46 protein-coding genes and 2 tRNA genes (1 of these 48 running past the window's edge) are annotated in these 57,671 nt (G+C 70.6%); 37 read left to right on the plus strand and 11 right to left on the minus strand.

Annotated features, from left to right (window positions below; translation table 11 throughout):
- The first annotated feature begins 217 nt into the window (after window positions 1-217).
- The 10 genes from rplU (at window position 218) to ACWGDX_RS27150 (ending at window position 11,920) form a co-directional block, all read left to right on the plus strand.
- Window positions 218-538: a 50S ribosomal protein L21 gene (gene rplU / locus ACWGDX_RS27105; protein ID WP_382864566.1), complete on the plus strand. Its 321-nt coding sequence runs from the start codon at window positions 218-220 to the stop codon at window positions 536-538.
- A 14-nt stretch (window positions 539-552) separates the two neighbouring features.
- On the plus strand, window positions 553-810 hold the full coding sequence (rpmA, locus tag ACWGDX_RS27110; RefSeq protein ID WP_093604510.1) for a 50S ribosomal protein L27: 258 nt from the start codon (window positions 553-555) through the stop codon (window positions 808-810).
- 117 nt (window positions 811-927) lie between these two features.
- Window positions 928-2,376 carry a GTPase ObgE gene (gene obgE / locus ACWGDX_RS27115; protein WP_453629637.1) on the plus strand — a complete coding sequence of 483 codons (1,449 nt, stop codon included), beginning with the start codon at window positions 928-930 and terminating at the stop codon, window positions 2,374-2,376.
- Window positions 2,377-2,748: 372 nt separating this feature from the next.
- Window positions 2,749-4,254: an SDR family NAD(P)-dependent oxidoreductase gene (locus ACWGDX_RS27120; RefSeq protein ID WP_453629639.1), complete on the plus strand. Its 1,506-nt coding sequence runs from the start codon at window positions 2,749-2,751 to the stop codon at window positions 4,252-4,254.
- A 134-nt stretch (window positions 4,255-4,388) separates the two neighbouring features.
- Window positions 4,389-6,491: a hypothetical protein gene (locus tag ACWGDX_RS27125; RefSeq protein WP_453629641.1), complete on the plus strand. Its 2,103-nt coding sequence runs from the start codon at window positions 4,389-4,391 to the stop codon at window positions 6,489-6,491.
- A 191-nt stretch (window positions 6,492-6,682) separates the two neighbouring features.
- Window positions 6,683-7,915, plus strand: coding sequence for a glycosyltransferase family 2 protein (locus ACWGDX_RS27130; RefSeq protein ID WP_453629643.1), 1,233 nt, complete (start codon window positions 6,683-6,685; stop codon window positions 7,913-7,915).
- 178 nt (window positions 7,916-8,093) lie between these two features.
- Complete coding sequence (locus ACWGDX_RS27135) at window positions 8,094-9,161, plus strand: glucose-1-phosphate thymidylyltransferase (RefSeq protein WP_453629645.1); 1,068 nt, start codon at window positions 8,094-8,096, stop codon at window positions 9,159-9,161.
- Window positions 9,158-10,144 (plus strand): dTDP-glucose 4,6-dehydratase, encoded by a 987-nt coding sequence (rfbB, locus tag ACWGDX_RS27140; protein WP_363082195.1) that lies wholly within the window; start codon window positions 9,158-9,160, stop codon window positions 10,142-10,144. The genes ACWGDX_RS27135 and rfbB overlap by 4 nt, the downstream gene beginning before the upstream one ends.
- Window positions 10,141-11,043 (plus strand): dTDP-4-dehydrorhamnose reductase, encoded by a 903-nt coding sequence (gene rfbD / locus ACWGDX_RS27145; protein ID WP_453629647.1) that lies wholly within the window; start codon window positions 10,141-10,143, stop codon window positions 11,041-11,043. Before rfbB ends, rfbD begins: the two co-directional genes overlap by 4 nt.
- Before the next feature lie 82 nt (window positions 11,044-11,125).
- On the plus strand, window positions 11,126-11,920 hold the full coding sequence (locus tag ACWGDX_RS27150; RefSeq protein WP_453629649.1) for a class I SAM-dependent methyltransferase: 795 nt from the start codon (window positions 11,126-11,128) through the stop codon (window positions 11,918-11,920).
- Between the two features lie 136 nt (window positions 11,921-12,056).
- Here the strand turns inward: ACWGDX_RS27150 and rfbC are convergent, their stop codons facing one another.
- On the minus strand, window positions 12,057-12,656 hold the full coding sequence (gene rfbC, locus ACWGDX_RS27155) for a dTDP-4-dehydrorhamnose 3,5-epimerase (protein WP_453629651.1): 600 nt from the start codon (window positions 12,654-12,656) through the stop codon (window positions 12,057-12,059).
- Between the two features lie 92 nt (window positions 12,657-12,748).
- Window positions 12,749-14,767, minus strand: coding sequence for a glycosyltransferase family 2 protein (locus tag ACWGDX_RS27160; protein WP_453629652.1), 2,019 nt, complete (start codon window positions 14,765-14,767; stop codon window positions 12,749-12,751).
- Between the two features lie 613 nt (window positions 14,768-15,380).
- On the opposite strand from ACWGDX_RS27160, the gene proB reads away from it, so the two are divergent.
- The 5 genes from proB to ACWGDX_RS27185 all read left to right on the plus strand — a co-directional run bounded on the left by proB (window position 15,381) and on the right by ACWGDX_RS27185 (window position 20,785).
- On the plus strand, window positions 15,381-16,487 hold the full coding sequence (proB, locus tag ACWGDX_RS27165; protein WP_453629726.1) for a glutamate 5-kinase: 1,107 nt from the start codon (window positions 15,381-15,383) through the stop codon (window positions 16,485-16,487).
- Between the two features lie 145 nt (window positions 16,488-16,632).
- Window positions 16,633-17,148, plus strand: a complete 516-nt coding sequence (locus ACWGDX_RS27170; RefSeq protein ID WP_363082190.1) for a hypothetical protein — start codon at window positions 16,633-16,635, stop codon at window positions 17,146-17,148.
- A 266-nt stretch (window positions 17,149-17,414) separates the two neighbouring features.
- Entirely contained in the window at window positions 17,415-18,698 is a 1,284-nt protein-coding gene (locus tag ACWGDX_RS27175; RefSeq protein ID WP_453629654.1) for a glutamate-5-semialdehyde dehydrogenase, read from the plus strand.
- Window positions 18,699-18,864: 166 nt separating this feature from the next.
- Entirely contained in the window at window positions 18,865-19,455 is a 591-nt protein-coding gene (locus ACWGDX_RS27180) for an SCO2584 family spore wall biosynthesis protein (protein WP_453629656.1), read from the plus strand.
- Between the two features lie 181 nt (window positions 19,456-19,636).
- The gene (locus ACWGDX_RS27185; protein ID WP_453629658.1) at window positions 19,637-20,785 is read left to right on the plus strand and encodes an SCO2583 family membrane protein; all 1,149 of its coding nucleotides are present in this window, start codon (window positions 19,637-19,639) and stop codon (window positions 20,783-20,785) included.
- A 133-nt stretch (window positions 20,786-20,918) separates the two neighbouring features.
- On the opposite strand, the gene ACWGDX_RS27190 is transcribed toward ACWGDX_RS27185, so the two are convergent.
- On the minus strand, window positions 20,919-22,043 hold the full coding sequence (locus tag ACWGDX_RS27190; protein WP_453629660.1) for a M48 family metallopeptidase: 1,125 nt from the start codon (window positions 22,041-22,043) through the stop codon (window positions 20,919-20,921).
- Between the two features lie 151 nt (window positions 22,044-22,194).
- On the opposite strand from ACWGDX_RS27190, the gene ACWGDX_RS27195 reads away from it, so the two are divergent.
- From ACWGDX_RS27195 to ACWGDX_RS27225, 7 genes are all read left to right on the plus strand, one after another.
- Window positions 22,195-22,347 carry a hypothetical protein gene (locus ACWGDX_RS27195; protein WP_453629662.1) on the plus strand — a complete coding sequence of 51 codons (153 nt, stop codon included), beginning with the start codon at window positions 22,195-22,197 and terminating at the stop codon, window positions 22,345-22,347.
- Window positions 22,348-22,431: 84 nt separating this feature from the next.
- Window positions 22,432-22,593 (plus strand): hypothetical protein, encoded by a 162-nt coding sequence (locus tag ACWGDX_RS27200; protein ID WP_169922600.1) that lies wholly within the window; start codon window positions 22,432-22,434, stop codon window positions 22,591-22,593.
- Window positions 22,594-22,631: 38 nt separating this feature from the next.
- The gene (gene nadD, locus ACWGDX_RS27205) at window positions 22,632-23,297 is read left to right on the plus strand and encodes a nicotinate-nucleotide adenylyltransferase (RefSeq protein WP_363085544.1); all 666 of its coding nucleotides are present in this window, start codon (window positions 22,632-22,634) and stop codon (window positions 23,295-23,297) included.
- A gap of 29 nt (window positions 23,298-23,326) precedes the next feature.
- Window positions 23,327-25,174: a LytR C-terminal domain-containing protein gene (locus ACWGDX_RS27210; protein ID WP_453629665.1), complete on the plus strand. Its 1,848-nt coding sequence runs from the start codon at window positions 23,327-23,329 to the stop codon at window positions 25,172-25,174.
- Window positions 25,175-25,343: 169 nt separating this feature from the next.
- On the plus strand, window positions 25,344-25,793 hold the full coding sequence (gene rsfS / locus ACWGDX_RS27215; protein ID WP_453629667.1) for a ribosome silencing factor: 450 nt from the start codon (window positions 25,344-25,346) through the stop codon (window positions 25,791-25,793).
- Entirely contained in the window at window positions 25,790-26,443 is a 654-nt protein-coding gene (locus ACWGDX_RS27220; RefSeq protein WP_453629728.1) for a histidine phosphatase family protein, read from the plus strand. Before rsfS ends, ACWGDX_RS27220 begins: the two co-directional genes overlap by 4 nt.
- An 88-nt stretch (window positions 26,444-26,531) precedes the next feature.
- Window positions 26,532-26,604, plus strand: a tRNA-Ala gene (locus ACWGDX_RS27225).
- A 172-nt stretch (window positions 26,605-26,776) separates the two neighbouring features.
- Here ACWGDX_RS27225 and ACWGDX_RS27230 read toward each other — a convergent pair.
- Window positions 26,777-27,634 (minus strand): helix-turn-helix transcriptional regulator, encoded by an 858-nt coding sequence (locus ACWGDX_RS27230; RefSeq protein WP_453629730.1) that lies wholly within the window; start codon window positions 27,632-27,634, stop codon window positions 26,777-26,779.
- Between the two features lie 282 nt (window positions 27,635-27,916).
- On the opposite strand from ACWGDX_RS27230, the gene ACWGDX_RS27235 reads away from it, so the two are divergent.
- Both ACWGDX_RS27235 and ACWGDX_RS27240 read left to right on the plus strand, forming a co-directional pair.
- Complete coding sequence (locus ACWGDX_RS27235) at window positions 27,917-29,272, plus strand: MFS transporter (RefSeq protein WP_453629732.1); 1,356 nt, start codon at window positions 27,917-27,919, stop codon at window positions 29,270-29,272.
- Between the two features lie 301 nt (window positions 29,273-29,573).
- Complete coding sequence (locus tag ACWGDX_RS27240) at window positions 29,574-29,807, plus strand: hypothetical protein (RefSeq protein ID WP_046498555.1); 234 nt, start codon at window positions 29,574-29,576, stop codon at window positions 29,805-29,807.
- Here the strand turns inward: ACWGDX_RS27240 and ACWGDX_RS27245 are convergent.
- The gene (locus ACWGDX_RS27245) at window positions 29,776-31,092 is read right to left on the minus strand and encodes a glycosyltransferase 87 family protein (protein WP_453629734.1); all 1,317 of its coding nucleotides are present in this window, start codon (window positions 31,090-31,092) and stop codon (window positions 29,776-29,778) included. The two genes, ACWGDX_RS27240 and ACWGDX_RS27245, sit on opposite strands and share 32 nt — an antisense overlap.
- Window positions 31,093-31,217: 125 nt before the next feature.
- Here ACWGDX_RS27245 and ACWGDX_RS27250 point away from each other — a divergent pair.
- Window positions 31,218-31,290: transfer RNA gene (locus ACWGDX_RS27250), tRNA-Ala, on the plus strand.
- 187 nt (window positions 31,291-31,477) lie between these two features.
- Here ACWGDX_RS27250 and ACWGDX_RS27255 read toward each other — a convergent pair.
- Both ACWGDX_RS27255 and ACWGDX_RS27260 read right to left on the minus strand, forming a co-directional pair.
- The gene (locus ACWGDX_RS27255) at window positions 31,478-33,064 is read right to left on the minus strand and encodes a ferredoxin (protein ID WP_453629669.1); all 1,587 of its coding nucleotides are present in this window, start codon (window positions 33,062-33,064) and stop codon (window positions 31,478-31,480) included.
- Window positions 33,061-34,914 (minus strand): hypothetical protein, encoded by a 1,854-nt coding sequence (locus ACWGDX_RS27260; RefSeq protein ID WP_453629670.1) that lies wholly within the window; start codon window positions 34,912-34,914, stop codon window positions 33,061-33,063. The genes ACWGDX_RS27255 and ACWGDX_RS27260 overlap by 4 nt, the downstream gene beginning before the upstream one ends.
- A gap of 485 nt (window positions 34,915-35,399) precedes the next feature.
- On the opposite strand from ACWGDX_RS27260, the gene leuS reads away from it, so the two are divergent.
- From leuS to holA, 8 genes are all read left to right on the plus strand, one after another.
- Window positions 35,400-38,276, plus strand: a complete 2,877-nt coding sequence (gene leuS / locus ACWGDX_RS27265) for a leucine--tRNA ligase (protein ID WP_453629672.1) — start codon at window positions 35,400-35,402, stop codon at window positions 38,274-38,276.
- A gap of 194 nt (window positions 38,277-38,470) precedes the next feature.
- Window positions 38,471-39,313, plus strand: a complete 843-nt coding sequence (locus ACWGDX_RS27270) for a hypothetical protein (RefSeq protein ID WP_453629674.1) — start codon at window positions 38,471-38,473, stop codon at window positions 39,311-39,313.
- Window positions 39,314-39,410: 97 nt separating this feature from the next.
- A complete protein-coding gene (locus tag ACWGDX_RS27275) occupies window positions 39,411-40,256 on the plus strand; it encodes a DegV family protein (RefSeq protein ID WP_453629676.1) in 846 nt (281 codons plus the stop codon).
- A 169-nt stretch (window positions 40,257-40,425) separates the two neighbouring features.
- Window positions 40,426-41,346, plus strand: a complete 921-nt coding sequence (locus tag ACWGDX_RS27280) for a helix-hairpin-helix domain-containing protein (RefSeq protein ID WP_453629678.1) — start codon at window positions 40,426-40,428, stop codon at window positions 41,344-41,346.
- The gene (locus ACWGDX_RS27285) at window positions 41,343-44,141 is read left to right on the plus strand and encodes a ComEC/Rec2 family competence protein (RefSeq protein WP_453629680.1); all 2,799 of its coding nucleotides are present in this window, start codon (window positions 41,343-41,345) and stop codon (window positions 44,139-44,141) included. The genes ACWGDX_RS27280 and ACWGDX_RS27285 overlap by 4 nt, the downstream gene beginning before the upstream one ends.
- Entirely contained in the window at window positions 44,138-45,022 is an 885-nt protein-coding gene (locus ACWGDX_RS27290; protein ID WP_453629682.1) for a YceI family protein, read from the plus strand. The genes ACWGDX_RS27285 and ACWGDX_RS27290 overlap by 4 nt, the downstream gene beginning before the upstream one ends.
- A 171-nt stretch (window positions 45,023-45,193) precedes the next feature.
- Window positions 45,194-45,442, plus strand: coding sequence for a hypothetical protein (locus tag ACWGDX_RS27295; protein WP_363081215.1), 249 nt, complete (start codon window positions 45,194-45,196; stop codon window positions 45,440-45,442).
- A 107-nt stretch (window positions 45,443-45,549) separates the two neighbouring features.
- Window positions 45,550-46,542 carry a DNA polymerase III subunit delta gene (gene holA, locus ACWGDX_RS27300; protein WP_453629684.1) on the plus strand — a complete coding sequence of 331 codons (993 nt, stop codon included), beginning with the start codon at window positions 45,550-45,552 and terminating at the stop codon, window positions 46,540-46,542.
- A 276-nt stretch (window positions 46,543-46,818) separates the two neighbouring features.
- Here the strand turns inward: holA and rpsT are convergent, their stop codons facing one another.
- The gene (rpsT, locus tag ACWGDX_RS27305) at window positions 46,819-47,085 is read right to left on the minus strand and encodes a 30S ribosomal protein S20 (RefSeq protein ID WP_363081217.1); all 267 of its coding nucleotides are present in this window, start codon (window positions 47,083-47,085) and stop codon (window positions 46,819-46,821) included.
- A 209-nt stretch (window positions 47,086-47,294) separates the two neighbouring features.
- Between rpsT and lepA the strand changes: the two genes are divergently transcribed.
- Entirely contained in the window at window positions 47,295-49,166 is a 1,872-nt protein-coding gene (gene lepA, locus ACWGDX_RS27310) for a translation elongation factor 4 (protein ID WP_453629686.1), read from the plus strand.
- 397 nt (window positions 49,167-49,563) lie between these two features.
- Window positions 49,564-51,453: an AMP-dependent synthetase/ligase gene (locus ACWGDX_RS27315; protein ID WP_453629688.1), complete on the plus strand. Its 1,890-nt coding sequence runs from the start codon at window positions 49,564-49,566 to the stop codon at window positions 51,451-51,453.
- 226 nt (window positions 51,454-51,679) lie between these two features.
- Here ACWGDX_RS27315 and ACWGDX_RS27320 read toward each other — a convergent pair whose 3' ends face one another.
- A complete protein-coding gene (locus ACWGDX_RS27320) occupies window positions 51,680-52,264 on the minus strand; it encodes a response regulator (protein WP_453629690.1) in 585 nt (194 codons plus the stop codon).
- 286 nt (window positions 52,265-52,550) lie between these two features.
- Here ACWGDX_RS27320 and ACWGDX_RS27325 point away from each other — a divergent pair, with 286 nt between their 5' ends.
- Both ACWGDX_RS27325 and hemW read left to right on the plus strand, forming a co-directional pair.
- Window positions 52,551-54,815 (plus strand): SpoIIE family protein phosphatase, encoded by a 2,265-nt coding sequence (locus ACWGDX_RS27325; protein ID WP_453629692.1) that lies wholly within the window; start codon window positions 52,551-52,553, stop codon window positions 54,813-54,815.
- 110 nt (window positions 54,816-54,925) lie between these two features.
- A complete protein-coding gene (gene hemW / locus ACWGDX_RS27330) occupies window positions 54,926-56,158 on the plus strand; it encodes a radical SAM family heme chaperone HemW (RefSeq protein WP_453629693.1) in 1,233 nt (410 codons plus the stop codon).
- Window positions 56,159-56,263: 105 nt separating this feature from the next.
- Here hemW and ACWGDX_RS27335 read toward each other — a convergent pair whose 3' ends face one another.
- Together ACWGDX_RS27335 and ACWGDX_RS27340 are read right to left on the minus strand one after the other, a co-directional pair.
- On the minus strand, window positions 56,264-57,109 hold the full coding sequence (locus ACWGDX_RS27335; RefSeq protein WP_453629695.1) for a DUF3097 domain-containing protein: 846 nt from the start codon (window positions 57,107-57,109) through the stop codon (window positions 56,264-56,266).
- A gap of 33 nt (window positions 57,110-57,142) precedes the next feature.
- Window positions 57,143-57,671 carry the 3' portion of an MBL fold metallo-hydrolase gene (locus ACWGDX_RS27340; protein WP_453629697.1) on the minus strand. Its footprint extends 281 nt past the window's final position, so the window shows 529 of its 810 coding nt (coding positions 282-810); the start codon falls outside the window, past its right edge — the gene reads right to left on this strand; it ends in the stop codon at window positions 57,143-57,145.

Raw genomic sequence — 57,671 nt, forward strand, 5'->3', positions numbered from 1 at the left:
GAACAACCGGCCCGTCCGGCGACGGGGACCTGGTTTGACCCCCTGGACAAGGGGCCCGTACTCTAAACCTTCGGCGTGTTCCAATGCGCGCCCACTCCTGAGCACCTACCTCCCGGCTTCCGGGGGAGGCCGCTCGTCCTGTCAGGATCGGCACGGGCCCCGGCCCGTGCGGGCGGCTGGCATCAGGAGTTCCGTTCCGAGCGAGAGTGAGATCCGCGTGTACGCCATCGTGCGCAGCGGTGGCCGTCAGCACAAGGTTGCTGTCGGTGACATCGTTGAGGTTGACAAGATTTCCACCGCCAAGGTCGGCGACACAGTGGAGCTCAGGACCCTGCTCGTGGTCGACGGCGATGCCGTGACCAGCGACCCGTGGGTGCTGGACGGCATCAAGGTCACGGCCGAGGTCGTGGACCACCACAAGGGCGTGAAGATCGACATCCTGCGCTACAAGAACAAGACCGGCTACCGCCGTCGCCAGGGTCACCGTCAGCAGTACACGGCGATCAAGGTCACCGGTATCCCCGCGGCTGCGAACTAAGGGACTGAGGAGAGATGGCACACAAGAAGGGCGCATCGTCCACTCGGAACGGGCGCGACTCGAATGCTCAGCGGCTCGGCGTGAAGCGCTTCGGCGGTCAGGTCGTCAACGCCGGTGAGATCCTCGTCCGCCAGCGCGGCACCCACTTCCACCCGGGCTCCGGCGTCGGCCGTGGCGGTGACGACACGCTGTTCGCGCTGAACGCCGGCGCGGTGCAGTTCGGCACCAGCCGTGGCCGCAACGTCGTGAACATCGTTCCGGTCGCCGAGTGATCCGGCACCCGTAGAGCGGTTTCCTCGCGAGGGCGGACTCACTTCCCGGCCGGGAAGCGGGTCCGCCCTTCGCGTGTTCAAGAGAAGACATTTCCGTACGTACTGGAGGCAACCCCCATGACCACCTTCGTGGACCGCGTCGAGCTGCATGTCGCCGCGGGTAGCGGAGGCCACGGCTGCGCCTCCGTACACCGTGAGAAGTTCAAGCCGCTGGGCGGACCCGACGGCGGCAACGGCGGACGCGGGGGCGATGTCATCCTCGTCGTCGAACAGTCCGTGACGACTCTGCTCGACTATCACCACTCGCCGCACCGCAGGGCCACCAACGGCAAGCCCGGCGAGGGCGGCAACCGTTCGGGCAAGGACGGCCAGGACCTGGTCCTGCCGGTGCCCGACGGCACGGTCGTCCTCGACAAGCACGGCACCGTACTGGCCGACCTGGTCGGACAGGGCACCACCTATGTGGCCGCCGAGGGCGGCCGTGGCGGTCTCGGCAACGCCGCGCTGGCCTCGGCCCGCCGCAAGGCCCCCGGCTTCGCGCTGTTCGGCGAGCCGGGCGACGCCGGTGATGTCGTGCTGGAGCTCAAGACCGTCGCCGATGTGGCGCTCGTGGGCTATCCGAGCGCCGGCAAGTCCTCGCTGATCTCCGTACTCTCGGCCGCCAAGCCGAAGATCGCGGACTACCCGTTCACCACCCTGGTGCCCAACCTGGGCGTGGTCACGGCGGGTTCGACCGTCTACACCATCGCGGACGTGCCCGGACTGATCCCCGGCGCCAGCCAGGGCCGCGGTCTGGGGCTGGAGTTCCTGCGCCATGTCGAGCGCTGCTCGGTGCTCGTACATGTGCTGGACACGGCCACACTGGAGTCCGACCGCGACCCGGTCACCGACCTCGATGTCATCGAGGAGGAGCTGAAGCAGTACGGCGGTCTGGGCGACCGGCCCCGGGTCGTCGTCCTCAACAAGATCGACATCCCGGACGGCCAGGACCTCGCCGAGATGATCCGGCCCGATCTCGAACGGCGCGGCTACCGCGTCTTCGAGGCGTCGGCCGTGGCGCGCACGGGGCTCAAGGAACTGTCGTTCGCGCTCGCCGAGATCGTCGCCAAGGCCCGTGCCGACCGGCCGAAGGAGGAGGCGACCCGGGTCGTCATCCGTCCGAAGGCCGTCGACGACGCCGGGTTCACCGTCACCCTGGAGGACGACGGGATCTACCGGGTGCGCGGCGAGAAGCCCGAACGCTGGGTGCGCCAGACCGACTTCAGCAACGACGAGGCCGTCGGCTATCTCGCGGACCGGCTCAGCCGCCTCGGTGTCGAGGCCGCCTTGATGAAGGCCGGCGCGCGCGCGGGCGACGGGGTGGCCATCGGGGCCGAGGACGACGCGGTCGTCTTCGACTGGGAGCCGACGATGATGGCGGGTGCGGAGATGCTCGGCCGCCGTGGCGAGGACCACCGTCTGGAGGCGCCGCGCCCGGCCGCGCAGCGGCGCAGGGACCGGGACGTGGAGCGGGACGAGGCACAGCGGGAGTACGACACGTTCGAGCCCTTCCAGGGTCGTTCGTAACGAGAGGCCCAGGCCCTGCCGGGGGCGGTCATGGCGTTCCGCCGTGGCCGCCCCTCCGTCGTTCCCGTCGCCCCTCCGTCCTTCCCCGCCGTCCCTCCCTGGGCCGCGGGACCGTCCACCGGCGCGGCGTTGCGGTCGGTGACCGCCGTGTCGCGATCTGTACGCTCATCTGGGACATCCCCCGCTCCGACGTGAAACTTATGTGGTGTCCTTCACGTCCGGCTTCCGGCCCCGACCCACGGGTGTACTAGTGTTCCCAGGTGAATCAGGGGTTGCGTACCGATGTCGCAGGGCTGTGGTCCACCTTGCAAGAGGATTGCCGCGGGTGGGACCATCGCCTCATCCTCTGAGCCCGCAAGGTAGGTCAGTTCTGTGTCTGCAACTCCCGCCCCGCTCGCGAAGCCCCGTACCACCGCCGTCGTCCTGGCGGGCGGCACCGGTCAGCGCGTGGGACTGTCGATCCCGAAGCAGCTGCTGAAGATCGCGGGGAAGGCGGTCATCGAGCACACACTGTCGGTCTTCGAGCGGAGCGACTCGATCGACGATGTGATCGTGCTGATGGCGCCGGGCTATGTGCCCGATGTGGAGAAGATCGTCGCGAAGGCCGGACTGGCCAAGGTCAGCAGGATCATTGAGGGCGGCGCGACCCGGAACGAGACCACCGAGCGTGCCATCGCGGTCCTCGGTGAGGGCCTGGCGGAGGGCGAGGACCGCAATGTCCTCTTCCATGACGCCGTGCGCCCGCTGCTGTCCCAGCATGTGATCAAGGACTGTGTGGACGCGCTGGAGCGCTACCAGGCGGTGGATGTGGCGATCCCGTCGGCGGACACGATCATCGTGACCCGTACGCACGGCGAGGACGGCGAGTTCATCACGGACGTGCCCGACCGGTCCCGGCTGCGGCGCGGCCAGACCCCGCAGGCGTTCAAGCTCTCCACCATCCGCAGGGCGTACGAGATCGCCGCGGGCGACCCCAACTTCCAGGCGACCGACGACTGTTCGGTGGTGCTGAGGTATCTGCCGGACGTGCCGATCCATGTCGTGGCGGGCGACGAGTTCAATATGAAGGTGACCCAGCCGGTCGATGTGTTCATCGCCGACAAGCTCTTCCAGCTCGCCTCCTCCGCCGCCCCCCAGCAGTCCTCCGACGACTCCTACCGCGAGCTGCTGGCCGGCAAGACCCTGGTCGTCTTCGGCGGGTCGTACGGGATCGGCGCGGACATCGCCCAGCTCGCCGGGAGCTTCGGAGCCACGGTGTACGCGCTGGGGCGCTCCACGACCGGTACGCATGTCGAGAACCCGGAGCATGTCGACGACGCGCTCTCGCGCGCCTACGGCGAGACCGGCCGTATCGACTACGTGATCAACACCGCGGGCGTGCTGCGCATCGGCAAGCTGGCCGAGACGGACAACACCACCATCCAGGAAGCGCTGAACGTCAACTATCTCGCGCCGGTGCAGATCGCCCGCGCCTCGTACAAATACCTGGCCGAGACCAAGGGCCAGCTTCTGCTCTACACCTCCAGCAGTTACACGCGGGGCCGTGCCGAGTACAGCCTGTACTCATCCACGAAGGCGGCCATGGTGAATCTCACCCAGGCCCTCTCCGACGAATGGGCGGGCGACGGAATCCGGGTCAATTGCGTGAATCCCGAGCGCACGGCCACCCCGATGCGCACCAAGGCGTTCGGCCAGGAGCCCGAGGGTTCGCTGCTCTCCTCCGAGGCGGTCGCCAGGACCTCGCTCGATGTGCTGCTCTCCGAGCTGACCGGCCATGTCATCGACGTACGCCAGCAGGACCCGACCCGTGGCGCCTCCGAGGCCTCCGACTTCGAGCAGGCGCTCGCCGCCGTACTGGATCGTCAGGAAGATGTGTAATAATTCCTGACAATCTCTGATTTGGGCCTCTGTGGTCGCCGACGCGCGAATCACGGAGGCCCGAGTTCGTCAAGCCCCGTCTTCACAATTCCCTTGCAAGGTCAACAGCAGGCACGGTCTGGAGCAGGTTTTCCGTGATTTCGACAGCCATTCGCGTGGCCCGGGTGGGCAGCGGATCAGAGCTGGCAGCCGCACTACTTCTGGGAATCGCTTTCCCGTGCGTCATGCTCGCCGCGATAATTCCGCATTTCTGGTTCTTCGCGGCGGCGGCCGCTGTGACCTATCTCGCGGACACCTTCCTGCATCAGCGCGGCAGCTATCTGGTGAACCGGCTGGCCAAGGTCCGCGCGGGCCTGTCGATCCGCTTTCTGATCCGGCAGATGCTGCTGGTGCTGCTGGTCGCGCGCTCGGGACTCGGTGAGGACCGGATCTTCTATGTGACCGTGGTCGCGGTGCTGGTGTTCTACGGGCTCCAGGCGCCGCACGGCGCGATCGTCACCCTGCTCAGGCTGCGCCGCAGGCTGCCCGTGGTCACCCGCAACATCGACCTCGGCGCCATCCGGATCCCGGACGCCCCGCCGCCGTGGCTGCTCAACCGCTCCGCCGAGAAGATGCTCCACCTCGATGTCTTCGCCATGGTGGGCGTGCTGCTCACCCTGGAGACCCGGGAGAACGTCTACGGCTACGCCGGTCTCGGCCTCTCGCTGCTCCTGGCCGTCGGCTATGTCGCGGCCCTGCTGCCGTATCTGCGCCCGAGCCGGCTCGTACCGTCCGCCGAGAAGGTGCTGAAGGCGGTGGACGGCTGGCTGGCCGACTACCGGCCGACCGTGATGCTCTACTTCTCCGGCTCCAAGGAGTCCGCGTACCAGGTCAACATGTGGCTGGAGACGATGGACCAGCTCGAAGGACGGCCGCTGATCGTCCTGCGCGAGCGGGTGATGGCGCAGCAGCTCGGCCCGACGGCCGTGCCGGTGCTCTGTGTGCCCGGCGGCGTGCATCTGATGAATCTGGATCTGTCGACCGTACGGGTCGCGCTGTACGCGGCCAACGTCGGCAAGAACATCCATATGCTGCGCGTCCCGACCATGCGGCATGTCTTCATCGGGCACGGCGACAGCGACAAGCTCGCCAGCGTCAATCCGTTCAGCAAGGCGTACGACGAGGTGTGGACCGCGGGCCGGGCCGGGCGCGACCGCTACGCGCTGGCCGATGTCGGGGTGCGCGACGAGGACATCGTCGAGGTGGGCCGTCCGCAGCTCGCCCCGATCGAGCCGGCGAGCGGCTCCACACGCAACCCCGTTCCGACGGTGCTCTACGCCCCCACCTGGGAGGGCTGGGACGACAGCCCCGGCAACACCTCGCTGCTGCTGGCCGGCGAGAACATCGTCAAGCGGCTGCTCGGGGCCGAGCGGCCGGTCAGGGTGCTCTACAAGCCGCACCCCTTCACCGGTACGCGCAGCGCCAAGGCGAAGGCCGTGCACGAGCGGATCGTCGCGCTGGTGGAGAAGGCCGCCGCCGAGCGCGCCACCGATCCCCGCTGGGCCGAGCGGAGCGCGGCGCTCCGTACCGGGCGGGACGCGGCGAGGGCCGAGCTGACCCGTATCGAGGCACGGCTGACCGAGCTGTCCGGAGTGGCGGACTCAAGCCGGGACGAGGCGGAGGAGTCACGCGATGCCAAGGCCGATCCGGCGCGGCAGGCGGAGCTGACCCTGCTGCGGGACGAGTGGAACACCGCGTACTGGCGCTCCTTCGGCTGGTGGGAGCACCGGGTCATCGCCGGCGCAGAGCCGCGGCTGTACGACTGCTTCAACGAGTCGGACGCGATGGTCTCGGACATCTCCAGCGTGGTCTCGGACTTCATCGCCAGCGGCAAGCCGTACGCGGTCACCGACTCGGCGGGCCTGGGCGCGGAGGAGTTCAAGCGGCAGAACACCGCCGTACGGGCCGCCGTGATCCTCTCCAACAGCGCCGGGGAACTGGACCAGTTGCTCGACGCGGTGACCGATCCGGCCGGGGACCGGCTGGCGGCCGACCGCCGTGAGCTCAAGCGGTATCTGCTCGGTCCCGACGAGCCGTCGTCGATCGAGCAGTTCAACGCGGCGGCGCGGACGCTGGCGGCGAAGGCGCAGGCGCGCAACGTGGGGGTGGAGCAGCGTCTGGCCGGGCCGGAGGAGGCCGCGGCGCCGGACGACTCGGCTCCCGAGAGCAACGATCTGGACTCGCCGGTACGGGGCTGAGTCCCCGGATCCTTCGGCGGCGGTACGGGTTACTTGGCCCGGCAAGGTGTCTTCGGACGCGCTGCCGGGCCTTTTCCGTAAGGGAGTTGAGCGCTGCCCCGGCGCGGCGAACGCCAACTGTGATGCGCATCACGGATACTGGAGATCGTGACAAGACAACCAACATCCGATGCCGATTGTCTTGATTTTTGATGAACGAAAAGTCAGTTCCCGATGTAAGTGTGATCGTCGGGGCATATGAGGCGATGCCTTATCTGGTTCGCTGCCTGGAATCGGTGGAGGCCCAGACACTGGGTGCCGAGCGAATCGAGATCGTCGCGGTCGACGACGGTTCGACCGACGGCACGGGGGAGTATCTGGAGGAATTCGCGGCACGGACCGCCATCCCGACCAGGGTGGTCCGACAGGAAAATTCGGGCGGTCCCAGCGGGCCGCGCAATGTCGGCCTGGAGCTGGCCAGGGGACGTTATGTCTTCTTCCTCGACGCCGACGACTACTTCGGCGAGGAAGCGCTGGAGCGCATGGTGACCATGGCGGACCGGGCCGGCACCGATGTGGTGCTCGGCAGGATCGTGGGCGTCAACCGGGGCGCTCCCGGCTCGATGTGGACCCACACGGCCGACCGCGTGGACATCTACAGCTCACAGGTGATCTTCACGCTGAGCGCGCAGAAGCTCTTCCGGCGCGAGCTGCTCGAACGGCTCGGGCTGCGGTTCGACGAGAGGTTACGGACCGGGGAGGACGCCCTCTTCACGATGGAGGCGTACATCCGGGGCAAGGGTGTCTCGGTGATCTCCGACTACACCTGCTACTACCTCGTCGGCCGCGACGACGGCAAGCATGTGACCAAGAGCGGGAGCTACACGCTGCGGTTCGAGGCCACGGGCGCCCTCATGGCGCTCATCGCCGAGCTGGTGCCGGCCGGCCCCAAGCGCGACCGGATGATGGTCAGGCCTTTCACGGTCGGGCTGATCCAGCAGTTCGCGCACGGACTCCTGAAGCAGCCGGAGGAGATCCAGCGGCACAAGCTGGAACTGGCCGCGCCGCTGATGGCCCGCTACTGGACCCCCGGGGTGGCCGGACGTATCAAGGTCGCCGAGCGGCTGCGGCTGGAGTGTGTCGCCCTGGGGCGGCTCGATCTGCTCCGGGAGATGCTCGACTTCATCAGGGCCGAGACCAGGCCCGAGGTGGTCCGCAGGGGCCGCTCCCGTACGCCGTATCTCGCCTTCCCGCACTTCGGTGACCGTTCCACCGGTCTCAAGGACGCCTCGTACGAGGTCACCGTGCCCGACTGGGTGGGCAGACCGGGTCTGGAGCGCATCGAGGCGCCCAGGGTCGCGCGCCGGCGCAAGTCGCTGCTGATCCGGGTGGCGAGACAGGTTCGTACGCGCGTACGGATCCGGTACGCGCTGTCGTCGTCCTGAGGGCGCCCGCGCACACAGACGCGCGCATATGGCGAAGGGGCGCGTATTCACGCGCCCCTGTGGCCCGAAGTATCCGGTCAAGGTGTCCAGCGGCGGGCCGTGCCGGAAATCATAGGTAAAATCATGCTGTCGGGCGACGCCCGGACAGCATCGGAAATCTCAGCATGGGATAGGCATCGTGAAGGCTCTCGTACTGTCCGGCGGGGCGGGCACCCGTCTGCGCCCCATCACCCACACCTCCGCGAAACAGCTCGTGCCCGTGGCCAACAAGCCGGTGCTCTTCTACGGTCTGGAGGCGATCGCGGAGGCGGGCATCACCGAGGTCGGTGTCATCGTCGGCGACACCGCGGAGGAGATCCGCGAGGCGGTCGGCGACGGCTCCAGGTTCGGGATAAAGGTCACCTACCTCCAGCAGGACGCGCCGCTCGGACTGGCGCACGCCGTCCTCATCGCCCGTGACTTCCTCGGTGACGACGACTTCGTGATGTACCTCGGTGACAACTTCATCGTCGGCGGTATCACCGGACTGGTCGACGGCTTCCGCGAGGAGCGGCCCGACGCGCAGATCCTGCTGACCAAGGTCCCCAACCCGACCTCCTTCGGTGTGGCCGAACTCGACTCCGAGGGCCGGGTGGTGGCCCTGGAGGAGAAGCCGGAGAAGCCCAAGAGCGATCTCGCGCTCGTCGGTGTCTATCTGTTCACCCCGGCCGTCCATGAGGCCGTGCGCTCCATCGAGCCCTCCTGGCGCGGCGAGCTGGAGATCACCCACGCCATCCAGTGGCTGATCGACCAGGACCGTGACGTCCGCTCCACGACCATCTCCGGGTACTGGAAGGACACCGGCAATGTCTCCGACATGCTGGAGGTCAACCGCTCGGTGCTGGAGACCGTCGAGCCGTGCCGCGACGGATCGGTCGACGAGGCGACGGAGATCATAGGGCGGGTCAGGATCGAGGAGGGCGCGCGCGTCATCCGCAGCCGGATCGTGGGTCCCGCGATCATCGGCGCGGGCACGGTGATCAGCGACGCCTACATCGGTCCCTTCACCTCGGTCTCCGAGGGCTGCCGGATCGAGGACAGCGAGATCGAGTACTCCATCGTCCTGCGGGGCTCCTCCCTCACCGGTGTGCGCCGGGTGGAGGCGTCGCTGATCGGCCGCGACGTCGAGATCACCCCCGCCCCCCGCAACCCGTCCGCCCACCGACTCGTCCTCGGCGACCACAGCAAGGTGCAGATCTCTTCATGACCGACAGGATTCTCGTGACCGGCGGTGCCGGTTTCATCGGCTCGCACTACGTCCGTACGGTGCTCGGGCCCCAGGGCCCCGGCGATGTCGAGCTGACGGTGCTCGACAAGCTCACCTACGCGGGCAACCCGGCCAACCTCGACGAGGTCCGCGACCATCCCGGATTCGCCTTCGTCCAGGGCGACATCTGCGACGCCGAACTGGTCGCCAAGCTGATGGCCGAGCACGACCAGGTGGTGCACTTCGCCGCCGAGTCGCATGTGGACCGCTCCATCGACGGCGGCGCCGAGTTCGTCCGTACGAATGTGGTCGGCACCCACACCCTGATCGACGCGGCGCACCGCGCGGGTGTGAAGACCTTCGTGCACATCTCCACCGACGAGGTCTACGGCTCGATCGACGAGGGCTCCTGGCCGGAGACCCATCCGCTGGAGCCCAACTCGCCCTACTCCTCGGCCAAGGCGTCCAGTGATCTGATCGCCCTGTCGTACCACCGCACCCATGGCCTCGACGTACGGGTGACCCGCTGCTCCAACAACTACGGGCACCACCACTTCCCCGAGAAGGTCATCCCGCTCTTCATCACCAATCTGCTGGACGGCAAGAAGGTCCCGCTGTACGGCGACGGCGGCAACGTCCGCGACTGGCTGCACATCGACGACCATGTCCAGGGCATCGAGCTGGTCCGTACGAAGGGCCGGGCCGGCGAGGTCTACAACATCGGCGGCGGCACGGAGCTCTCCAACAAGGAGCTGACCGGGCTGCTGCTGGAAGCCTGCGGGGCCGACTGGGACACCAGCGTCGAGTACGTCACCGACCGCAAGGGCCACGACCGCCGTTACAGCGTCGACTGCGCCAAGATCCGTACGGAGCTGGGGTACGCGCCCCGCAAGGACTTCGCCGCGGGCCTCGCGGAGACCGTGGCGTGGTACCGCGACAACCGCGCCTGGTGGGAGCCGCTGAAGGGACGTGCGGCGCTGTGAGCGGCGGCTGGCTCGTCACCGGCGGCGGCGGAATGCTGGGCCAGGATCTGCTGGCCCGGCTCGTCGGGGCGGGGGAGCGCGCGGTGGGGCTGGACCGTACCGCGCTGGACATCACCGACCCCGCCGCGGTGCGCGCGGCGCTGGCGACCTACGCACCGGCCGTGGTGGTCAACTGCGCGGCCTGGACGGCCGTGGACGACGCCGAGGCCAGGGAGGCCGAGGCGCTGGCGGTCAACGGCACCGGGCCCCGGGTCCTCGCCGAGGCCTGCGCCGCGTCGGGCGCCGTGCTGATCCAGGTCTCCACGGACTATGTCTTCGCCGGGGACGGCGGCACTCCGTACGGGGAGAACGACCCCACCGGCCCGCGCAGTGCCTACGGGCGTACCAAGCTGGCCGGTGAGCGCGCGGTGCTCGACACCCTGCCGGAGACCGGCTACGTGGTCCGTACGGCATGGCTGTACGGGGCGGGCGGCGGGAATTTCGTCCGCACGATGATCAAGCTGGAGTCCGTCAAGGACACCCTGGACGTGGTGGACGACCAGCGCGGCCAGCCGACCTGGACCGGCGATCTCGCGGACCTGCTGGTACGGCTCGGCAGGGCGGCGCTCGAAGGGGTGGCAGAACCGGGGGTCTACCACGGCACCAGCGGCGGTGAGACGAGCTGGTTCGGCTTCACCCGGGAGATCTTCCGGCTGCTCGGCGCGGACCCGGAGCGGGTCCGTCCGACGACCAGCGAGGCCTTCGTACGGCCCGCGCCCCGGCCCGCGTACAGCGTGCTGGGACATGAGCGGTGGAAGCGGGCCGGGATCGAGCCCATCAGGGAGTGGCGCGCGGCCCTCGCCGAGGCGTTTCCCGCCTTGGTCACAGCAGAGCGCCAATCGGGTGTTACTGACCGGTAGATGTTTACGTACAACCTCCGTGCCCACTAAGTTCACTGAGAATCAATCCCCAGTTTTTGATTCTCAGTGAAGGGCCCCTTACGTGGATCGCCACGGCTTCCTGCGCCAGCTGCACCGTGTGTACAAACCCCGCACCTATCTGGAAATCGGGGTCAATGACGGGCGCAGCCTGGCACTGTCCCGGGTACCGTCGGTGGCTGTCGACCCGGCGTTCCGGGTTGTCACGGACATCAGCTGCGATGTCCATCTGGTCAAGGCCACCAGTGATGACTTCTTCGCCCGCAAGGATCCTCTGATCCATCTGCGCAACGGCCGCAACCCGTTCCGGGCGCTGGCCCGCCGGGACCCGGTCAACCTCTTCGGCGGCGACCCGAAGCTGGAGCTGTCGTTCATCGACGGCATGCACCTCTTCGAGTACGCGCTGCGCGACTTCATGAATGTGGAGAAGCACTCCCGCTGGTCCAGCGTGATCGTCCTGGACGACATGCTGCCGCGCGATGTCGACGAGGCGGCGCGCGACCGGCACACCAAGTTCTGGGCGGGCGACGTCTACAAGGTCGCCCAGGTGCTGCGGCGGTTCCGCCCCGATCTGCTGGTCGTCGATGTCGACACCGAGCCGACCGGGGTGGTGGCCATCTTCGGCGCCAACCCCGAGAGCACGGTGCTCAAGGACAAGTACGACAAGATCATCGAGGAGTTTGTCGTACCGGACCCGCAGAACGTGCCCGACGAGGTGCTGGTCCGCAAGAACGCGGTACGGCCCGAGTCGCTGCTCGGGGGCGGTTTCTGGCAGGGCCTGTCGCGCGCCCGCAATCTGCGGCGTCCCCGGTCGGCGTTCGCGCCGCTGCGCAAGCAGATCGAGACGATCACCGGCTGACGCGGAGCGTCCGCGGCGGCCCCCGCGGCCTGGGGCTGGGCCCCGAGCGATCCTGGATCGCTCGGGCCCCCTCTGTTGTTTGGGGTATGGAGCCGGCCGGGCGTGGGGTCAATCAGGCATTCAGCCGGGCCTGGGGTCAGCCGCGGGCGGCCATGTCGGCGTAGTACGCCTGGCACTCCTCGTACGACGGCAGCAGACCCTGGGCCTCGGCCTCCGCGAGGGTCGGGGCCGACGCGTCCTTGTCGGAGAGCAGCGGGGTGATGTCCCGGGGCCACTCGATACCGAGTTCCGGATCCAGCGGACTGATGCCGTGCTCGCGCCCGGGGGCGTATCCCTCGGAGCAGAGGTAGACGACGGTCGCGTCGTCCGTCAGCGCCATGAACGCGTGGCCGAGCCCCTCCGAGAGATAGACCGCGTCATGGTCCACATCGTCCAGCCGTACGGCCTCCCACTGCCGGTAGGTGGGAGAGCCCACCCGGATGTCCACGATGACGTCGAGCACCGCGCCGCGCACGCACTTCACATACTTGGCCTGGCCGGGAGGCACATCGGCGAAGTGGACACCGCGCAGCGTGCCGCGGCTGGACACCGAGCAGTTGGCCTGGGCGAGCCGCAGCGAGTGGCCGGTCGAACCGGTGAAGTCGGAGGCCTGGAACCACTCGTGGAAGCTGCCACGGCTGTCCGGGAAGACCTTCGGTTCCTGTACCCAGGCGCCTTTGATGGAGAGCTGCCGCATGTGATCACGTCCTTGTTCTTGTCGCATGGTGCGTGCTGTTCGCACGGCGCGGACTGTTCGGGGGAGACGGCGGAAGGCGCCCAGCCGCCAGGTCAGAAGCGGGCCGCGAGGCGGCGCACCTTCTTGCGCGCCGAGGAGGGCAGCCGCCGTACGATCGGCCCGCCCGCCGAGCGGAGCATCCGCCGCAGGGCCGCCCTGCGGCGCCGTACCGTGACCACCCGTACGAGTGCGGGGTCGACGACGGCCACCTCGCTGCGGTCGAGCCTGATCCGGCCGCCGGCGGCCACGGGCACCTCGCAGAGCGGCAGTTCGGGTCCCTTCGGACCGTCCAGCCGGGCCGAGAGCCGCGCTGTGCCCTCGGGCAGATCCGCCACGCGCGCGGGCACCGCGAGATGCGCCCGGCCGTGGTCGGGGCGCAGGGTGGCGGGGACGGTACGGCTGGTGCCGTCCGCGGCGGTCACGATCAACTCGGCTGCCCGGGAGCCGGACTTGGTGCCGGTGAAGACATCGAGGCGCAGCTCGGGCCGTCCGGCGCCGGGCATCCGCCGTACCGGCCGGTCCGCGAGATACACGGCCAGCTTCTTGGCGCGGCCCGCGACATCGAGGGTGAGATTGCCGTGCGGGTCGGTGAAGTACGGAATGACCGGGCGGGCGGGTGAACCGAGCACCGCGGGCAGGCACTTGGCGTCCACCCGCGGGGCGCGGTCGGCGCCGAGCCGTGCCTTCCGTACGAGCCCGAGGCCGCGCAGCGGCACCCAGACGTCCCAGAAGCCGCGGGAGACCCGGCCGCGTCCCTTGACCGCCTCGCTGGTGACATGGCCCCGGCCGCGCAGCACGACCTCGTAGCTGTCGCCGTCCAGCTTCTCGACCTCGGCCGAGAAGTCGACGGGGCACGGCCACTCCACGGCGGTCTCGCGGTTGCGCAGGGACAGTTCGCCCTTGAAGTCGTTCATGTCGGAGGTGACATCGAGGAGTTCACCGGCGGGCAGCAGTCCCTCGGTGATCTCCGGGTGCAGGAAGTACCGGTTGTCACGGCGGATCAGACGCAGCGGTTCCTTGTCCTCGCCATGGACCAGCCGGCCCGTCAGCGAGAGCGCGATCCTGTCGTCGGACTCCCACTCGAAGTCCTCAAGACGGGCGGCGCCCTTGACCGAGGAGGCGAAACGGGCGATCCTCATCAGCCCCTCGCGGTCGTCGGCGCGCAGCAGGGTGGAGCGCAGCCGGGTCACCGAGCCGAGCCCCTCGTGCACGCCGTCGGTCATGAAGTCCTCGGCGAGCGGGCGGATGACATCGACCATCTCGTCGAGATACTCGGGAGTGAACTTGAGCACACCCGGCTCGCTCAGCCGGCCGAGCATCTCGACCCGGTAGAAGCGGCGCAGCAGCCGGTCCCGGAATTCACCCGGTTCGGTGTTGTCGACGACGACCTGGAGGATCTCGCGGAGGTTGCCGTAGTAGCCGGACGGCACGAGCTTGGCCGATCCGGCGTTCTGGCCGTCGTCCCGCTTCGAGTAGTAGTAGCAGGTGTAATTCCCCAGGATCGACACGACCTTCGCGGGGAAATACGACTGCATCATGTAGAGCTGGTCCTCAAGGCGGCGCTTGCCCTCGGGGTAGGCGATGCCGTTCTCGCGGAGGAACTCCGTACGGAACATCTTGTGCGGGGTGAGGCTGTCGTAGAGCGGGGCGTCGGTCAGATCGCACTTCTCGCGGTTCGTCCTGAACACGCCGTGCGGAACACCGCGGAAGTTGGACGCGACCTTGCCGATCACGATGTCGGAGCCGTTGCGCCGGCCCATCTCGTACATCCGGCGCAGGGCGTCGGAGGCCATGTGGTCGTCCTGGTCGACGAACTGGACGTACTCGCCCTTCGCCTCGGACACGCCGATGTTCCTGGGCTTCCCGGGCCAGCCGGAATTGGGGATGTGGATCACCCGGAAGTGCGGGTGCTCCTCCGCCAGCTTGTCGAGCCGGCCGGGAGTGTCGTCCGTGGAACCGTCGTTGACGAACAGCACCTCGAAATCGGCCGCCGGCAGTGTCTGGGCCAGCAGCGAATCGATGCACGGATCGATGTACTTACCCGGGTTGTAAACCGGAATGACGACGCTCACTTTTACTGCCATTTACTGGTGGCCCATCTCGTGTGTGATTGCCCGGCGTGCTACACGGGGGGAAGGGGCGCCGCCGCCGGTGAAGCGAGGGGGCGCTGCCGACCGCCAGCCTAACCTTGACCGGAGCGCGATGTTTCCCCGTCGTTGTCTCACTTGACAGACTGCTGTCACCCTCGTCCGGTTGTGCGAGAGCCCGGATTATGTGGGTGGGGCGGGTGCGCCGACGCCGTCCCACCCATTGAAAAGGCAAGCCGTCGCCGGGCGCTGCCCGCGTACGCTGACCGGTCGGGAGGCTCCCCGACCGTGAGCCTCCGACGGTGAGCGCGCCGAGCGCGGCGAAGAAGCGCGGTGCGGTGCGGTGAGTAGCGCAGTGAGAGCAGAGGCAGAGCACGTGGCAACGGCACGGCAGGGCGCGGCGGGAGAACGGGACGCGGCGGGGCGGCCGGAGCCGGTGGAGCGCCGGGCGCGGGCGCAGGGGCCGGATCCGGTGGATCGGCCGGAGCCGGCCGACGGTCCTGACCATGGCGACAGCCTTGAGCGGGGCGACGGGCCTGGCGGGGGCGACGGGCCTGGCGGGGGCGACGGGCCCGAGCCGGCCGGGCGGTCCGAGGTGGTGGCGCAGGCCCGCAGGATCGTCGTCAAGGTCGGCTCCTCCTCGCTCACCACCGCCTCGGGAGGGCTCGACGCCGACCGGGTGGACGCCCTCGTCGATGTGCTCGCCCAGGTCAGAAGCGGCGGTGAGAAGGAGATCGTGCTGGTCTCCAGCGGTGCCATCGCCGCCGGGCTCGCGCCGCTCGGACTGATCCGCCGCCCCCGGGACCTGGCCCGCCAGCAGGCCGCGGCCAGCGTCGGACAGGGGCTGCTGGTCGCCCGTTACACCGCGTCCTTCGCCCGCTACGGCGTACGGGTCGGACAGGTGCTCCTCACCACGGACGACACCAGCCGCCGGGCCCACTACCGCAACGCCTACCGCACACTCGACCAGTTGCTCGGCATGGGCGCCGTGCCCGTCGTCAACGAGAACGACACGGTCGCCACGGACGAGATCCGGTTCGGCGACAACGACCGGCTGGCCGCCCTTGTCGCCCATCTCGTCCGCGCCGATCTGCTCGTCCTGCTCTCGGACGTCGACGGGCTGTACGACGGCGACCCCAGCAGAGCGGGCACCTCCAGGATCGCCGATGTGCGCGGTCCCGCGGATCTGGCGGGAGTCTCCCTCGGCAGCGCGGGCAAGGCGGGTCTGGGCACCGGCGGCATGGTCACCAAGGTCGAGGCCGCCGCGATCGCCACCGCGGCCGGTGTCCCGGTGGTGCTGACCTCCGCCAGCCGCGCCGCCGACGGGCTCGCGGGCCGCGACACCGGTACGTACTTCCACCGCACCGGACGCCGCTCCACGGGCCGGCTGCTCTGGCTCGCGCACGCGTCCACCCCGCAGGGCGCGCTCACCCTCGACGACGGCGCCGTACGGGCCGTCGTCCAGCGGCGCACCTCACTGCTGCCCGCCGGGATCGCCGCCGTGGAGGGCGAGTTCAGCGCCGGGGACCCGGTCGAGCTCCGTGACACCGAGGGCCGCGCCGTCGCCCGCGGGCTGGTCAACTTCGATGCCAAGGAGATCCCCCAGCTGCTCGGCCGCTCCACCCGGGAGCTGGCCCGCGAACTGGGGCCCGCCTACGAGCGCGAGGTCGTACACAGAGACGATCTGGTCATTCTGCGTCCCTGACCGCGGCCCTGAAACGGCTGAAACTCCTCCCTTTGAACAGGGACCTTTACCAAAACCACCCCATGCCCCGCCCGGGACTGGTCAACTTTGTCTCAGGGGTATCAGGCGGGGAACAGCACGACGACGCAGCAACAGGAGGCCGCTGGTGAGACGAGCGCGCCCGGGGGCGGCGCCCCGAGGGACCGGGGGCAGCGCCCATGCCCGCAGGACCAAGGCGGAAGAACGGGCCCTGACCAGCGTCGAAGCGGGGGAAGACTTCGACGAGGAGCGACAGCGGGAGGCCGTATCGAGAACGGACGCGCGCCGGGAGGGCCGGGCGGTGTCGAAGCTGTGGCACATCACGCTGAGCGTCTCGGGCGCCGAAACCCCGCTGACGGAGGTCCGGCGTGGCTTGGAACAGCTGGCCCACGACCATCCATTTCTGCTCACGAGCCGGTACGCGAACGACCACGCGGAGATCCGCTACTGGGAAGAGGCCAGAGACCTGCACGACGCCGCCGCGGTGGCCCTGCGGCTCTGGGGCGAGCACCGGTCGAGCGCGAAACTGCCGCCGTGGGAGATCGTGGGCCTTGAGGTCATCGACCGGGAGACGTACCACCAGCGGATCGCGGAGGGGTACGGTCCGCCCCCGGCGGCCCCGGTGGGCGTCCATCCCTTCTGACGCGCTTCTGACGCGCTTCAGGCGTGGTGACGGGACGTGTCGGCGGGATGCGCTGGTGGGACGCGTGGGCGGACGAGCGGACGGACGCGTTGACGGACGCGTTGATGCTCCGATGTGTGTCCGATCACGTTTGATCACATCCGGTCATGTTCCTTCAGGTCCGAATATGTGCCGGGCACGGCCACGCGTTCCGGCATCCGTTCGGAAGCGTCTCGGAGTACGGAATACGTGCGGAATGCCCGCAGGAGGCGCACTACCCTGCGGGCATGACCTCGCTCTCGCCGTACGACAACCTCTCCCCGGTCGCCAGGGCCGCCTACCGGTCCCGTGCCGCGGCCGGCGACCTCGCGCCGCTGCCGCGCGCGGTCAAGGACGACGCACTGCTGGCGATCGCGGACGCGCTGGAGGTCCGTACGCACGAGATCGTCACGGCCAACGCCGAGGACGTGGCCCGCGCCCGGGAGGCGGGGACCAGCGAGGCGGTCATCGACCGGCTCACCCTGACCCCGGAGCGGGTACGGGCCATCGCCGCGGACGTACGGGACGTGGCGGCGCTGCCCGATCCGGTCGGTGAGATCGTCCGCGGTTCGACGCTGCCGAACGGCATCGATCTGCGCCAGGTGCGGGTGCCGCTCGGCGTGGTCGGGATCATCTACGAGGCACGCCCCAATGTCACCGTGGACGCCGCCGCCCTCTGTCTGAAGTCGGGCAACGCCGTGCTGCTGCGGGGCTCGTCCTCGGCGCTCTCCTCCAACACCGCGCTCGTCCGGGTGCTGCGCGACGCCGTCGGCGGGGCGGAACTGCCCGCGGACGCCGTCCAGCTCGTACCGGGCGAGGGCCGGGAGTCCGTACAGGAGCTGATGCGGGCGCGCGGCCTGGTCGACGTGCTGATCCCGCGCGGTGGCGCCTCCCTGATCCGTACGGTCGTCGAGGGGTCCAGCGTGCCCGTCATCGAGACCGGCACCGGCAACTGCCATGTGTATGTGGACGCGCAGACCGATCTCGACATGGCCGTCGACATCCTGATCAACTCCAAGGCGCAGCGGCCCAGTGTCTGCAACGCCGCCGAGACGCTGCTGGTCCACCAGGACATCGCGGCGGTGTTCCTGCCGCGCGCGCTGGACGCGCTCGCCGACGCCGGGGTCACGGTCCACGCCGACGAGCGGGTGCTCGCGTACGCGGAGGGGTCGAAGGCGGAGGTCGTGGCGGCCACAGCGGAGGACTGGGAGACCGAGTACCTCTCGTACGACATCGCCGCCGCCGTGGTGGACTCGCTGGAGGCGGCCGTCGCCCATATCCGGCTCTGGTCCTCCGGCCATACGGAGGCGATCGTCACCACCTCGCAGGCGGCGGCCCGGCGATTCACCCAGTTGGTCGATTCCACGACGGTCGCGGTGAACGCGTCCACGCGGTTCACGGACGGCGGACAGTTCGGCTTCGGCGCCGAGATCGGGATCTCCACGCAGAAGTTGCACGCGCGCGGCCCGATGGGGCTGCCGGAGCTGACGTCGACGAAGTACATCGTCATCGGCGACGGTCATATCCGGTAGCCGGACACCGGGTCCCGGCGGCCGGGCACGGGGCGGCCACCGGCGGGTGCCCCGTCCGCGCCCGGCCCGGTGCCCACTTGCGCTCCGGGGGGCGGCGCCGTGAACGAAGTCGGGAGAGTTCGGACTCCGCCTGCCCAAAACGACCGCTCAGGTCTACTCTGAAGAGGTGCCGGACGACGTGGGGGGCAGGCCGTTCCCGGACGGCTGGGAGCCCGACGACGACCGCGGAGGAGCGGACGAGGAGTTCGCCTCCGTGGTGTTCGACGAGGACTTCGTCCGGTCGGCCACCGTCCATGAACCCTCCGCCGTGGAGCGGCTGCTGGCCGCCGCGCAGGCGCGCGCGGAGGCGGAGGCGGCACGGGCGCGGGCCGGCGGCGGACCGCCCGAGGACGAGCTCTACGAGGAGCTGTACGGCCGGGACGGCGCATACGGCCCCGGGTACCCCTACGACGGCGAGTACGACCCCGACGACCCGGACGCGGTCCTGGGCCCGTACGGACGCCATGGCGGCGCTCTGCGCCCGTACCGCGGCAGCGCCCGCTGGCACCGCCCGGTCGCCTGGCTGCTCGCGCTGCTGATGGGCATCGGGATGGTCGCGCTCGCGTTCACCGCCGTCTACCGCGGCGCCTCCAGCAGCCGTGACAGTCAGGTGCCGCAGCCTGCCACGACCGGGATCGACAAGCCGGGGCAGGTCCGTCCCGCGGCCTCCGCGGTCCCCACGGGGCCGCTGCTCTCCGCGGTTCCGCGCTCCCCCTGAACCACGGGCGGGCCAGGACCACGGGCGGGCCAGGTGTGAATCCCGCGCCGGAGCTCGCGGGAATCGCGTCGAAAGTCCCTTGGGATCCCGGGGTTTCGCCCGGATGGCGGAACGGCGCCGTAACGGTACTCGACGGTTGTCCGAGCGTTTACGATCGCCCCCGCCGACCTACCCTGAAGGTATGGCAGGGCGCGGAGACCCACCCGAAGGGGGACCTGAGGGGCTCCCGGGCGGAGGTGACGACGAGTACGGGTCCGTCGACTTCGACGAATCGTTCATCCGCGCTGCCCGCCTCCGTGAGGCCTCGGCCAAGGAGCGGATGAAGGACCACGCCCACGCCGTACGGCGGGTCCCGCCGCCCCCGCCGAAGAGACGGTCGAGACACCCGTTCAGGAACGGCCCCAGACGTGTGCTGCTGCTCTTCCTGGTGATCGTGCTCGCCTTCGGTACGGCGGTGTATCTGGGTCTGCGCAATCCGTACCATCCCCCGATCGGCGGTACCGCGGCGCAGTTGCGGATGGCGGTCGTTCCGCTGGCCCCGAGGGAGCCGGTGCCGGGCGGCAGCCCGGAGGATCTCTTCGAGCACAGCCCGGCGGCGCAGTTCCAGGAGGGCCCGGCCGGGATCGCGCTGCCCCCGGCCCGGGAGACCGGCGACTTCTCGGAGGGCCAGGTGATGGCCGCGCTGACCACCGTCAAGGACTATCTCGTGGCGTCCTCGATGGATCCGGACGTCCTCACGGGCCATACGGTGCGGCCGGTGCGGGTGCTGCTGGAACCGGACCAGTTCGACCAGTTCGACCGGAGCTTCTCCGCCCCCGCCGACGACGGGCGGCACGCCCCGGCGGGCTGGCTCGTACGGTTCGACCCGGCGAAGGTGGCCTCGGTCGGCGCCGTGCGTGCGCGCGGCACCCTGCGGTACGAGCAGAGCTCGACCGGGATGCTGGAGATCACCTCGGACCATGTCTTCGTGTACGCGCTGCGACCGGCCGCGTCCGCCGAGCAGCCGGGCGACCAGCCCGTACGGGACGCGTCGCTGTTCACCGTCCGGCGCGAGATGCGCTTCCGGTTCGACGTGGAGGATCTGATCAAGCGCCGTACCCAGGTGCTGAGCAGCGAGGTCCTGGCGGGCCCGCAGGCCTGCTCGGCCCAGCCGCCGACGACGCTGCGGCCCCTGCTCGCGGGTGAGCGGGCGAAACCCGACGATCCGGCCGGTACGGACCCGTACTCGACGGGCCCGGCCGATACGGCGCTCTGCGGCACGCTGGCCCGTACGGCCCAGCCGAGCCCGACGGCGCGGCCGAGTCCGCGGCGGCCGGGCCCGCCCGCCTGACGGCTGTGCCCTCATCCGCCGGACGGCCTGACCTCCGCCGGACGGGCCGGCCTTCAGTCCGTCCGGCGGTCGAGAACAGACCGGCGACCGGCCGGTCGCGGCGGACCGACGCGCCCTGCTGCCGGTCGCGGCGCTAGCTTTTGTCCCCCGGGCCGGGCTCGGGGTCGGTGCCGTCCGTGGCGCGGGTGCCGTTTCCACCGGCCGTACCGCCGCCGTTCCCGCCCGTGAAGACGCCCCGCAGCTTGCCGCCGAGGTCGCCCGCGCCGCCCGCGATATCGCCCACCAGCTTCATCAGCGGGTCCTTGCTGCCACGGACCGTGTCCGCGTAATGCGCCGCGGAGTCGCGGAAGGAGTCCGTGACGGACGTGTCCTTGTCCTCCTCGCGGCGCGGATAGTGACCGTCCATGATCCGCTGGAAGTCACGGCTCTCCGCCCACTTCTTCAGCTCGGCGGCGCGCACGGTGGTGAAGGGATGGGTGCGCGGCAGCACGTTCAGGATCTTGAGCACGGAGTCACGCAGATCGCCGCCCGCCTCGTACTCCGCGGCCTGCTCCAGGAACGCGTCCACATTCATCTCGTGCAGATGGTTGCCACCGGCGATCTTCATCAGACCGCGCATCGAGGCCCGTACATCCTGCCCGACCAGCAGACCGGCCCGGTCCGCGGACAGCTCCGACTTGCGGAACCACTCCCGCAGCGCCGTCACGATCGCCATGATCGCGACATTGCCCAGCGGGATCCAGGCGACCTTGAGCGCCAGATTGGTCAGGAACAGCAGGATCGTGCGGTAGACGGAGTGACCGGAGAGGGCGTGGCCCACCTCATGGCCGACGACCGCCCGCATCTCCTCCTCGTCGAGCAGCTCCACCAGACCGGTGGTGACCACGATGATCGGCTCGTCCAGGCCGATGCACATCGCGTTCGGCTTGGGGTCCTGCGCCACATACATCACGGGGACCTTCTCCAGGTCCAGGATGTAACAGGCGTCCCGCAGCATGGCGTGCAGATGCGCGAACTGCGCGTCGCTGACCCGTACGGAGTCCGAGAGGAAGAGGAGCCGCAGGCTCCGCTCCGGCAGCAGCGCGCTCATCGCCTTGAACACCGTGTCGAATCCGCTGAGCTTGCGCAGGGCGACCAGCGCCGAGCGGTCCGCGGGGTGTTCGTACGCCCGCGACGAGATGCCCGGGAAGCGCTTGCGCTGTCTGCTCGGCACGTTCTTGTGGAGTGCGTCTTCGTGGTTGTCTTCGGCTTCGGTCATGGATGTCCCCGTTCTCTCCGAGTCCAAGCTCGTCCCCCTGACAGCCCCAGCGTAGGGGCCCGGGGCTACCGTGTGACGGGGGGCAGCGGCCGTGTGTTTCCCGGGGAAGGGCCCCGGGCGCCGGCCGGAGAGACCGAGGAGCACACCCGACATGCCGGATACCGTCATACTGCTCGCCGCGGCGACCGATCAGCAGGGACCGGGGGATACGCTCCGGATCGTGCTGGGCGCCTCCATGGTCGGAGCCGTCCTGCTCGCCTGGTTCCTGTTGCGCGGATACCGCGACAACGACCACAACGACTGAGTCGGCGTGAGGGTGCCCGGGGCCCCCGCATACGATGTGCGCGCGAAGTCTCCGCTCCGACACGATCGATAGGGCCTGTTGAAGATGAGCCTCACCGGCACCGCCGCCAACCTGGTCATGCTCGCCGAGGGCGCCGAACACGGCGGCAACCACGAAAGCCTCAACCCGTACCTCATCGGCGGCGGCGCGCTGTTCGGACTGCTGCTGCTGCTGTGGATCACCACCCGCTTCAACCGCGACCGCTGACCCCGGCTCGTAACCCGGTGCCAGTAGGCTCTGCACGCATGGGAGAGCAGCAAGCGTCCACCGGCGCCGGAACCGGCCTTGTGACCGGTCCCGGATCCGGCCCCGCGGTGAGCCGCGGCAGACGCCGACTCGGCGTGATGGGCGGGACCTTCGATCCGATCCACCACGGACACCTGGTGGCGGCCAGTGAAGTGGCCGCCCTGTTCCATCTCGACGAGGTGGTGTTCGTGCCGACCGGGCAGCCGTGGCAGAAGACCCAGCGCGCGGTCTCCCCGGCCGAGGACCGTTATCTGATGACGGTCATCGCCACGGCGTCGAATCCGCAGTTCTCGGTCAGCCGCAGCGACATCGACCGCGGTGGTCCGACGTATACGATCGACACGCTGCGGGATCTTCGGTCCCTCCACGGCGACGCGGATCTCTTCTTCATCACCGGAGCCGACGCGCTCTCCCAGATTCTGAGCTGGCGGGACCACGAAGAGCTGTTCTCGCTCGCCCATTTCATCGGTGTCACACGGCCGGGCCATGATCTGTCGGCCGACGGACTGCCCAAGGGCGGGGTGTCCCTGGTGGAGGTTCCGGCGCTGGCGATCTCGTCGACCGACTGCCGGGAGAGAGTCGCGAAGGGCGATCCGGTCTGGTACCTGGTGCCCGACGGTGTGGTGCGCTACATCGACAAACGGCAGTTGTACCGCGGCGCATGAGCGACTGAGCCACGGAGAGGGGCACACCGGTGAACGACCAGCAGCAGCCGTACGATCCGTACGACCCGTATTACACGCAGCCCCAGCTCGTCGGGTACGACGAATACGGGCAGCCGGTGTACCAGCAGCCGCAACAGCAGCAACAGCACCAGCAGCAACAGGAACAGCAGCACCAACAACCGCAGCAGGAGCAGCAGCAGGGGTACGGATACGACCCGTACGCCCCGCAGTCCCCGCAGTCCCCGCACCCTCAGCAGCCGCCGTCCCAGGGGCAGTACGACCCCTACGCCCAGCAGCAGGGATACGGATACGACGGGTACGGCTACGACACCGGGCAGCAGCAGGCGTACGAGACGGATCGGCAGCCCCCTGTCGCGGTCGACGCCACCCAGCAGTGGAACATCCCGCAGCAGCAGACGGCGCAGCAGCATTACGTTTCGCGGCAGGAGCACGGCGCGCAGCAACAACAGTCCATGCCCGGCGCGGTGGAGGAGCGGGCGTCCGAGCAGGCTGCCCAGCCTGCCGTACCCGAGCAGCGGCGCGCCGAGACAGCCGAGACACAGGGGGCCCAGGAGGTCCAGGGGGCTCGGGAGACTCAGGGGGCCCAGGGGGCTCAGGACCGCGAGTACCGGACCGAGCAGTTCTCCTTCATCGAGGAGCCGGACGAGGACTCCGAAGACGTCATCGACTGGCTCAAGTTCACCGAGAGCCGCTCCGAGCGCCGTGAGGAGGCCCGGCGCCGGGGCCGTAACCGTGTGGTGGCCCTGATCGTCGTGCTGGCCCTGGCGGTCGTCGGCGGTGTCGGCTATCTCTGGTACGCGGGCAAGCTGCCCGGACTGTCCACGACGGAGAAGAAGCAGGGCACGGCCACGGGACCGCAGAAGCGCGATGTGATCGTGGTGCATCTGCACAACACCAAGCAGAAGGGCACGTCCACGGCCCTGCTGATCAACAACTCCACGACCGGCCGGGGCACGACCCTGCTGCTGCCCAACTCCCTCTCCGTCGCCAATGAGGACGGCGAGGCCACCACGCTCGGCAAGTCGGTCGACGAGGACGGCTCGGACGGCACCCGTGAGGCCGTGGGGATCCTGCTCGGCACCGAGATCACCGGCACCTGGCGGCTGGACACCCCCTATCTGGACAATCTCGTCGAACTGGTCGGCACCATCGATCTGACCACCGACACCGAGGTGCCCGCCGCGAAGAAGGGCGAGGCGCCGGTGGTGAGGAAGGGCGAGAACCAGACGCTCAGCGGGCGGATGGCCGTCGCCTACGCGACCTACCGAGGGCCGGGCGAGCCGGAGTCGAAGCAGCTCCAGCGGTTCGGCCAGGTGCTCCAGGGCGTGCTGCGGAAGATCTCGGACGATCCGCAGGCCGCCACCATCACCGTGGAGACACTGGCGCAGATCCTCGACCCGTCGCTGCCCGAGAAGGACCTGGGCGCCTCGCTCGCCAAGCTCGCCGAACACGCGAAGGTGGGCGACTACACCACGACGGTGCTGCCCGTCGAGGCGGACGGCACGCTCAGCGAGCAGACCGCCGACACCGTGGTCAAGGACGTCCTGGGCGGCTCGGTCAGCGCTCCGGAGCAGGGCGCGGCCGTACGGGTCGGGGTGAAGAACGCGAGCGGGAACCAGGACGCGGCGGAGTCCGCCCGGATCTCCCTGGTCAACGGCGGCTATGGCTTCGTGGACGCCGGCACCGGTCTCGCGCAGACGGCCTCGCTGGTCAGCTACGGCGATAACGCGGACAAGCCGCAGGCGGTCGAGGTGGCCAAGACGCTGGGACTGCCGACGACCGCGGTACAGAAGGGCACCCCCGCCCCGAACGCCGATGTCTCGGTGGTCCTGGGCGAGGACTACAAGGTCAACTAGTCGACCAGGAGACCGGCCGACCGGGGACCGACGGGTCCGGGCCGTGTGCGAGACGCCTTCGCGCACGGCCCGGACCGGTCCCCGGCCGGGCCGCGGAGAATGGCTGTGCCGGGGGACGGTGGGGCGTGAGATCCTGGATGTCTCCATGACCGTCGACGGAAGCTTGCTTGTGACCGCTACTGATCGTTCCATCCAGCTTGTCAACGCCGCTGCCCAGGCGGCGGCGGACCGGCTCGCACACGACATCATCGCGTACGACGTCAGCGATGTGCTGTCGATCACCGATGCCTTCGTGCTCGCCTCCGCGCCCAACGACCGCCAGGTCAAGTCGATCGTCGACGAGATCGAGGAGCGGCTCCAGAAGGAGCTGGGCGCCAAGCCGGTGCGTCGCGAGGGCGACCGCGACGCCCGCTGGATCCTGCTCGACTACGTCGACATCGTCGTGCACGTCCAGCACAGCGAGGAGCGGGTCTTCTACGCCCTGGAGCGGCTGTGGAAGGACTGCCCCGAGCTGGAGCTGCCCGAGGACGCCGTCAAGACCCGGGGCAAGTCCGCGGAGCGCGCCGGAGCCACCAGGTCCGCCGGATCGGCCGGCGAGACGGACGGTGAGCTGCGCTGAACGGCGGCAAGCGCGGCAGGGGCCGCCGTATCGTCCTGTGGCGGCATGGCCAGACCGCCTGGAATGTGGAGCGCCGCTTCCAGGGCTCCACGGACATCGGGCTGACCTCCGCCGGTATCGCCCAGGCCCGGCGATCGGCCCGGCTGCTGGCCTCCCTGAAGCCGGACGCGATCATCTCGTCCGACCTTCAGCGGGCCGCCGCCACGGCCGCCGAGCTGGTCGCGATCACCCGGCTGGACGTCTCGTACGACGCGAGCCTCCGCGAGACCTTCGCGGGAGCCTGGCAGGGGCTGACCCACGAGGAGATCGTCGACGGCTTCGGGGAGCAGTACGCGGCGTGGAAGCGCGGCGAGCCCGTCCGGCGCGGCGGCGGTGAGCTGGAGACCGAGGTCGCCGACCGGGCCGCGCCCGTGGTGCTCCGGCACGCCGACAAACTGCCCGACGACGGCACTCTCGTGGTGGTCAGCCACGGCGGCACGATCCGCACCACGATCGGGCGGCTGCTGGGCCTGGAGGCGCACCACTGGGAGGGCCTCGGCGGGCTCTCCAACTGCTGCTGGTCGGTCCTCGGCGAGGGCGCGCGCGGCTGGCGGCTGCTGGAGCACAACGCGGGAACCCTCCCCGAACCGGTCCTCGGCGACGACGACTGAACGGCTCCTGGCGGCGGTGGGGCCGGGATTTCACTTTCCGGCTGGTCGCAGGCTAAAGTTCTTCTTGTTCGCAGCGCGGAGAACACGCGGGGCTATAGCTCAGTTGGTAGAGCGCCTGCATGGCATGCAGGAGGTCAGGAGTTCAATTCTCCTTAGCTCCACAAACCGGATCCCGTCCCCAGCAGGGGGCGGGATTTCTGCTGTGCGGCGGCGGCTCCGGGTGCTCTGTTCCGTTGTGACTGGTCGCGGCTGGTCGTGGCTGGCCGGTGCCGGTGCCGGTGCCGGTGCCGGTGCGTGACGCGGTGATGCCGTGATGGCGTGATGCGTGGTGGTCTACGCGCCGGGGCGCAGCGCGCGTATCGTGGCCGTCCTCTGCGAGCTCTCCTCGTCCGCCGGGGTGTAGACGACGATCCGGCACTCCGGCATCCCGTTGACCGACAGCGAGACCGAGGTCATCCGTATCTCGCCGGCGACCGCCTCGTGCCGGAACGTCTTCACCCGGGGCCCCGGCGGTATCACGTCCCCGCTCTCCCACAGCTCGGCGAAGCGCGGGCTGGCCGCCGAAAGACGGCGGACGAACGACTCCCACTCCGGCTCGCCCACATGCCGTCCGTACGCCCCGCGCAGTGTCGCCACCATCACCGGCAGCTCCGTCTCCGGATAGACCAGCGGACAGGTGTTCTCGGGCACGCAGAACAGGATCCACAGCACGTTCGGATATCCGTACGCGCGTATCGTCCGGATGTCGAAGAGGTCGTCATAGGCGCTGTTGGTCGCGAGGATGTCGTAGCGCGCGTTGTACACCACCGCGGGCAGCGGATCGAGGGTGTCGATGATGCCCTGGATCTCCGGGCCGACACCGTCCGCGTCGGCCTGCGGATCCGGTTCGTGCGGCACCTCCGCGAGATGGTAGAGATGCTCGCGCGCCGCCCGGTCGAGCCGCAGGGTGCGCGCCACCGCGTCCAGCACCTGCGCGGAGGCGTTGATCGGACGTCCCTGCTCCAGCCATGTGTACCAGGTCACGCCCACACCGGAGAGCTGCGCGACCTCCTCGCGGCGCAGCCCCGGCGTACGGCGGCGGAGCCCCGGCGGCATGCCGACATCGGCGGGGGTCACCCGCGCCCGGCGCCCGCGCAGAAAGGCGGCCAGCTCGGATCTGCGCCGCCGGCTCGTGGCGTCCCGCACTGTCATCGTGGTCACACCCCCATCGTCCGTCCCCGCGCCGTCCCTTGCCAGGTGCTGTCAGTACCAGCATCGGTGGGCTCTCGTTACCGGTACCCGACCGGCCTCAGGCTCGGTGCCATGACGACCACCTCATCCGAGAACCCACCACACACCCGCGGATCCAGTAAAGACGACGGCACTGACAAGGGCGGGGGAGCGGTCGGTGCCGGCACCGGAGCGGTCGGCACCGGCACCGGCGCTCGCGCCCGGCCCGGTCTGCTGCTCGCCGTGGTGCTCGCGGCCCAGTTCATGGCGCTGCTCGACGTGTTCATCGTCAATGTGGCGGCGCCGACGATCCGTACCGAACTCGACGCCTCGGGCGCCGGACTCCAGCTCGTCATCGCCGGTTACACCATCGCGTACGCCGTCCTGCTGATCACCGGTGCCAGGCTCGGTGATCTGCTGGGCCACCGCCGGCTGTATCTGGGCGGGCTCGCGGTCTTCACCGCCGCCTCGCTCGCCTGCGGACTGGCCGCGGGCACCGGCCAGTTGATCGCGTTCCGACTGGTCCAGGGCGCGGGCGCGGCGCTGATGATCCCGCAGGTGCTCAGCCTGATCCAGCGCAACTTCGCCGGTGAGCGGCGGGTACGGGCGCTCGGCGCCTACGCCGCCGTACTCGCCACCGGAGCCGCCGCCGGACAGGTGGTGGGCGGGGTGCTGGTCAGCGCCGATCTGTTCGGCGCGAGCTGGCGGCCGGTCTTCCTCGTGAACGTACCGATCGGGGTGGCGCTGCTGGCCCTGGGCGCCCGCGTACTGCCGCGGGACGGACGCGGCCGGCCGGAGCGCGCCCGCGGTCTGGATCTGCCGGGGCTGGTGCTGCTGGCCGCCGCGGTCTCGCTCCTCACCGTGCCGCTGGTCCTCGGCCAGGAGGAGGACTGGCCGCTCTGGTCATGGGTCTCCCTGGCCGCCGCCGCCGTGGTCTTCGGCTGCTTCCTCGTCCACGAGTCCCGGCTCGCCCGGCGCGGGGGCGCCCCGTTGATCGCGCCAAGAGTGCTCCGTATCCCCGGGATGGGCCTCGCGGCCCTGCGGATCCTGCTGGTGATGGCGGTCAACGCGGGCTTCCTGTTCAGCTTCACCCTCTATGTCCAGGGCGGCCTGGGCTACAGCGCGCTGCGCGCGGGACTGACCTTCGCGCCGATGGCCGTGGTCTTCGGTCTGGTCGGACTGACCTGGCGGAACTGGCCCCGGAGGATGCAACGGGCGCTGGTTCCCGGCGGATTCGTGCTGACGGCCGTCTCCTGCGCCGCCGTGGGCTGGGTGCTCCGGGACATCGGTGACGGCGGGTTCGCCATGTATGCCGCTTGCATAGCGCTTGGTGTCGGTCTGGCGCTCGGGTTCAGCCCCACCCTGACGGGCGCGCTGGCGACCGTACGCCAGGAGGACGCGGCGGACGCCAGCGGACTGCTCGCGACCGTCACCCAGCTCGGCCAGCTCATCGGGGTCGCGACATTCGGGACGCTCTTCCTGAACCGGCTGGCGGTGCCGGGCCACGACGCGCCGGGCGACGCGCTCCTGGTGTGTACGCTCGCGCTCGCCGGCGCCGCGATCCTGGGCGCGGCGGCGGGTTCCGTGAAGGCGATGAGACGGGCCCCATCGGCGCGATAAGGCGTCCCGCGATCCGACGACGTCCGGTATAAGCCCTTACAGGGAGGCTTTTTCCGGCTGCCCGTCAGGCTCCGGCGTGGCAGAATCTGACAACCGGAGGGGACGAAGGGCCGGACCGGAGGGGAGAGCCGTATTGTCCGCCAGCAGCATCGAGGAGCCCGATGATCTGCTTGCCCCGGCGGAGGCGCTCGCCGGCCTCAATTGCCCCTCGTGCGGTTCGTCCCAGGTGGCTCAAGTGCTCGGTGACAACGGCGGGATTTCCTACGTGTGTACGGCCTGCGGCCACTGTTGGAGCTGATTGATGGGTGCCCACAGGCGTAAATGCGACTGGTGCGGCAGTGGTACGCCGATCGTCCGGGACATGGATCCGCTCAACCCCGAGTTCCAGTACTGGTGCGAGGAGTGCGCGCGGGCGCTGATCATAAAAGGCGACCCCATCGAGACCTACCGGGAACTGGAGGGCGAGCCGATCTACGGCCGTCTCCTGGACGAGCACTGCACGCTCAAGCGGTTCTACTCGTTCGCCACGGCCTGACCGTGTCCCCGGGGCCCCGATGGTCCCGGGCCCTGAGTGTGTCGCCGAGCAGATGTCCGACGAAGGCCAGGGCCGTCAGCGGATAGAGCGCGCAGAGCGCCGTCCCGGCGACTCCCCGGGCCAGTACGGAGCCGCCGGGCTGGTGCGGTGCCCACCACAGGGCGTACGAACAGAAGATCAGCCAGGCCGCCGCCGCCCACCCGGTCCCCCCGCGCACCGCGGCATACAGCGCCATCGGCACACACCACACCCAGTGGTGCGACCAGGAGACCGGGCTGATCAGCAGCGCCGTCGCCGCACAGCAGACCACCGCTCCGGCGCGCTCCCCGCGCAGCCCCGCGGCGACGGCTGCCGCGAGCCCCGCCACGCCCACCACGGCGGCGGCCACGGGCCACCAGAGCGCCGGATCGCCGGTCTGCGACAGCCGGGCCAGCACCCCGCGCAGCGACTGGTTGGCGGTGTCCTCCGCGAGACCCGCGCGGCCGGCCTCGAAGAGGGTTCCGGTCCAGAAGCGGAGTGAGTCCCCGGGGAGCACGGCGGCGGCCAGGAGGGTCGCGCCGGCGAAGACGGCGGTGGCTGTCACGGCCTGGCGCAGCCAGGGGTTCCAGCCCGTCCCGCGTGCTCGTACCAGACCGATGAGCAGCAGCAGGACGGCGAAGAGGGCCGGGGTGAGCTTGACGGCGGCGGCGAAACCGATGCCGGCGCCCGCCCACCGGTGCTGAGGTCGTCCGTTCGGGAGGACGGGATCCCGGGTGAGATCCCACAGCACGGCCACCGCGAGCAGCAGATTGATCTGCCCGTAGCGCAGCGTCGTCCAGACCGGCTCGCACCAGACGGCGAACGCGGCCGCCCACAGCGTCGCGACCCACAGCCGGGCCGCCCGCGGTGACGCCTCCTTAGGAGGACGCGTTCCTCCCTGGAGGGCGAGCCGGAGGGAGAGCCGTACGAACACGACGAGCAGCAGCAGATTCCCGGCGGTCGCGAGCGTGCGCAGCACCGGCACACCCGGCAGCGTGAGCGGGGTGAACAGCAGCGCGGCGAACGGCGGGTAGGTCATGGGGAGTCGGGCGTGGGTCGCGCGCATCGCATAGAGATCCAGGCCGTCGAGCACCGTACGTCCCTCGGCGCGGTAGACCATCAGATCGATCATCGAGACCCCGGCCGCACGCTGCGCGGTCCAGAACGCGGCGAAGGAGACCAGACAGACGCAGGCGGCGATCAGGAGCGCGCGCCGGGGGGACGGGCTCCGGTCGCTGGTCCGGACAAGCTGCACAAGTACGGGAATGGTCACAAAAAGCGACAGTACCGGTCGAATCGATGCGGACTGGAAACGATTTGGTGATCGGCCGGAAGGACCGTGTAATGTTGGCGCTGCCGCCGCCGGGGGAGCCCGGGAGCGGCGCATAGCAAGGGGCTATAGCTCAGTTGGTAGAGCGCCTGCATGGCATGCAGGAGGTCAGGAGTTCAATTCTCCTTAGCTCCACAGTGGATAGTCAGGTAGTCGGAGAAGCGGGTCATCCGGATCGGATGGCCTGCTTCTCTTTGTGCTCCGGCTTCTCCGTGTGCTCCCGCTTCCCTGTGCTCCTGCGCGTGCTCTCTCGCGCCGTGTACAGGTGCGCGACAGGGGACGGACGGAGCCCGAGGGCCCCGTCCGTCCCGGTGCTCAACGCTCAACCACGCCCGGGGCCCAGGGCCTTGCGGCCACCGCCGGGCGGCAGCGCGGCGCGCGCGGGCCGCGCGGGCGCCGGCTGCTCGATACGGAGTGCGAGCTCCGGGCATCTGCGCACCGCGCGCTGCGCGCGTCCCCGCAGATGCATGGGAACGGACGCGTCCGCGAGCGCCGGATAGCCGTCGGGCCCCAGTCTGATCAGCTCGGGGACGATATCGGCGCAGAGCCCGTGACCCTGGCAGAGCGTCCAGTCCACGGCGAGCTTCTCGCCGCTCGGAATCGACTCCTCGGCGTCCTGGTAGCCGGGACCGGGCAGCGGCAGCACACCGGTCGTCTCACGCCCGCAGCCCCCGTCCAGCACATGCGCGGCGAGGTCGTCGGTGAACGCCGACAGCGTGGAGGCGAAGAAGCGCGCCGAGCCGTCGGGGTGCTTGCAGGCGCCCCGGCCCTTGACCGCCTGGGTCACCGCGCGCAGCGCCTCCAGCGCGGCGGGACCGCCTCCGTTGATGACATCGGAGAGACCGCCCGCGGCGGCGGGCAGACCGAGCTTGCACGGACCGCACTGACCGGCCGTCTCGGCCGCGAGCCAGTTGGCGACCCGGAGCGCCTCGCCCAGCGGACAGGTCTCGGGGCCGATCGGCAGGATCGCGCCCGCGCCCAGCGCGCCGCCGAAGGACGCGAGGGACTCCTTGGAGACGACGGCCTCATGGGCGGCCACTGAGTCGATCCAGTTGCCGTGGTAGCCGCCGGTCAGCACGCCCTGCGGGAGCGGCGGCGCACCGGCCATCTGAAGGACGTACCGCAGGGGCACACCCGTCGGCACCTCGACGACCATCGGGCGGGCGACCGCGCCCGAGATGGTGAGCATGACGGTGCCCGGCTCGGTGTCGAGCCCGGTGTGCCCGTAGCGCCGGGCGCCGATCCGGGCGCCGACGGCTAGCTGGGCGAAGGTCTCCGCGTTGGACAGCAGCGTCGGCAGACCGCCGACACCGGACTCGGCCGCGCGCTCACGGCGGCCCGGCGGCAGGGCGGGCCCGCCGCCGATGGCGCGGATCACGGAGGAGGCCTCACCCGAGACCATGCGCTCCGGGGTACGGACCACCCGCGCGCGCAACTGCTGGCCGCGCCGGTCGGAGAGTCCCCGCTCGGCGAGCGCCGCGCGGATCGAGACCTCGGTGGAATTACGGGTGACGGCGATGACCAGCGTGCGGGCGCCGAGCGCCTCGGCGGCCAGCAGCGCGCCGTCGAGGATGAGATGCGGGGCGCGGTTGATCAGCACCGTGTCCTTGCGGCAGGCGGGCTCGCCCTCACTGCCGTTGATCACGACGACGGGCCGCACACCACGGCGGATCGCGGCCGTGGCCACCGCGCGCAGCTTCTTGGCGAAGGGGAATCCGGCGCCTCCCCGGCCGGTCAGGGACATGTTCTCGGCGAGCTGCGCCAGCCGTTCCCCGGTCACGGGCTCCAGCGGGCCGTGGACCTTGAGATGCATGGGGAGATCGAGCCGCTCGACCAGGTCGAATCCCTGGGTGAGCTGGGGGAGCCCGACGACACGGACTTCGGGGACATCGGGGAGCGGGGTGTTCACGGTCGGTCTCCTGCGGGTGCGTGCCAGGGTTCCCCGGCCGGGGGCGGATAGAGGGGACCGGGGGAGGCCCCGGTCCCGTCCGACGGCGCGGACGAGGGCACGGAGGGGATGGGGGACGACGGGGCGGCGGAGGACGGCGGCGGGGAGACCGTGCCCTCATAGGTGGGGACCGCGCCCGTGTCGTAAGGAGGGAGGGAACCGGTTTCGTAGGAGGGAACCGAACCGGTGTCGTACGCCGGGGAGGAGCCGGCGCCGTAGGCGGGCACGGAGCCCGTGTCGTAGGCCGGGACGGAGCCGGTCTCGTACGTGGGTACGGAGCCGGTGTCGTACGTGGGCGCGGCGGTGTCGTACGTGGGTGCCGCGCCGGTGTCGTAGGCCGGGAGGGAGCCCGTGTCGTACGCCGGGATCGACCCGGTGTCGTACGGGGACGGGGCGTCGGGCCCGTAGACCGGGACGCCCCCGCCGCTCGTGTCGTACGGGGAGGGCGTCGTGCCGCCCGCTGGGTACGAGGGGTTCGCGCCGGTGTCGTACGGAGAGGCCCCGTTCGGGCCGTAGGTGGGGACCGCGCCGGTGTCGTACGGGGTCGACACGGGCGGTGCGAAGGCCTCCGCGGGGCGCGGCGGGGACGGCGCCGGCCAGGAACCGGGCCTGCCCGCGGGATCGTCGGAGATGACGGGGAGTTCCTCGGTCAGGGGAACGCGCTCGGCGAGGGGTATCTCGCCGGTCGGTATGCGGGTGGTGGGTTCACCTCCCCGCGAGACCGCGCGGTACCCGGCCGAGAGACCCGTACCGGACTCCGTCCGCGGACCGGAGGCCGCGAACGATTCCGTGGCGGAGAAGGGCTCCGCGGCGGCGAACGAATCCGTGGCGCCGCTGTCGGCGCCGATGCCGCTCGTGCCGGTGCTGAACGGATCCGACGCGGGGTAGGGCTCCGCCGTCGATCGCGTCGCCTCGTACAGCGGCGGGGCGGGGGCGGCGAGCCGCGGTGGGGTGCGCGGCCGGCCCAGAGCCCCTCCCAGCGGCTGCGCCGAGACGGCGGGCTCGCGCACGATCCGCTGCTGGTAGTCGGGCTGCGAGGGGATTCCCATCGCACCGGGGAGCGGGTCCGACGCGAGATCGCGACGGTTCTGCTCGGGCTCCGGCGTCTCAGGGACGCCGCCGGTCAGCACGAGGATCCGGTCGGCGAGGCGGCGCTTGACCGGGCGGGGCAGCAGCCGTGTGGACACGGCGGCGGCGACTCCGAGGAGAGCCAGACAGTACAGCGTGACGACCCAGGTCGCGGCCGGACGGCCGGTGTAGAGGCCGTGCACGAGTGCGAAGCACCAGGCCGGATAGGCCACCATGTGCATCGCGCGCCAGCGTCCCGCGAACCGGCCGGGCACGGCGAAGGCGCTGCGCATCGCGCCGGTCGTGGCGGCCACGACCATCAGCAGCCCGGCGAGCGAGCCGAAGCCGATGAGGCCGTTCGTACCGCTGACACCGAGGCCGAACGGCACCAGCGCGCCGAGCAGCGCCACATGCCCGAGGGTGACCTTGACGGTGACATGCAGCAGCAGAAAACCGAGCGAGGCGATCGCCGTCGCGCGGTGGACGCCCTGGGCCAGCAGCCGGTGGCGCGGGGAGAGCAGCACCCTGTCGGTGGCTATCAGACCCCAGGCCACGGCGCCGGTGAGGGACAGCAGCGACAGCACTCCGGTGGTGAAGTCGAGTGCGGCACGGAAGGCGTCGCCTCCCGCGACGGCGAGCAGGGGTACCAGTACCAGCGCGGCGACCGTGAGTCCGCCCTGCACCTGCCGGCTCATGCCGTGGTCCAGGGAGAGCGACGAGCTGAACTTGCGTTGAGGGTTCATGAGGGGGCAACTCCGAAGGGCTCGGGAAAGCGGTCCCGTTGCCGCATGCTAAGTGGAGCCATACCAGGCAGTACCCAATTTGCAGGTTTAACCGGGGGAAGGTGAGTTACCCGACTCCCGGCGGCCCGGGAGATGCCCCGGAACGGGTCGATACGCGGGGTAACAGGTTCCGCCGCCGGTCGTTCCACGATCGTTTCGTGCCCCTCTCGTGGCTCTCCCGTGCCCCTCGTGTGCTTGTACCGGTGCCACTCTGTGCGGGCTGTCGGGGCCCTGCGGTACCCTGACGCCATGCGAGCCGTACGCCTTCTGCTTAGCGGGCCGCGCTGATCAGTCCCGACGGATGAGAGATCCGGTCGGAATCGGCGCGGCGTCCCCTCCTGTGTGAGGGGTCTTTTTCGTTCACCGGCCGGCGCAGCCACTCGCCGAGTGGCACGGCACGGCCGAACCCCCGCCGGCAGTGACGATCGATGGAGCTTCAGAGGATCATGAGCGAGACGAATTCCGCTGCCGCCGAGCAGACAGCGCCGCACCGCTACACGGCCGCCATGGCCGCCGACATCGAGGCGCGCTGGCAGGACTTCTGGGACGCCGAGGGCACGTACGAGGCGCCGAACCCCACGGGTGACCTGGCCGGGGACCCGGCGGTGGTGGCCGAGCCCAAGAAGTTCATCATGGACATGTTCCCCTACCCGTCCGGCGCCGGTCTGCATGTCGGGCATCCGCTGGGTTATATCGCCACCGATGTGTTCGCCCGTCATCAGCGCATGACCGGGCACAATGTGCTGCACACGCTGGGCTTCGACGCGTTCGGCCTGCCCGCCGAGCAGCACGCGGTCGCCACCGGCACCCACCCCCGGGTGTCCACCGAGGCCGCCATGGCCAATATGAGGACGCAGCTGCGCCGGCTGGGTCTGGGACACGACAAGCGCCGGTCCGTGGCCACGATCGACCCGGACTACTACAAGTGGACCCAGTGGATCTTCGTACAGATTTTCAACTCCTGGTACGACAAGGACGCCGACAAGGCCCGCCCGATCGACACGCTGGTCGCGCAGTTCGAGAGCGGGCAGCGCGCCACTCCGGACGGGCGCCCCTGGAGTGCGCTGAGCGCCGTCGAACGCGCCGACGTCCTGGGTGAGTACCGGCTGGCCTACGCCTCCGACGCGCCCGTCAACTGGTGTCCGGGGCTGGGCACCGTACTGGCCAACGAGGAGGTCACCGCGGACGGCCGCTCCGAGCGCGGCAACTTCCCGGTGTTCAAGGCGAAGCTGCGCCAGTGGAACATGCGGATCACCGCGTACGCCGACCGGCTGCTGACCGATCTCGACGCGCTGGACTGGCCGGAGGCCATCAAGCTCCAGCAGCGCAACTGGATCGGCAGGAGCGAGGGCGCGCGCGTCGACTTCCCGGTCGGTGACGCGGGAGCGATCACGGTCTTCACGACCCGTCAGGACACCCTCTTCGGCGCCACCTACATGGTGCTGGCGCCGGAGCACGACCTGGTCGAGAAGATCGTCCCGGCGGTCTGGCCCGAGGGCACGCACGACGTATGGACGGGCGGACACGCGACCCCCGCCGACGCCGTCGGCGCGTACCGCAAGCAGGCCGCCTCGAAGTCCGATGTCGAGCGGCAGGCCGAGGCGAAGGACAAGACCGGTGTCTTCACCGGCGCGTACGCCACCAACCCGGTCAGTGGCGCGCGCGTACCCGTCTTCATCGCCGACTATGTGCTGATGGGGTACGGCACGGGCGCGATCATGGCCGTACCGGCGCACGACAGCCGTGACTTCGCGTTCGCGCGCGCCTTCGAGCTGCCGATGCGCTGTGTGGTGGAGCCCTCCGACGGCCGTTCCACCGATCCGGCGGAGTGGGACGACGCGTTCGACTCGTACGACGCGCGCGTCATCGACTCGACGGGTGCGGACATCTCCCTGGACGGCCTGACGGTGTCCGAGGCCAAGGCCCGGATCACCGAGTGGCTGGCCGGGCGGGGCATCGGCGAGGGCACGGTCAACTTCCGCCTGCGCGACTGGCTGTTCAGCCGCCAGCGCTACTGGGGCGAGCCCTTCCCCATCGTCTACGACGAGCACGGCACGGCGCACTCGCTGCCCGAGTCGATGCTGCCGCTGGAGCTGCCCGAGGTCGACGACTACTCGCCCCGTACGTTCGATCCGGACGACGCGGACACCCGGCCCGAGACACCGCTGTCGCGGAACGCGGAGTGGGTCGACGTCGAGCTGGACCTGGGCCGGGGCGAGGGCGTCAAGCGCTACCGCCGCGAGACCAACACGATGCCGAACTGGGCCGGTTCGTGCTGGTACGAGCTGCGCTATCTGGACCCGCACAACAGCGAGAAGCTGGTCGACCCGGCCATCGAGCGGTACTGGATGGGCCCCCGCGAGGGACAGCCGCACGGCGGTGTCGATCTGTACGTGGGCGGCGCGGAGCACGCCGTACTGCACCTGCTGTACGCGCGCTTCTGGTCCAAGGTGCTGTACGACCTGGGGCACATCTCCTCGGTCGAGCCCTTCCACAAGCTGTACAACCAGGGCATGATCCAGGCCTTCGTCCACCGCGACAGCCGGGGGATCGCGGTGCCCGCCGCCGAGGTCGAGGAGCGGGACGGCGGATACTGGTACCAGGGCGAGAAGGTCAGCCGTGTCCTGGGCAAGATGGGCAAGTCCCTGAAGAACGCGGTCACTCCGGACGAGATCTTCGCCGAGTTCGGCGCGGACACGCTGCGGCTGTACGAGATGGCGATGGGCCCGCTGGATGTCTCGCGGCCGTGGGACACGCGTGCGGTGGTCGGCCAGTACCGGCTGCTGCAACGGCTGTGGCGCAATGTGGTCGACGAGACGACGGGCGAGGTCACCGTCGTGGACGCCGAGCCCGACGAGGAGACGCTGCGCGCGCTGCACAAGGCGATCGACGGGGTCGCCCAGGACATGACGGCGCTGCGGTTCAACACCGCCATCGCCAAGATCACCGAGCTGAACAACCTGCTCACCAAGACGGCCCGGCCGGTGCCGCGTTCGGTCGCCGAGCGGCTGGTCCTGCTGATCGCGCCGCTGGCGCCGCATGTCGCCGAGGAGCTGTGGCGCCGGCTGGGCCACTCCGACTCGGTCGTCCACCAGGACTTCCCGGTCGCGGACCCGGCGTATCTCGTGGACGAGGCCGTGACATGCGTGGTGCAGATCAAGGGCAAGGTCAAGGCGCGGCTGGAGGTCTCGCCGTCGATCTCGGACGAGGAACTGGAAGCACTGGCGCTGGCCGACGAAGCGGTGGTCGCGGCGCTGGGCGGCGGAGGTATCCGCAAGGTGATCGTACGGGCGCCGAAGCTGGTGAACATCGTTCCCGCGTAGGGGCGGGCCGGGGACGCGGACCGGGTGGGAGACGGACCGAGGACAGCGGCAGGCCGGGTAAGCGGCGGTAGGCCGGGGTAGGCGGGGTAAGCAGGGCTTTCCCCTACGGGCAGGTTGGGGGTTTCCCAGGAACCCTCAACCTGCTTGTTCCGTTTACGGTGGAGAGAGCGTAAACGACAACGAAGGGGGCGCCCATGGAGGTCGTCATCGTGATCCTGGCGCTGCTCTTCGTCACGTTCGTATCACTCGGGGTGTACATGGGCGTGAAGGCCGTCGGCGCGGCCAAGCGCGGCGTCGACCGCACGATCTCGAACGCTCGCCGGACGGTGGAGGACACCACACTGCGGGCGAGAAGCCTCGGACAGATGGGTGTGGCCGGGGAGCTCGCCCAGCTCCGGGTGCGGCTGCGCACCTCGATGCGGGCGACACAGGAAGCGCTCCAGGCGGGGGTGGCGGAGGACGCCTCGCTGTCGGAGTCGGTCGCGCTCTTCGAGCGGCTCAGCGCGCACGGGCGGGAGCTGGATGAGGAGCTGCGCAGGCTGGAGCGCGATCCGGACCGGGCGAGGGTGGCCGAACACCTCCAGGAGCTGCGCGAGCGCACCGAGCGGATCACGCACTCGGCGGAGTCGCTGCGCTGGGCGGCGAGGGACCGGGCGCGGAAGTTCGCGGAGGACGATCTGTCGTCGCTGAGCGCCCAGATCGATGTGGAGTCGGGCGCGCTGCGGCACTGGTCGACGCCGGAGCCGGCGGCCGACCAGCGGCAGGGCGAGCGGTCCACGACGCATGAGAGGCGCGAGAGCCCCGAGGGGCGCGAGCAGCATGTGGTGTGGCCGGAGCCCGAGGGCACCTGGCCCGGGGCCGAGCCCCGGGTGGCGGCCGATGAGACCGATGGACCGGGGTCGGGACAGGGGCAGGGATCCGCGCAGGGGCGCGGGCAGGACCGGACGCCGGCCATCGAGCCACCCGGTGTCCGGCCGCGGATCGCCTACCCGTGGCAGAAGCGGACGGGCCAGGCGAGGCCCGAGAGCACGAACTGACCGGAATCGACCGGACACGCCTGCGGCCAGGGCGAAATCGATCATTGGGACGGGGCCGGGCTGCCGACGGGGGGCGACGACGGGTAACCTCCCGCTCATGTCCCGCCATGTCGCGATCGTCACCGATTCCACGGCCTACTTGCCGCCGCAGACGATGGAGCGGCACGGCATCACCGCGGTGCCGCTGACCGTCGTACTCGGTGACCGCGCGCTGGAGGAGGGCACCGAGATCTCGGCCCGTTCGCTGGCCCTGGCCCTCCAGAAGCGGCGCTCCGTGACCACCTCGCGGCCCAGCCCCGATGTCTTCGCCGCCGCGTACCGTACGGCGGCGGAGGCCGGCGCGACCGGGATCGTCTCCCTGCATCTTTCGGCCGAGTTCTCCGGGACGTACGACGCCGCCCTGCTCGCGGCGAAGGACGCGCCCGTGCCGGTGCGGGTGGTGGACACGGGGATGGTGGCGATGGCGCTCGGGTTCTGCGCGCTGGCCGCCGCCGAGGCCGCGGAGGGGAACGGGACGCTGGACGAGGCGGTGGCCGCCGCCGAGAAGCGGGCCGCGGGCACCTCCGCGTATTTCTATGTCGACACGCTGGACTATCTGCGCCGAGGCGGCCGTATCGGCGCGGCCCAGGCGCTGTTGGGCTCGGCGCTGGCGGTGAAGCCGCTGTTGCAGCTGGACGGCGGACGTATCGAGTTGCTGGAGAAGGTGCGTACGGCCTCGAAGGCGATCGCGCGGCTGGAGGAGATCGTCGCCGAGCGGGCGGGCACCAGCCGCGTGGACATCGCCGTACACCATCTCGCGGCGCCGGAGCGGGCCGTGACGCTGGCCGAGCGGCTGCGTGAACGGGTGCCGGGACTGGTGGATCTGCATGTGAGCGAGGTGGGCGCGGTGATCGGGGCGCACACGGGGCCGGGGCTGCTGGGAGCGGTGATCTCGCCGCGCTGAGCGGGGTGCCGTGCCGGGCGTCCAGAGGGCGTCCCAGAGGCTTGTTCGTGGCTCACTCGTAGCCGCCGACCACTCGCACGGGTGATCGGGTTATCCACAATGCGCTTGTCATCCACAGGAATTCGGGCCGCTGAGCGAGGCCGGGCGGAAGTGCCTACCGTTCTGTGGCATGACTCTGCGAACACGCTCCGTGACCAGTGGACCCGGTCGAGCTCCGGGCTCCGATGTCCGTGCCCGTCGTCCGCGCCGCCGCGCGGACGCCCTCTTCGCCGGTCCGCCGGCCGGGGCGGCGGACCCACCGCCCGTGCTCCTCGCGGGAGGTGACGACGAGGGCGGGCGTGCGAGGGACGGCGGGCGTGCGAGGGACGGCAGGCGGGAGCGGGTGGGGCTCGCGCTGCGCGAGCGGCTGCCGATGTGGCTCCAGCTCCGGTGCGGGCTTGAGCCAAGGGCGCTCGCGGCGCTCGCCGTCGTTCTGGTCGTGGCCGCGCTGCTCGCCGCTCAGCACTTCTGGGCCGGACGCCCGCGGTCCGTCCGGGCGCCGGAGACGGTCGGCGCGGCCGGGGCGGTGATGCCTCCGACGGCGTCAGGAGTGCCGGGGGCGCCGGCACCGGAGGAGACGAGCCGCGTCGTCGTGGACGTGGGCGGCGAGGTGCGGAAGCCGGGGGTGCTGCGTCTGCCGACCGGATCGCGGGTCGCCGACGCGCTGCGCGCGGCCGGGGGTGTCAAGCCGGACGCGGACATCACCGGACTCAACCGGGCGAGGGTGCTGATGGACGGCGAACAGGTGGTGGTGGGAGGTCCGGCGCCACCGGGCGCTGAGGGCGGCGGAGTTGGCGGGGGCGGTGGCATAGGTGCCGGCCAGGGCGGTGCCGGTGCCGGTGGTGGTACGGGGGTTCCGGTGCCGGTGAGTCTCAACTCCGCCACGGTGGAGCAGCTCGACACGCTTCCCGGAGTGGGGCCCGTGCTCGCGCGGCACATCATCGACTACCGCACCGAGCACGGAGGATTCCGGTCCGTCGGGGAACTCCGCGAGGTCAACGGGATCGGCGCGCGCAGGTTCGCGGACCTTCAGCCGCTCGTACGGCCATGACGCGCCGCCCGGCCGACCCGGCGTCCGGTCACCTTGCCGATCCCCGCCCCGCCGATCCCCGTCCCGCCGATCCCCGCCCCGCCGATCGCGCGGGCCCGGCGCACCCGCGTCAGGAGGGCCCGGCCGATCTGCGGCTGGTTCCGCTCGCGGCGGCGGCCTGGGCCGCGGCGGCCCTGGCGGTGGGTGCTCCAGGGCGGTGGACCGCTGCCGGCGTGCTGGTGTGTCTGGCGGTGGCCGGGGTGCTGCTGGTGTGGTCCGGGTCCTCCCGGTCCGGTGCGGGACAGGGCCGGCGGCTCAACGGTGTCGCCGTCGCGGGAGCGCTGCTGTGCGCCGCGGCGGGTGCGGCGTCCGCCGGGCTGCACACCGCGGATCCGCACCGGGGGCCGGTGCCGGGCCTCGCGGAGCGGTATGCCCGGGTCACCGCGGAGCTGACGGTCACCTCCGACCCCCGGCCCACGCGCCCGAGAGTCCTCGGGGACCGGATGTCCGGCGGAGGGTTCGTCCTGGACGCGGATCTCACCCTGCTGACGGGGCCCGACGGCCGGACCACCAGGGGACGGACACCCGTTCTGGTGCTCTCCGGACCCGGTGAGCACGCGGGCCGATGGCAGCGGCTGCTGCCCTCCACCCGGCTGCGGCTGACCGGGCGGCTCTCACCCCCGTTGCACACGGACGACCCCTACGCGGCGACCCTGCGGGTGGAAGGGAAGGGACCGCCGCGTGCGATCGGGGAGCCGACCCGTCTCCAGCGGGTGGCCGGGGAACTGCGCGCCGGGCTGCGCGAGGCGACCCAAGGGCTTGAACCGGACGCCCGCGCCCTGCTCCCGGGGCTGGTCGTCGGCGACACCTCACGCGTACCGCCCGAACTGCACGACGCGTTCAAGGCGACCGATCTCACGCATCTGCTCTCCGTCTCCGGAAGCAATCTGACGGTGGTACTCGCTCTGCTGATCGGGCCACCGGGGCTGGCCATGAGAGCCGAACGGCGCGGGCTCGCGCCACGGTTGAGGATCTCGCTGCGATGGACCGCGCTGTTAGGCGGGGCGCTCACGCTCGGCTTCGTGGTCGTCTGCCGGCCGGAGCCCAGTGTGCTGCGGGCCGCCGCCTGCGGACTGATCACTCTGCTCGCCATCGGGACGGGCCGCCGCAGGACGCTCATTCCGGCGCTGGCCGCCGCCGTTCTGCTGCTGGTGCTGTACGACCCCTGGCTGGCGCGCAGTTACGGCTTCCTTCTCTCCGTGCTGGCCACCGGCGCGCTGCTCACGATCGCGCCTCGGTGGAGCGACGCGCTGCGCCGGCGCGGGGTGCCGGCCGGGGTGGCCGAGGCGCTCGCCGCGGCAGGTGCCGCCCAGGCCGTGTGCGCGCCCGTGGTGGCCGTGTTCGCGGCCACGTTCAGCCTGGTGGCGATCCCGTGCAATCTCCTGGCCGAGGTGGCGGTGGCCCCGGCGACGGTGCTCGGTTTCGCCGCCCTGGCCATGGCGCCGCTCGCGATGCCCGTGGCGGAGGGACTGGCCCGGTGCGCGGGCTGGCCCGCGGGCTGGATCGCCTCCGTCGCCCGCGGCGGCGCGGCGCTGCCCGGCGCGGGGATCACCTGGCCGGGCGGCTGGTGGGGCGGACTGCTGCTCGTCGCGCTGACCGTCCTGGTCCTGCTCGCCGTACGACGGATCCCGCGCCACCCGTGGACGGCCGCGGCGTGTGCCGTGTTCCTGCTCCTCGCCGTCGTGCGACCGCCTTCGGTCACCCGGCTCGTCACCGGCTGGCCGCCGCCCGGCTGGACGTTCGCGATGTGCGACGTCGGGCAGGGCGACACCATCGTGCTCGCGGCGGGCGAGGGGACGGCCGTGGTCGTGGACGCCGGCCCCGAACCAGGGCCGCCCGACCGCTGTCTGCGGGAACTCGGCGTCACACGTGTTCCGCTGCTGCTGCTCACCCACTTCCACGCCGACCATGTCCGTGGTCTCCCCGGGGTGCTGCGGGGCAGGGCGGTCGGTGCGATCCAGACGACGACCTCGGAAGAGCCGCCGGAACAGGCCGCGTTCGTACGGAGAACCGCCGCGGCGGCGGGGGTGCCCGTCGTCCGCGCCCGGCCCGGGGAGCAGCGGCGGATCGGGCCGCTCACCTGGCGCGTGCTGTGGCCGAGGGCCGGCTCTCCCGTCACCGTCGGGGAGCCGAACGACTCCAGCGTCACCCTCCATGTACGGATCGCCCGGGGGCCCGCGCTGCTGCTTCTCGGTGATCTCGAACCACCCGCCCAGCAGGGGCTGCTGGGTGACCATCCGGAGCTGCCCCCGGTGGATGTGCTCAAGGTGGCCCATCATGGCTCGCCGTTCCAGGACCCGGCCCTGCTCCGTACGGTCCGGCCCCGGCTCGCGCTGATCTCCGCCGGGCGGGACAACCCGTACGGCCATCCGGCGCCCCGGACCGTGGAGGCGCTCCGCGCCGGGGGAGCGGCCGTGCTGCGTACCGACACGGACGGGTCGATCGCGGTGGTGGGCGCGGGGGCGGAGCTGAGGGCGGTGCCCCGGGAGGGCCCGAGCGGTCCCCGGGCGGCGCGCGCGGCGTTTTCCGGCCCTACCGTGATCGTTCCGGGCTGCGACGCCACCAGATCCCGGAGCTCCGGCAACCCTCCGTCGGCGGTGTGTAGTAGCCGAGTTCGCTACCTGTCCGTACGTTTGCCTCGAACAGCGCATGGGTGGTCGAATGCCTACTCGTCAAGGGTCGCCGCCCCGACAAGGACGTCCGGCCGTGCGCGGCCCCGCAGAGCCCGATCGCACAGGGGTACGTACACACCATGATCACGCGCCTTATCGGCCGACGGACGGCCGCTCAGCAGAGAAACAACACACTTGCCGGGCTGTCCGTGCCACCCGGTGCGGGTCTGCTGAGCTGCCGTGTTCTCGATCCTGTCAACGAACCGGTCGTGCGGGGCGAGTTCACGGTGAGCGACAGCGGCGGCCGTAAGATCGTGAGCGGTGAGACCGACCCCTTCGGCACGATCGTGGCGATGGTGCCCTTCGGGGAGTACCGGCTGGCCATCTCGGCCGACAGCTTCACCCCGTACCGGGGCAATGTGTATGTCACCGACGGAGGTGACTCCGGCGGCCTCGGGGACATCACGCTCCAGATAGCCCCCTCGCTTCCGCTGCCCGCCCCCGGGGAGTGGGAGATCGAACCGGCCCACTCCCGGATCGGTTTCATCGCCCGGCACATCGGACTCGCGCGTGTGCACGGCCGGTTCGACAACTTCGCCGGGGCGATCAGGATCGGCGACACGATGGACCAGTCCGCGATGCATGTCGTCATCGGTGCCGCGTCGATCGACACCAGCGTGCAGATGCGCGACGACCATCTGCGCTCCGCCGACTTCCTCGATGTGGCCAACTATCCGACGCTGGAGTTCTACAGCGACCGCATCGCGCACCGGGGCGGCAACAACTGGGCGATCACCGGGGCGCTCACGCTCCATGGCGTCACCCGTACGATCACCCTCGAAGCCCAGTACCTCGGTATCGGCAACGGCATGGAGGGCGAGACCCGCGCCGCCATCCGCGCCACCACCGAACTGCACCGCGAGGACTACACCGTCAACTGGCAGTCCATGCTGGCGCGGGGCATCGCGGTCGTCGGCTCCAGCATCAAGATCGAGATGGATATCCAGATCATCCCCAAGAGCTGAGCGCGCCCACCCCGGAGTGACCGGGCCCCGGGCCCCGAAGCAGCCCGCCCCCGAAGCAGCCCGCCCCCGAAGCAGCCCGCCCCCGAAGCAGCCCGCCCCGGAGGCCGGGTACCCGCCCAGGGTGGCCGGGACCGGCTGGGACCGGCCGGGACCGGCTGGAAGAATACGGCCGTGAGTGATGTGAGACATGTGCTGGTACTGCCCGACCGTGATGCCGCCGAGGAGGTGGCGGAGGCGCTGGGCGAGCGGTTCGGGGTGACCGAGGAACCGCAGTTGGTACGGGACGCCCTGGCCGGCGAGGACGACGCCGAGGACGCCCAGTGGCTGGTGGTCGTGGAGGACCCGGAGGCACGGATGGACGGCGCGGCGCTGGACGCGTTCGTGGCGGACTGGGACGGCTGGCGGGAAGAGGCGTACTGACAGCACGTACCGGCAGACGCTGACGTACGGCAGGCGCGCTGACGCCGTGCGGGCCGCCGGCTGTCCGCGGCGTCGGCTGTCGGTGGTGCGTGCGATGCTGGACCGCGATGGCCACCAGAAAGTCTTCCCCCGACGACCTCCTCGCCCCGCTCACCCTGGCCGTGGGCCAGGAGGACCTGCTGCTCGACCGCGCCGTGCAGCAGGTGGTGGCGGCGGCCCGCGCCGCCGACGCCGACACGGATGTACGCGACCTCACCTCCGACCAGCTCCAGCCCGGCACTCTCGCCGAGCTGACCAGCCCTTCGCTCTTCGCCGAGCGCAAGGTCGTCGTCGTGCGGAACGCGCACGACCTCTCCGCCGACACGATCAAGGACGTCAAGTCCTATCTCGACGCCCCCGCCGAGGAGATCACCCTCGTCCTGCTGCACGCGGGAGGGGCCAAGGGCAAGGCGCTGCTGGACGCCGCACGCAAGGCGGGCGCCCGTGAGGTCGCCTGTCCCAAGACGACCAAGCCCGCCGAGCGGCTCACCTTCGTACGGTCCGAGTTCCGCGCGCTGGGCCGCTCGGCCACCCCGGAGGCCTGCCAGACGCTGGTCGACTCCGTCGGCAGCGATCTGCGCGAGCTGGCGAGCGCCGTCTCCCAGCTCACCGCCGATGTCGAGGGCACGATCGACGAGGCGGTCGTCGGCCGCTACTACACGGGCCGCGCCGAGGCCTCCAGCTTCACCGTCGCGGACCGCGCGGTGGAGGGCAGGGCGGCGGACGCCCTCGAAGCGCTGCGCTGGTCGCTGTCGACGGGGGTCGCTCCCGTACTGATCACCAGCGCCCTGTCCCAGGGGGTACGGGCGATCGGCAAGCTGTCGTCCGCGCGTGGCGGCAGGCCCGCGGATCTCGCCCGTGAACTGGGGATGCCGCCCTGGAAGATCGACCGGGTGCGTCAGCAGATGCGCGGCTGGACCCCGGACGGGGTGGCGACGGCGCTGCGGGCCGTCGCCGAGGCCGACGCCGGCGTCAAGGGCGGCGGTGACGACCCCGAGTACGCGCTGGAGAAGGCGGTCGTCGCCATCGCCCGTGCCGCACGCTCCGGCCGACCGGGCTGACCGGGCTGACCACGTAGGCTTGACCGGTCCTCGCCCGCCCGCCGAGGGCAAGGCACCCGAGGGCAGGACACCCGGAGACATGACGAAGGCCCCGGCCCGTCCTGGGGAAGGACGGCACCGGGGCCTCGACGTCAATCGATGAACTCGCACCCGCGTGGCGAACGCAGTCGCGTGCGAGTTCGGGAGTGCCGGTCCGGAGCGGTAGAGAGGGCCCGCTGAGTCCCTTCCGGCGGTCAGACGGTCGAACGGTCAAGACGGTCGGACCGAGCGAGTGGCTCAGCCCTGAAGGGAAGAGACCTTCGAGGCCAGCGCCGACTTCTTGTTGGCGGCGGCGTTCTTGTGGATGACGCCCTTCGAGACAGCCTTGTCGAGCTTGCGGGAGGCCTCACGAGCGGCCACAGTGGCCTTCTCGACGTCGCCCGCGGCAGCGGCCTCACGGGCCTTGCGGATCGCGGTCTTGAGCGACGACTTGACAGCCTTGTTGCGCAGGCGTGCCTTCTCGTTGGTCTTGTTCCGCTTGATCTGGGACTTGATGTTCGCCACGTTTAATACAGCCTTTTCAGCTTTGATGAATCACTAACTGAACCCGTCCCGCGCCGAGACGGCACGAGACACAGCTCACCACGCTACCAGCCACCCTCCGACCCGCCCAAACCGGGCGCAGTCCCGCACCCATGGGACGATGGAGGCTACGTATCGCTCCGAGTCGACCCGAGACGAGACGCCGCGCGTCTCAAGAATCAGGACCCTGCGTGCCCGCGACCCCTACCCACGTGCCAGAGCCGAGCCGTACGGACCCGGCGCTGCTCCGTAACTTCTGCATCATCGCGCACATCGACCACGGCAAGTCGACGCTCGCCGACCGGATGCTCCAGTTGACCGGAGTCGTCGATTCGCGGCAGATGCGCGCCCAGTACCTCGACCGCATGGACATCGAGCGCGAACGCGGAATCACGATCAAGTCCCAGGCGGTCCGGCTGCCCTGGGCCCCCAACACGGGTGAGGACCAGGGGAAGACCCATATCCTCAACATGATCGACACGCCGGGCCACGTGGACTTCACCTATGAGGTGTCCCGTTCGCTCGCGGCCTGCGAGGGCACGGTCCTCCTGGTGGACGCCGCCCAGGGCATCGAGGCGCAGACCCTCGCCAACCTCTATCTGGCGATGGAGAACGACCTCACCATCGTCCCGGTGCTGAACAAGATCGACCTGCCGGCCGCCCAGCCGGAGAAGTTCTCCGAGGAACTGGCCAATCTCATCGGCTGTCAGCCCGAGGACGTCCTCAAGGTGTCGGCGAAGACGGGTGTCGGCGTCGACGCCCTGCTCGACCGGGTGGTGGCGGACGTCCCGGCCCCGGTCGGCGTCGCGGACGCACCCGCCCGCGCGATGATCTTCGACTCCGTCTATGACTCCTACCGCGGAGTCGTGACCTACGTACGAGTCATCGACGGCCAGCTCAACAAGCGCGAGCGGATCCGGATGATGTCCACCGGCGCCACGCACGAGCTGCTGGAGATCGGTACGAACTCGCCGGAGATGCTCCCGGCGGACGGTCTGGGCGTCGGCGAGGTCGGCTATCTGATCACGGGCGTGAAGGACGTACGGCAGTCCAAGGTCGGTGACACGATCACCACCCTGAACAAGGGCGCGACCGAGGCGCTGGGCGGCTACAAGGACCCCAAACCGATGGTGTTCTCCGGCCTCTATCCGCTGGACGGCTCGGACTACCCCGAGCTGCGCGACGCCCTCGACAAGCTCCAGCTCAACGACGCGGCGCTGGTCTACGAGCCGGAGACCTCCGCGGCTCTCGGATTCGGCTTCCGTGTCGGCTTCCTCGGGCTGCTGCACCTCGATGTGATCCGTGAGCGGCTGGAGCGTGAGTTCGGCCTCGATCTGATCGCCACCGCTCCCAACGTCGTCTACCGCGTGCTGATGGAGGACGGTAAGGAGCACATCGTCACCAATCCGAGCGAATTCCCGGAGGGGAAGATCGACTCGGTGCACGAGCCGGTCGTACGGGCCACGATCCTCGCCCCCAGCGAGTTCATCGGTTCGATCATGGAGCTGTGCCAGACCCGGCGCGGCGCGCTGCTCGGTATGGACTATCTCTCCGAGGACCGGGTCGAGATCCGCTACACGCTGCCGCTCGCCGAGATCGTCTTCGACTTCTTCGACCAGCTCAAGTCGAAGACCCGGGGCTACGCCTCGCTCGACTACGAGCCCACCGGGGAGCAGACGGCCCAGCTCGTCAAGGTCGACATCCTGCTGCACGGCGACAAGGTCGACGCCTTCTCGGCCATCACCCACCGGGACCAGGCCTACGCGTACGGGGTGCGGCTCGTCGCCAAACTGCGCGAGCTGATCCCGCGCCAGGCCTTCGAGGTGCCCATCCAGGCCGCCATCGGCTCCCGGGTGATCGCCCGTGAGACCATCCGCGCCATCCGCAAGGACGTCCTCGCCAAGTGCTACGGCGGTGACATCTCGCGTAAGCGGAAGCTGCTGGAGAAGCAGAAGGAGGGCAAGAAGCGGATGAAGATGGTCGGCAGCGTGGAGGTTCCGCAGGAGGCCTTCATCGCGGTGCTCTCCAGCGACGAGTCCGCCGGGGGCAAGGGCAAGAAGTAGCCCCTCCGCGCGGTGCGTCACGGGTCCTCACGCTGTGGTGTGAGGGCCCGTTCCCGTTGGACCGCGAGTGTGGGCGGGCCTGCGGGCGTGGGCGGACCGCGGGCGTGGGGTGGACCGCGGGTGTGCGCGGTGTGTACGGATACGGGCGTACGCCCGTGCGAGCGGTCCGGGATAAGCGAGCGGTCCGGGATACGGGCGTACGCCCGCGCGGGTGCACGCCCGGTACCGGCGGGTTCGTTTTGAAGCGGCGCCCCGCTGCCCCTTACGTACCGGCTGGGTGCCCTCTAGTCTGATCACTGATCCCGTAGTTACTCACCAGTTAGTTACCTCTCAGTCACTGTCACACCCAGTCGGTCGGATCAGTCACGCAGCGCAGCGCGCGGGCCCGGAGGATGTCGTGAGCGACACACAGAACTTGATCGAGAACCGGCCGCCCTCCGTGGCGACCCTCTTCATTGAGCGCGTGACGGCCACGCCGGACGCGGAGGCCTATCGCCATCCCGTCCCCCGCACCACGGGCCAGGGCCCCGACGAGTGGCGCTCGCTGAGCTGGGGCCAGGCGGCGGAACGGGTGTACGCGGTGGCCGCCGGTCTGATCGCGCTGGGCGTCCAGCCCGAGGAGCGGGTCGCGCTCGCCTCCGCCACCCGGGTCGAGTGGATCCTCGCCGACCTCGGGGTGATGTGCGCGGGCGCCGCGACCACCACGGTCTACCCCTCGACCAATGCCGAGGAGTCCGCCTACATCCTCGCCGACTCCGGCAGCCGGGTCCTGATCGCGGAGGACGCCGCGCAGCTCGCCAAGGCCCGCGAGCGGCGGGGCGAGCTGCCGTACCTCGCGCATGTCGTCGTGATCGACGCGGCCGACGCGCTGCCCGCCGAGGGCGACCCGGACGGCTGGGTGCTCTCCCTGGCCGATCTGGAGGCGCGCGGCACGGAGTATCTGGTCACGCACCCGGAGGCGGTCAAGGAGCGGGTCGGCGCCATCACGTCCACCCAGCTCGCCACCCTGATCTACACCTCGGGCACCACCGGCCGCCCCAAGGGGGTACGGCTGGCGCACGACAGTTGGTCGTACATGGCCAAGGCCACCGCGAGCACCGGTCTGATCTCCAGGGACGACGTCCAGTATCTGTGGCTGCCGCTCGCCCATGTCTTCGGCAAGGTGCTGACATCGGGGCAGATCGAGGTCGGGCATGTCACCGCCGTGGACGGGCGCGTCGACAAGATCATCGAGAATCTGCCGGTGGTCCGGCCCACATACATGGCCGCCGTACCGCGGATCTTCGAGAAGGTCTACAACGGGGTCGCGGCCAAGGCGCGGGGCGGCGGTCCCGCCAAGTACAAGATCTTCCAGTGGGCCGCCGGGATCGCCCGTGAGTACGCCAAGGTCTCCCAGGACAACTTCCGGCGTACGGGCACGGCGTCCGTGCCGTTCGCCCTCGGGGCCAAGCACAAGGTCGCCGACGCGCTCGTCTACGCGAAGCTGCGCGAGGCGTTCGGCGGGCGGCTGCGGGCCGCGGTCTCCGGCTCCGCGGCACTCGCGCCCGACATCGGTTACTTCTTCTCCGGCGCCGGGATCCACATCCTGGAGGGGTACGGACTGACGGAGTCCAGCGCCGCCAGTTTCGTCAACCCGGGGGAGGCGTACCGTACGGGCACGGTCGGCAAGCCGCTGCCCGGTACGGAGGTCCGGATCGCCGACGACGGCGAGATCCTGCTGCGCGGCCCGGGGATCATGGCCGGATACCACGGGCTGCCCGAGAGGACCGCGGAGGTGCTGGAGCCGGACGGCTGGTTCCACACCGGCGATATCGGCGAGCTGTCCCCCGACGGCTATCTGCGGATCACCGACCGCAAGAAGGACCTGATCAAGACGTCGGGCGGCAAGTACATCGCACCGGCCGAGGTCGAGGGCCAGTTCAAGGCGGTGTGCCCGTTCGTCTCCAACATCCTGGTGCACGGGGCGGACCGCAACTTCTGTACGGCGCTGATCGCGCTCGACGAGCCCACGATCCTCGGCTGGGCCGCCGAGCACGGTCTGGGCGGCAGACCGTACGCCGATGTGGTCGCCTCCGCGCAGGTCCAGCAGCTGATCGACGGCTATGTGAAGCGGCTGAACGGGGGCCTCCAGCGCTGGCAGACGATCAAGAGGTTCCGGCTGCTGCCGCGCGATCTGGATATCGAGCACGGTGAGCTGACACCGAGCCTCAAGCTCAAGAGGCCGGTGGTGGAGCGGGAGTACAAGCATCTGATCGAGGAGATGTACGAGGGGTCCCGGGAGGCCTGAGCGCGCGCGAGGGGCCCAGCACACGACGGAACCGCGAGGCACGGCGGAACCCCGCGGGGCACGGGCCCGAGCGGCGCGCAAGGCCGCGTGGACCCGAGCCGGCGCGGCGCGGTGCCTGAGCGACGCCTCAGCGGCCCGGGGCCCGAACGGCGCGAAGCCCGAACGGCGCGTGAGCGGCGCCCGAGCCGCGTGGGCCCGAGCGGCGCGCGGGGTGCGGCCCCGCGTGCTACTCGGCCCGCTCGCGGCGCAGTTCGCCCAGGGTGTCTCCTATTCGGTCGAGCTGCCGCCCGAGCGCCGCCAGATCGTTCGGAGCGCCACGCCGTAACTCCTCCTCGATCGAGGACAGCCGGCCCGCGATCTCCCCGAGATGCTCCTGCTCCCGCGCCAGCATCCGCTCCAACTGCCGGTTCTTCCGGTGCAGATCGAGGAAGACACCGACCTTGGCCCGTAACACCCACGGGTCGAAGGGCTTGGTCAGAAAGTCCGCCGCGCCCGTGGCATACCCGCGGAACGCGTAACCGCTGTCTGACTCCGGCCCGTTCAGAAAGATGATCGGGACGTCCTTGACGTGGTCCAGCCGCTTGATCCGGGAAGCCGTCTCGAAACCGTCCATGTCCGGCATACGGACGTCCAGCAGGACCAACGCGAACGGCTGCCGCAGCAGTTCCCCCATCGCCTCCTCGCCCGAACGGGCCCGTACGAGTGTCACGTCCAGGGAACCGAGCACCGCTTCCAGCGCGACGAGGTTGTCCTCCATGTCATCGACGAGAAGGATGGTCGCGCGTTCCACGGCGGCTGTTGACCTGCTCATCCGGCTCTCCTTGTCGGCCCTCGGCCCTCGCCTGTCGGCCAGCGGGGCAAGACTGCTCTGTCCGGCGCGTTTTCGCACGTCGTTCCCCGGGGTTTGCCCGCCGTGTTGTCAACCCGTGTCCTCGGCCATACCGTCCCTGTCCCAGGAGGGCGCCGGACCTCGGCCGTTCACCAACTCCAGGCAAATATCCGCCCACTTCGATGACTCGGTGCATATGGACGCCCTCCGTCTGTCACTCTGTCGGGATCGTAAGTGGCACAACACCAGAACGGGATCAGGAGCCGCAGTGGGGCCCATTCCGATTCCGCGCGAGTCGCTGCACCGGTCGGCACCGGAGGTGTCGTTACGACAGGACGCGCGGTCGACGTCACGTACCAGCCTGCCCGGGAACCCGCTCGCGCCGTCCGCCGCGCGCCGGTTCGTACGCGCCACGCTGGCCGACTGGACCAGCCAGGGGAAGCTGGCCACCTGTACCTTCTGCCGGGGCGACGGGGGATGTCCGCCGGGGCGGCACAGCACCGATCTGCTCGCGGACGACGCGGTGGTCATCGTCAGCGAACTCGTCACCAACGCGGTGGTGCACGCGGGGACCACCGTCGAACTGCTCTGCCGTCACGAGACGGCCGCCGAGGACCCCTCGGGGACGGGGGTGGAGCCGGCCGCGCTGGTCCTCGAAATCTCCGACCACCACCCCGCGCGCGCCATACAGAGCGACGCGCGGGGCCAGGCGCCGTCCGGCACCCCGGAGTACGGCCGGGGGCTGCAACTCGTCGCCTCCCTCGCCGAACGGTGGGGCATCACCTACCGGCCCGGACTCAAGACCGTCTGGGCCCGGCTGCCGCTCGAAGGAAGGGAGGCGGGCCCCGGCCGCTCCGCCGAACCCGCGCTGCGCCGGGGACTGCGCGCCGCGGAGATCCTCGCGCCCTCGTCGCGGCGCTCCGTACGGGACGACCCCGACTGGGTGGGCCGCGGCGCGCTCTCCTTTCTCGCCGAGGCCTCCGAACTGCTCGCGGGCCAGCTCGACGAGGACCTGATCGCGGCGCTCGCGGGGCAGTTGCTGGTGCCGCGGCTCGCGGACTGGTGCGCGGTCTGGCTGGACAGCGAGAGCGCGCAGGCGGGTACGGCACCCCGGCTCGCGCGCGTCTGGCACGCCGACGAGTCCAGGACCGGGCAACTGCGCGCGGTCCTGGAGAAGGAACCGCCGCGGCTGCCCGATCTGCCGAGGGGCGGCCCGGTACGGGTGCCATGGCCGGGCGACTGGGGCGCCGGGGACGGCGGTGCGTCCGGCGCGGACGGCACGGAGACGGGCGCCACGGGTACGGGCGGTACGGCTGCGGGCGCTGGTACGGGCGCCGGTACGGGCGGTACCGAGACGTCCGGGTCCGGCGGCGGACCGGACGCGAGGAGACCGGACGCGGAAGCGGGTGCCGAAGCGGAAGCCGAGGCCCAAGCCGAAACGGAAGCGGAAGCGGACGCGGGCGCCGGCACGGGCATGGATGCGGAGTCGGCGGCCGGGACGGAAGCCGGGGCGGACGGTGGGCCGGGGGAGGGCTCAGCGCTCGCCTGCCGGCTTGTCGCGAATGGCCGCGCGCTCGGCACCCTGATGCTCGGCCGGCCGGGCGGGACGGGTGTCCCCGACGATGTCACCGCCCTCGTGGAGGACTTCGCGCGACGCGTCGCCCTCGCCATTGGCGCGGCCCGCCGCTACACCCGTCAGGTCACCATCAGCCGTGTACTCCAGCGCGGCCTGCTGCCCAGCCAGGTCGCGCGGATACCCGGCGTCGCCAGTTCCCTGGTGTACGAGCCGAGCGACGACGGTCTCGCGGGCGGGGACTTCTACGACGTCTTCCCGTGCCCGCCGGGCGACCGCTGGTGCTTCATGCTCGGCGATGTCCAGGGCAGCGGCCCGGAGGCGGCCGTCGTCACCGGGCTCGCCCGCCCCTGGCTGCGGCTGCTGGCCCGCGAGGGCTACCGCGTCGGGGCGGTCCTCGACCGGCTCAACCGGCTGCTTCTCGACGACGCCACGGAGGCGGCGGAATCGGCGTCCCTGATGGTCGCGGCGGCAGCCGCGGCCGGTCCCTCTCCCGCCAGGCCCGGTTCCGTCCCGGGAGCGGCCGAGGGCGGTGGACAGCCGCGCTTCCTGTCGCTGCTTTACGGGGAGCTGATGCCGCTGCCGGGGGAGGGCGGCGGCGTACGGTGCACGCTCGCGAGCGCCGGTCATCCGCTGCCGCTGCTCCTGCGGCCCGACGGGACGGTACGGCCGGCCGCGGAGCCGCAGCTGCTGCTCGGGGTCGTCGAGAAGGTCGCGTACGAGAGCCGTACGTTCCATCTGGAGCCCGGCGACACGCTGCTCTGTGTCACCGACGGTGTGACGGAGCGGCGCTCCGGGCCGCTGATGTTCGACGACGGTGACGGGCTCGCGCGGGCGCTGGCGGGGTGCGTGGGGCTGTCGGCGCAGGGCGTCGCGGACCGGATACGACGGGCGGTGCACGAGTTCGGCGACACACCGCCCGGGGACGATCTGGCGCTGCTGGTGCTTCAGGCGGAGTGACCCGGGGGAGGGCGGACACCGAGAGGCGAGAACAGGCGGGCACCGAGGGGACCGAGGGGGTGAGAACACCGGCGGGCCGCGCGACCCGCCGGGTACGGGACACTGGGGGTATGCCTTCCGCACTGCCCGACGGTGACCCCATGCCCGAGACCGGAGCGCTGCCCCCGCACGCGCTGGCGGGCGCGGCGGACCGGCCCCTCGGCTTCTATCTGCACGTTCCGTACTGCGCGACCCGCTGCGGCTACTGCGACTTCAACACGTACACGGCGACCGAGCTGCGCGGCTCGGGCGGCGTGCTGGCGTCCCGCGACAACTACGCCGAGACACTCGTCGACGAGATACGGCTGGCCAGGAAGGTGCTGGGCGACGATCCGAGGCAGGTCCGTACGGTGTTCGTCGGCGGCGGTACGCCGACACTCCTCGCGGCCGGGGACCTCGTACGGATGCTGAGCGCGATCCGGGACGAGTTCGGGCTCGCGGACGGCGCGGAGATCACCACGGAGGCGAATCCGGAATCGGTCGATCCGGCGTATCTGGCGGCGCTGCGGGAGGGCGGCTTCAACCGGATCTCGTTCGGGATGCAGAGCGCGAAGCAGCACGTACTGAAGGTCCTGGACCGTACGCACACCCCAGGGCGGCCCGAGGAGTGTGTCGCGGAGGCCCGCGCGGCCGGGTTCGAGCATGTGAACCTCGATCTGATCTACGGCACGCCGGGGGAGAGCGACGACGACTGGCGCGAGTCGCTGGCGGCGGCGGTGGGAGCGGGGCCCGACCATGTCTCGGCGTACGCGCTGATCGTGGAGGAGGGCACGGGACTGGCGCGGCGGATCCGGCGCGGTGAGGTCCCGATGACGGACGACGACGAGCACGCGGACCGGTATCTGATCGCGGACGCGGTCCTGGCGGAGGCGGGCTTCTCCTGGTACGAGGTGTCCAACTGGGCCACCTCGGAGGCGGCCCGCTGTCTGCACAACGAGCTGTACTGGCGCGGCGCGGACTGGTGGGGCGCGGGTCCCGGCGCCCACAGCCATGTCGGCGGGGTGCGCTGGTGGAACGTGAAGCATCCGGGGGCGTACGCGGCGGCGCTGGCGGAGGGCCGCTCGCCCGGCGCGGGCCGGGAGATCCTCTCCGCGGAGGACCGCCGGGTGGAACGCGTCCTGCTGGAGCTGCGTCTGTCCGCCGGCTGCGAGCTGTCCCTCCTGCGCCCGGACGGTCTGACCGCCTCGCGCCGGGCCCTGGCCGACGGCCTGCTGGAGCCGCTCCCGTACGAGCGGGGCCGGGCGGTCCTGACGCTACGGGGCCGCCTCCTGGCGGACGCGGTGGTCAGGGACCTGGTGGACTGACCGGCGCGGACCGAGCACGCGCGAGCGGCAGTACGTACTGCTCACCGAAACGTACCGCTCACCGCATCGAACCGGCCCGGCAGCGGGGAGGCCGCCGATCACCGGTCAGGCGTCACGGCCGGCCGTGTCATCGCCGGCCGTGACGAAGTCGATCAGTTCTTCCACCCGGCCCAGCAGCGCGGGCTCCAGGTCTCTGAAGGTCCGTACCCGCGACAGTACGTACTGCCACGCCGCCCCCGTGTTCTCGGGCCAGCCCAGCGCGCGGCAGACGCCCGTCTTCCAGTCCTCGCCCCTCGGGACCGAGGGCCATCCGGGGATGCCCACCGACGACGGCTTCACCGCCTCCCAGACGTCGATGTACGGGTGACCCGCCACCAGGACGTCCGGGCCGGTCACCGCGGCGGCGATACGGGACTCCTTCGAGCCCGGCACGAGATGGTCGACCAGCACACCCAGCCGGGCGTCCGGCGCCGGGCCGAACTCGGCGACGACAGCCGGAAGGTCGTCGATACCGCCCAGATACTCGACGACCACGCCCTCGACGCGCAGATCGTCGCCCCACACCTTCTCCACCAGTTCGGCGTCGTGGCGGCCCTCGACATAGATACGGCCGGCCCGTGCCACCCGCGCACGGGCCCCGGGCACGGCCACGGAGCCGGAGGCCGTACGGGTCGGGCGGGCCGGGCCCCCCGCCGTCGGGCGCACCAGGGTGACCACCCGCCCGTCCAGCAGGAACCCGCCGGGGACGAGCGGGAACACCCGGTGCTTGCCGAACCGGTCCTCCAGCGTGACCGTCGGACCCTCCGCGGTCTTCTCGCAGCGGACCACCGCACCGCAGAATCCCGTCGACACCTCCTCGACCACCAGATCCGGATCCGGCTCCGCCGGGACCTCGGGCGCGGGCGTGGACTTCTTCCACGGAGGCGTCAGATCGGGGCTGTAGCTACGCATTCGCAAGACGATAGGCCGCACCGGCCGGTACGGCTACGACACCCCGAACCGCGTCGCCAGCGCGTCGCGTTGTGCCCGTACGAACGCCGCGTCCACCACCGCGCCGTGTCCCGGCACATACACCGCGTCCTCGCCCCCCAGCGTCAGCAGCCGGTCCAGGGCGGCCGGCCAGCGCCCCGGGACGGCGTCGGGGCCCGCCTGCGGCTCACCGGACTCCTCCACCAGATCGCCGCAGAAGACCACGGAAGGCGCCCCCGAAGCCCCCGCCACCAGCACCGCCAAGTCGTGCGCCGTATGCCCGGGTCCCGCGTTCACCAGTACCGCCCGGCGCCCACCGCCCAGTTCCAGGGTGAGCAGCCCCGACACCTCGTGCCGGGGTGCCACCAGCCCGTCCACCGCCCGCGCCGTCTCCTCCGCGTCCGCCCCGAGCCGTACGGCCTCCTCGAACAGACTCGATGCACCAGACACACCCGTCGTATCAGGCATACCAGGCAGACCGGACGGGCCGGACGGGCCGGACGGGCCCGAGCCGCCCGGCGCCAGCAGCCGCGCCATGCCCACC

The organism is Streptomyces sp. NPDC055025, from assembly GCF_053608565.1.

What these genes read in the sequence shown, in the direction of transcription:
- rpmA (WP_093604510.1), top strand. Translation starts at nt 553, where the DNA reads ATGGCACACAAGAAGGGCGCATCGTCCACTCGGAACGGGCGCGACTCG.
- obgE (WP_453629637.1), top strand. Translation starts at nt 928, where the DNA reads ATGACCACCTTCGTGGACCGCGTCGAGCTGCATGTCGCCGCGGGTAGC.
- ACWGDX_RS27130 (WP_453629643.1), top strand. Translation starts at nt 6,683, where the DNA reads ATGAACGAAAAGTCAGTTCCCGATGTAAGTGTGATCGTCGGGGCATAT.
- rfbB (WP_363082195.1), top strand. Translation starts at nt 9,158, where the DNA reads ATGACCGACAGGATTCTCGTGACCGGCGGTGCCGGTTTCATCGGCTCG.
- rfbC (WP_453629651.1), bottom strand. Translation starts at nt 12,656, where the DNA reads ATGCGGCAGCTCTCCATCAAAGGCGCCTGGGTACAGGAACCGAAGGTC.
- ACWGDX_RS27175 (WP_453629654.1), top strand. Translation starts at nt 17,415, where the DNA reads ATGACCTCGCTCTCGCCGTACGACAACCTCTCCCCGGTCGCCAGGGCC.
- ACWGDX_RS27185 (WP_453629658.1), top strand. Translation starts at nt 19,637, where the DNA reads ATGGCAGGGCGCGGAGACCCACCCGAAGGGGGACCTGAGGGGCTCCCG.
- ACWGDX_RS27190 (WP_453629660.1), bottom strand. Translation starts at nt 22,043, where the DNA reads ATGACCGAAGCCGAAGACAACCACGAAGACGCACTCCACAAGAACGTG.
- ACWGDX_RS27195 (WP_453629662.1), top strand. Translation starts at nt 22,195, where the DNA reads ATGCCGGATACCGTCATACTGCTCGCCGCGGCGACCGATCAGCAGGGA.
- ACWGDX_RS27200 (WP_169922600.1), top strand. Translation starts at nt 22,432, where the DNA reads ATGAGCCTCACCGGCACCGCCGCCAACCTGGTCATGCTCGCCGAGGGC.
- nadD (WP_363085544.1), top strand. Translation starts at nt 22,632, where the DNA reads ATGGGAGAGCAGCAAGCGTCCACCGGCGCCGGAACCGGCCTTGTGACC.
- ACWGDX_RS27230 (WP_453629730.1), bottom strand. Translation starts at nt 27,634, where the DNA reads ATGACAGTGCGGGACGCCACGAGCCGGCGGCGCAGATCCGAGCTGGCC.
- ACWGDX_RS27235 (WP_453629732.1), top strand. Translation starts at nt 27,917, where the DNA reads ATGGCGCTGCTCGACGTGTTCATCGTCAATGTGGCGGCGCCGACGATC.
- ACWGDX_RS27240 (WP_046498555.1), top strand. Translation starts at nt 29,574, where the DNA reads ATGGGTGCCCACAGGCGTAAATGCGACTGGTGCGGCAGTGGTACGCCG.
- ACWGDX_RS27260 (WP_453629670.1), bottom strand. Translation starts at nt 34,914, where the DNA reads ATGAACCCTCAACGCAAGTTCAGCTCGTCGCTCTCCCTGGACCACGGC.
- leuS (WP_453629672.1), top strand. Translation starts at nt 35,400, where the DNA reads ATGAGCGAGACGAATTCCGCTGCCGCCGAGCAGACAGCGCCGCACCGC.
- ACWGDX_RS27270 (WP_453629674.1), top strand. Translation starts at nt 38,471, where the DNA reads ATGGAGGTCGTCATCGTGATCCTGGCGCTGCTCTTCGTCACGTTCGTA.
- ACWGDX_RS27275 (WP_453629676.1), top strand. Translation starts at nt 39,411, where the DNA reads ATGTCCCGCCATGTCGCGATCGTCACCGATTCCACGGCCTACTTGCCG.
- ACWGDX_RS27280 (WP_453629678.1), top strand. Translation starts at nt 40,426, where the DNA reads ATGACTCTGCGAACACGCTCCGTGACCAGTGGACCCGGTCGAGCTCCG.
- ACWGDX_RS27285 (WP_453629680.1), top strand. Translation starts at nt 41,343, where the DNA reads ATGACGCGCCGCCCGGCCGACCCGGCGTCCGGTCACCTTGCCGATCCC.
- ACWGDX_RS27290 (WP_453629682.1), top strand. Translation starts at nt 44,138, where the DNA reads ATGATCACGCGCCTTATCGGCCGACGGACGGCCGCTCAGCAGAGAAAC.
- holA (WP_453629684.1), top strand. Translation starts at nt 45,550, where the DNA reads ATGGCCACCAGAAAGTCTTCCCCCGACGACCTCCTCGCCCCGCTCACC.
- ACWGDX_RS27320 (WP_453629690.1), bottom strand. Translation starts at nt 52,264, where the DNA reads ATGAGCAGGTCAACAGCCGCCGTGGAACGCGCGACCATCCTTCTCGTC.
- hemW (WP_453629693.1), top strand. Translation starts at nt 54,926, where the DNA reads ATGCCTTCCGCACTGCCCGACGGTGACCCCATGCCCGAGACCGGAGCG.
- ACWGDX_RS27335 (WP_453629695.1), bottom strand. Translation starts at nt 57,109, where the DNA reads ATGCGTAGCTACAGCCCCGATCTGACGCCTCCGTGGAAGAAGTCCACG.